Source organism: Xanthomonas citri pv. citri (assembly GCF_000961215.1).
GTDB classification, from domain to species: Bacteria; Pseudomonadota; Gammaproteobacteria; order Xanthomonadales; family Xanthomonadaceae; genus Xanthomonas; species Xanthomonas cissicola.
Map to the genome: position 1 here is coordinate 4318724 of NZ_CP008998.1, position 55525 is coordinate 4374248.

At 65.7% G+C, this 55525-nt stretch carries 56 protein-coding genes and 1 pseudogene (1 of these 57 only partly in view); 25 read left to right on the top strand and 32 right to left on the bottom strand.

Annotated features, from left to right (window positions below; all coding sequences use genetic code 11):
• Nucleotides 1-111, bottom strand: partial view of a DNA-deoxyinosine glycosylase gene (locus AMD14_RS18925; RefSeq protein WP_015463631.1) — the 5' end (the start) only. 450 nt of this gene lie to the left of the window's left edge; 111 of the gene's 561 nt are visible here — the first part of the coding sequence; it begins with the start codon at nucleotides 109-111; its stop codon lies off the left edge, out of view.
• 140 nt (nucleotides 112-251) lie between these two features.
• On the opposite strand from AMD14_RS18925, the gene AMD14_RS18930 reads away from it, so the two are divergent.
• A complete protein-coding gene (locus AMD14_RS18930; RefSeq protein WP_005911238.1) occupies nucleotides 252-938 on the top strand; it encodes an OmpW/AlkL family protein in 687 nt (228 codons plus the stop codon).
• A 274-nt stretch (nucleotides 939-1212) separates the two neighbouring features.
• Here the strand turns inward: AMD14_RS18930 and AMD14_RS18935 are convergent, their stop codons facing one another.
• The gene (locus AMD14_RS18935; protein ID WP_005922042.1) at nucleotides 1213-1770 is read right to left on the bottom strand and encodes a CcdC protein domain-containing protein; all 558 of its coding nucleotides are present in this window, start codon (nucleotides 1768-1770) and stop codon (nucleotides 1213-1215) included.
• Between the two features lie 229 nt (nucleotides 1771-1999).
• Nucleotides 2000-2254: a hypothetical protein gene (locus AMD14_RS25110; protein WP_190409982.1), complete on the bottom strand. Its 255-nt coding sequence runs from the start codon at nucleotides 2252-2254 to the stop codon at nucleotides 2000-2002.
• Nucleotides 2255-2363: 109 nt separating this feature from the next.
• On the opposite strand from AMD14_RS25110, the gene xopAK reads away from it, so the two are divergent.
• Nucleotides 2364-3026, top strand: a complete 663-nt coding sequence (xopAK, locus tag AMD14_RS25385; RefSeq protein WP_011052431.1) for a XopAK family type III secretion system effector — start codon at nucleotides 2364-2366, stop codon at nucleotides 3024-3026.
• A gap of 31 nt (nucleotides 3027-3057) precedes the next feature.
• Here the strand turns inward: xopAK and AMD14_RS18955 are convergent, their stop codons facing one another.
• The 4 genes from AMD14_RS18955 to AMD14_RS18970 all read right to left on the bottom strand — a co-directional run bounded on the left by AMD14_RS18955 (nucleotide 3058) and on the right by AMD14_RS18970 (nucleotide 6849).
• Complete coding sequence (locus AMD14_RS18955; RefSeq protein WP_011052432.1) at nucleotides 3058-3867, bottom strand: MetQ/NlpA family ABC transporter substrate-binding protein; 810 nt, start codon at nucleotides 3865-3867, stop codon at nucleotides 3058-3060.
• Between the two features lie 145 nt (nucleotides 3868-4012).
• On the bottom strand, nucleotides 4013-4708 hold the full coding sequence (locus AMD14_RS18960) for a methionine ABC transporter permease (RefSeq protein WP_003489185.1): 696 nt from the start codon (nucleotides 4706-4708) through the stop codon (nucleotides 4013-4015).
• Entirely contained in the window at nucleotides 4705-5712 is a 1008-nt protein-coding gene (locus AMD14_RS18965) for a methionine ABC transporter ATP-binding protein (RefSeq protein ID WP_005911242.1), read from the bottom strand. Before AMD14_RS18965 ends, AMD14_RS18960 begins: the two co-directional genes overlap by 4 nt.
• Before the next feature lie 240 nt (nucleotides 5713-5952).
• Complete coding sequence (locus tag AMD14_RS18970; RefSeq protein WP_011052433.1) at nucleotides 5953-6849, bottom strand: DMT family transporter; 897 nt, start codon at nucleotides 6847-6849, stop codon at nucleotides 5953-5955.
• A 107-nt stretch (nucleotides 6850-6956) separates the two neighbouring features.
• On the opposite strand from AMD14_RS18970, the gene AMD14_RS18975 reads away from it, so the two are divergent.
• The 6 genes from AMD14_RS18975 to AMD14_RS19005 all read left to right on the top strand — a co-directional run bounded on the left by AMD14_RS18975 (nucleotide 6957) and on the right by AMD14_RS19005 (nucleotide 12524).
• A complete protein-coding gene (locus AMD14_RS18975; protein WP_003489178.1) occupies nucleotides 6957-7442 on the top strand; it encodes a YajQ family cyclic di-GMP-binding protein in 486 nt (161 codons plus the stop codon).
• Nucleotides 7443-7587: 145 nt separating this feature from the next.
• A complete protein-coding gene (locus AMD14_RS18980) occupies nucleotides 7588-8049 on the top strand; it encodes a hypothetical protein (RefSeq protein WP_003489176.1) in 462 nt (153 codons plus the stop codon).
• Nucleotides 8042-9778 carry an ATP-binding response regulator gene (locus AMD14_RS18985; protein ID WP_015463633.1) on the top strand — a complete coding sequence of 579 codons (1737 nt, stop codon included), beginning with the start codon at nucleotides 8042-8044 and terminating at the stop codon, nucleotides 9776-9778. Before AMD14_RS18980 ends, AMD14_RS18985 begins: the two co-directional genes overlap by 8 nt.
• A complete protein-coding gene (locus AMD14_RS18990; protein WP_015463634.1) occupies nucleotides 9765-10592 on the top strand; it encodes an alpha/beta hydrolase in 828 nt (275 codons plus the stop codon). The genes AMD14_RS18985 and AMD14_RS18990 overlap by 14 nt, the downstream gene beginning before the upstream one ends.
• A 156-nt stretch (nucleotides 10593-10748) precedes the next feature.
• Nucleotides 10749-11309 carry a DUF1415 domain-containing protein gene (locus tag AMD14_RS18995; RefSeq protein WP_003489167.1) on the top strand — a complete coding sequence of 187 codons (561 nt, stop codon included), beginning with the start codon at nucleotides 10749-10751 and terminating at the stop codon, nucleotides 11307-11309.
• Between the two features lie 408 nt (nucleotides 11310-11717).
• A complete protein-coding gene (locus AMD14_RS19005; RefSeq protein WP_015463635.1) occupies nucleotides 11718-12524 on the top strand; it encodes an SDR family oxidoreductase in 807 nt (268 codons plus the stop codon).
• Nucleotides 12525-12813: 289 nt separating this feature from the next.
• On the opposite strand, the gene AMD14_RS19010 is transcribed toward AMD14_RS19005, so the two are convergent.
• The 3 genes from AMD14_RS19010 to AMD14_RS19020 are packed head-to-tail and all read right to left on the bottom strand — an operon-like array spanning nucleotide 12814 to nucleotide 15268.
• Entirely contained in the window at nucleotides 12814-13494 is a 681-nt protein-coding gene (locus AMD14_RS19010; RefSeq protein ID WP_011052438.1) for an HAD family hydrolase, read from the bottom strand.
• On the bottom strand, nucleotides 13491-14204 hold the full coding sequence (locus AMD14_RS19015; RefSeq protein ID WP_011052439.1) for a pseudouridine synthase: 714 nt from the start codon (nucleotides 14202-14204) through the stop codon (nucleotides 13491-13493). The genes AMD14_RS19010 and AMD14_RS19015 overlap by 4 nt, the downstream gene beginning before the upstream one ends.
• Nucleotides 14201-15268 carry a class I SAM-dependent methyltransferase gene (locus AMD14_RS19020; RefSeq protein ID WP_011052440.1) on the bottom strand — a complete coding sequence of 356 codons (1068 nt, stop codon included), beginning with the start codon at nucleotides 15266-15268 and terminating at the stop codon, nucleotides 14201-14203. The genes AMD14_RS19015 and AMD14_RS19020 overlap by 4 nt, the downstream gene beginning before the upstream one ends.
• 147 nt (nucleotides 15269-15415) lie before the next feature.
• Between AMD14_RS19020 and AMD14_RS19025 the strand changes: the two genes are divergently transcribed.
• Nucleotides 15416-15676: a hypothetical protein gene (locus AMD14_RS19025; RefSeq protein ID WP_003489154.1), complete on the top strand. Its 261-nt coding sequence runs from the start codon at nucleotides 15416-15418 to the stop codon at nucleotides 15674-15676.
• Nucleotides 15677-15871: 195 nt separating this feature from the next.
• Here the strand turns inward: AMD14_RS19025 and AMD14_RS19030 are convergent, their stop codons facing one another.
• From AMD14_RS19030 to AMD14_RS19050, 5 genes are all read right to left on the bottom strand, one after another.
• Nucleotides 15872-17209 (bottom strand): PQQ-dependent sugar dehydrogenase, encoded by a 1338-nt coding sequence (locus tag AMD14_RS19030; protein ID WP_011052441.1) that lies wholly within the window; start codon nucleotides 17207-17209, stop codon nucleotides 15872-15874.
• Nucleotides 17210-17296: 87 nt separating this feature from the next.
• Nucleotides 17297-17605 carry a DUF3247 family protein gene (locus tag AMD14_RS19035; RefSeq protein WP_015463636.1) on the bottom strand — a complete coding sequence of 103 codons (309 nt, stop codon included), beginning with the start codon at nucleotides 17603-17605 and terminating at the stop codon, nucleotides 17297-17299.
• A 335-nt stretch (nucleotides 17606-17940) separates the two neighbouring features.
• Nucleotides 17941-19977: a PAS domain-containing hybrid sensor histidine kinase/response regulator gene (locus AMD14_RS19040; RefSeq protein WP_015472760.1), complete on the bottom strand. Its 2037-nt coding sequence runs from the start codon at nucleotides 19975-19977 to the stop codon at nucleotides 17941-17943.
• Between the two features lie 105 nt (nucleotides 19978-20082).
• Nucleotides 20083-20373: a hypothetical protein gene (locus tag AMD14_RS19045; protein WP_011052444.1), complete on the bottom strand. Its 291-nt coding sequence runs from the start codon at nucleotides 20371-20373 to the stop codon at nucleotides 20083-20085.
• Nucleotides 20360-20806, bottom strand: a complete 447-nt coding sequence (locus tag AMD14_RS19050) for a hypothetical protein (protein ID WP_003489144.1) — start codon at nucleotides 20804-20806, stop codon at nucleotides 20360-20362. The genes AMD14_RS19045 and AMD14_RS19050 overlap by 14 nt, the downstream gene beginning before the upstream one ends.
• Before the next feature lie 248 nt (nucleotides 20807-21054).
• Here AMD14_RS19050 and AMD14_RS19055 point away from each other — a divergent pair, with 248 nt between their 5' ends.
• The gene (locus AMD14_RS19055) at nucleotides 21055-21630 is read left to right on the top strand and encodes a DUF3016 domain-containing protein (protein ID WP_003489142.1); all 576 of its coding nucleotides are present in this window, start codon (nucleotides 21055-21057) and stop codon (nucleotides 21628-21630) included.
• 310 nt (nucleotides 21631-21940) lie between these two features.
• On the opposite strand, the gene alr is transcribed toward AMD14_RS19055, so the two are convergent.
• Together alr and AMD14_RS19065 are read right to left on the bottom strand one after the other, a co-directional pair.
• Nucleotides 21941-23041, bottom strand: a complete 1101-nt coding sequence (gene alr, locus AMD14_RS19060; protein ID WP_011052446.1) for an alanine racemase — start codon at nucleotides 23039-23041, stop codon at nucleotides 21941-21943.
• Entirely contained in the window at nucleotides 23041-24330 is a 1290-nt protein-coding gene (locus AMD14_RS19065; RefSeq protein WP_011052447.1) for a D-amino acid dehydrogenase, read from the bottom strand. The genes alr and AMD14_RS19065 overlap by 1 nt, the downstream gene beginning before the upstream one ends.
• A gap of 148 nt (nucleotides 24331-24478) precedes the next feature.
• Here AMD14_RS19065 and AMD14_RS19070 point away from each other — a divergent pair, with 148 nt between their 5' ends.
• Complete coding sequence (locus AMD14_RS19070) at nucleotides 24479-24958, top strand: Lrp/AsnC ligand binding domain-containing protein (RefSeq protein ID WP_003489137.1); 480 nt, start codon at nucleotides 24479-24481, stop codon at nucleotides 24956-24958.
• A gap of 99 nt (nucleotides 24959-25057) precedes the next feature.
• Here AMD14_RS19070 and AMD14_RS19075 read toward each other — a convergent pair whose 3' ends face one another.
• On the bottom strand, nucleotides 25058-25486 hold the full coding sequence (locus AMD14_RS19075; protein ID WP_040107804.1) for a hypothetical protein: 429 nt from the start codon (nucleotides 25484-25486) through the stop codon (nucleotides 25058-25060).
• A 240-nt stretch (nucleotides 25487-25726) separates the two neighbouring features.
• On the opposite strand from AMD14_RS19075, the gene msrB reads away from it, so the two are divergent.
• The 6 genes from msrB to AMD14_RS19105 all read left to right on the top strand — a co-directional run bounded on the left by msrB (nucleotide 25727) and on the right by AMD14_RS19105 (nucleotide 30146).
• Complete coding sequence (gene msrB / locus AMD14_RS19080; RefSeq protein ID WP_005911259.1) at nucleotides 25727-26191, top strand: peptide-methionine (R)-S-oxide reductase MsrB; 465 nt, start codon at nucleotides 25727-25729, stop codon at nucleotides 26189-26191.
• A 246-nt stretch (nucleotides 26192-26437) separates the two neighbouring features.
• Nucleotides 26438-26926: an MliC family protein gene (locus AMD14_RS19085; protein WP_011052449.1), complete on the top strand. Its 489-nt coding sequence runs from the start codon at nucleotides 26438-26440 to the stop codon at nucleotides 26924-26926.
• A 97-nt stretch (nucleotides 26927-27023) separates the two neighbouring features.
• Nucleotides 27024-27878 (top strand): flagellar motor stator protein MotA, encoded by an 855-nt coding sequence (gene motA, locus AMD14_RS19090; protein ID WP_003489127.1) that lies wholly within the window; start codon nucleotides 27024-27026, stop codon nucleotides 27876-27878.
• Nucleotides 27879-27888: 10 nt separating this feature from the next.
• Nucleotides 27889-29031, top strand: coding sequence for a flagellar motor protein MotB (gene motB / locus AMD14_RS19095; protein WP_011052450.1), 1143 nt, complete (start codon nucleotides 27889-27891; stop codon nucleotides 29029-29031).
• 237 nt (nucleotides 29032-29268) lie between these two features.
• Nucleotides 29269-29853: a hypothetical protein gene (locus AMD14_RS19100; RefSeq protein WP_003489123.1), complete on the top strand. Its 585-nt coding sequence runs from the start codon at nucleotides 29269-29271 to the stop codon at nucleotides 29851-29853.
• 8 nt (nucleotides 29854-29861) lie between these two features.
• A complete protein-coding gene (locus AMD14_RS19105; RefSeq protein ID WP_003489121.1) occupies nucleotides 29862-30146 on the top strand; it encodes a DUF4031 domain-containing protein in 285 nt (94 codons plus the stop codon).
• A gap of 449 nt (nucleotides 30147-30595) precedes the next feature.
• Here AMD14_RS19105 and AMD14_RS19110 read toward each other — a convergent pair whose 3' ends face one another.
• Nucleotides 30596-31147, bottom strand: a complete 552-nt coding sequence (locus AMD14_RS19110) for a DUF6630 family protein (protein ID WP_015463639.1) — start codon at nucleotides 31145-31147, stop codon at nucleotides 30596-30598.
• Between the two features lie 165 nt (nucleotides 31148-31312).
• On the opposite strand from AMD14_RS19110, the gene AMD14_RS19115 reads away from it, so the two are divergent.
• On the top strand, nucleotides 31313-31576 hold the full coding sequence (locus AMD14_RS19115; RefSeq protein WP_003489117.1) for a DUF3297 family protein: 264 nt from the start codon (nucleotides 31313-31315) through the stop codon (nucleotides 31574-31576).
• Between the two features lie 387 nt (nucleotides 31577-31963).
• On the opposite strand, the gene AMD14_RS19120 is transcribed toward AMD14_RS19115, so the two are convergent.
• From AMD14_RS19120 to AMD14_RS19130, 3 genes are all read right to left on the bottom strand, one after another.
• Complete coding sequence (locus AMD14_RS19120) at nucleotides 31964-32725, bottom strand: ABC transporter permease (RefSeq protein ID WP_015463640.1); 762 nt, start codon at nucleotides 32723-32725, stop codon at nucleotides 31964-31966.
• Nucleotides 32722-33666, bottom strand: a complete 945-nt coding sequence (locus tag AMD14_RS19125; RefSeq protein ID WP_011052454.1) for an ABC transporter ATP-binding protein — start codon at nucleotides 33664-33666, stop codon at nucleotides 32722-32724. The genes AMD14_RS19120 and AMD14_RS19125 overlap by 4 nt, the downstream gene beginning before the upstream one ends.
• 296 nt (nucleotides 33667-33962) lie before the next feature.
• Nucleotides 33963-35600: a Na+/H+ antiporter gene (locus tag AMD14_RS19130; RefSeq protein ID WP_011052455.1), complete on the bottom strand. Its 1638-nt coding sequence runs from the start codon at nucleotides 35598-35600 to the stop codon at nucleotides 33963-33965.
• Nucleotides 35601-36294: 694 nt separating this feature from the next.
• On the opposite strand from AMD14_RS19130, the gene AMD14_RS19135 reads away from it, so the two are divergent.
• On the top strand, nucleotides 36295-36852 hold the full coding sequence (locus AMD14_RS19135) for a fasciclin domain-containing protein (RefSeq protein ID WP_011052457.1): 558 nt from the start codon (nucleotides 36295-36297) through the stop codon (nucleotides 36850-36852).
• A 500-nt stretch (nucleotides 36853-37352) separates the two neighbouring features.
• Here the strand turns inward: AMD14_RS19135 and AMD14_RS19140 are convergent, their stop codons facing one another.
• The 4 genes from AMD14_RS19140 to AMD14_RS19155 form a co-directional block, all read right to left on the bottom strand.
• Nucleotides 37353-38789 carry a UdgX family uracil-DNA binding protein gene (locus AMD14_RS19140; protein ID WP_011052458.1) on the bottom strand — a complete coding sequence of 479 codons (1437 nt, stop codon included), beginning with the start codon at nucleotides 38787-38789 and terminating at the stop codon, nucleotides 37353-37355.
• A gap of 186 nt (nucleotides 38790-38975) precedes the next feature.
• A complete protein-coding gene (locus AMD14_RS19145) occupies nucleotides 38976-40220 on the bottom strand; it encodes a putative DNA modification/repair radical SAM protein (protein WP_003489593.1) in 1245 nt (414 codons plus the stop codon).
• A gap of 207 nt (nucleotides 40221-40427) precedes the next feature.
• Nucleotides 40428-41246, bottom strand: coding sequence for a dioxygenase family protein (locus AMD14_RS19150; RefSeq protein ID WP_011052459.1), 819 nt, complete (start codon nucleotides 41244-41246; stop codon nucleotides 40428-40430).
• A gap of 29 nt (nucleotides 41247-41275) precedes the next feature.
• Entirely contained in the window at nucleotides 41276-41686 is a 411-nt protein-coding gene (locus AMD14_RS19155) for a DoxX family protein (protein WP_011052460.1), read from the bottom strand.
• A gap of 106 nt (nucleotides 41687-41792) precedes the next feature.
• Here AMD14_RS19155 and AMD14_RS19160 point away from each other — a divergent pair, with 106 nt between their 5' ends.
• The 5 genes and pseudogenes from AMD14_RS19160 (at nucleotide 41793) to AMD14_RS19180 (ending at nucleotide 47988) form a co-directional block, all read left to right on the top strand.
• Nucleotides 41793-42689 (top strand): LysR family transcriptional regulator, encoded by an 897-nt coding sequence (locus tag AMD14_RS19160; protein WP_011052461.1) that lies wholly within the window; start codon nucleotides 41793-41795, stop codon nucleotides 42687-42689.
• 290 nt (nucleotides 42690-42979) lie between these two features.
• Nucleotides 42980-43549: a flavodoxin family protein gene (locus AMD14_RS19165; protein WP_003489601.1), complete on the top strand. Its 570-nt coding sequence runs from the start codon at nucleotides 42980-42982 to the stop codon at nucleotides 43547-43549.
• A 139-nt stretch (nucleotides 43550-43688) separates the two neighbouring features.
• Nucleotides 43689-44684: an aldo/keto reductase gene (locus AMD14_RS19170; protein ID WP_011052462.1), complete on the top strand. Its 996-nt coding sequence runs from the start codon at nucleotides 43689-43691 to the stop codon at nucleotides 44682-44684.
• A 382-nt stretch (nucleotides 44685-45066) separates the two neighbouring features.
• Nucleotides 45067-45771, top strand: a complete 705-nt coding sequence (locus AMD14_RS19175; RefSeq protein ID WP_011052463.1) for a glycosyltransferase — start codon at nucleotides 45067-45069, stop codon at nucleotides 45769-45771.
• Nucleotides 45772-45919: 148 nt separating this feature from the next.
• Nucleotides 45920-47988, top strand: a pseudogene (locus tag AMD14_RS19180) (M13 family metallopeptidase).
• 206 nt (nucleotides 47989-48194) lie between these two features.
• Here the strand turns inward: AMD14_RS19180 and AMD14_RS19185 are convergent.
• Nucleotides 48195-49121 carry an oxygenase MpaB family protein gene (locus AMD14_RS19185; RefSeq protein ID WP_005911277.1) on the bottom strand — a complete coding sequence of 309 codons (927 nt, stop codon included), beginning with the start codon at nucleotides 49119-49121 and terminating at the stop codon, nucleotides 48195-48197.
• A 462-nt stretch (nucleotides 49122-49583) separates the two neighbouring features.
• On the opposite strand from AMD14_RS19185, the gene AMD14_RS19190 reads away from it, so the two are divergent.
• Nucleotides 49584-50273, top strand: a complete 690-nt coding sequence (locus tag AMD14_RS19190; protein ID WP_075150199.1) for a hypothetical protein — start codon at nucleotides 49584-49586, stop codon at nucleotides 50271-50273.
• A 205-nt stretch (nucleotides 50274-50478) separates the two neighbouring features.
• Here AMD14_RS19190 and AMD14_RS19195 read toward each other — a convergent pair whose 3' ends face one another.
• From AMD14_RS19195 to AMD14_RS24775, 5 genes are all read right to left on the bottom strand, one after another.
• Entirely contained in the window at nucleotides 50479-50769 is a 291-nt protein-coding gene (locus tag AMD14_RS19195; protein WP_005911278.1) for a Rossmann-fold NAD(P)-binding domain-containing protein, read from the bottom strand.
• Nucleotides 50770-50798: 29 nt separating this feature from the next.
• The gene (locus AMD14_RS19200; protein ID WP_005911279.1) at nucleotides 50799-52394 is read right to left on the bottom strand and encodes an APC family permease; all 1596 of its coding nucleotides are present in this window, start codon (nucleotides 52392-52394) and stop codon (nucleotides 50799-50801) included.
• Between the two features lie 308 nt (nucleotides 52395-52702).
• Nucleotides 52703-53074, bottom strand: coding sequence for a hypothetical protein (locus AMD14_RS19205; protein ID WP_005911280.1), 372 nt, complete (start codon nucleotides 53072-53074; stop codon nucleotides 52703-52705).
• Between the two features lie 180 nt (nucleotides 53075-53254).
• Nucleotides 53255-54031: a LytR/AlgR family response regulator transcription factor gene (locus AMD14_RS19210; RefSeq protein ID WP_005911281.1), complete on the bottom strand. Its 777-nt coding sequence runs from the start codon at nucleotides 54029-54031 to the stop codon at nucleotides 53255-53257.
• Nucleotides 54028-55332, bottom strand: a complete 1305-nt coding sequence (locus tag AMD14_RS24775) for a sensor histidine kinase (protein ID WP_005926723.1) — start codon at nucleotides 55330-55332, stop codon at nucleotides 54028-54030. The genes AMD14_RS19210 and AMD14_RS24775 overlap by 4 nt, the downstream gene beginning before the upstream one ends.
• Nucleotides 55333-55525 lie beyond the last annotated feature (193 nt).

A 55525-nucleotide genomic window follows, 5' to 3' on the forward strand; every position in this document is an offset into this window, starting at 1 on the left:
ACCAAGCAGCAACACCCTGCAATCGCTGCGAATGTGCGCTGGCAAGCCTCGGCTGAGGTGTTTTTCCGTCACGGCAATCGCATCTGCGTGAATGTCTTTTTCAGACTGCATGACGTAACGGCGGCCTTCTTGGGGTAATTCCTGAACAAACGAAATTTTAGCGGGCCACAGGTGGGCGTGGATTCAGATTTTTAGGAATAGTTTTGGCGCGGCCCACTCCACGGGCCTAACAACAAGACGAGGAGACCCTCATGCGTTCCATTTCCATCCTGAGCCTGGCTGCTGTATCTGCACTTGCGATTGCACCGTCCGCGTTCGCGCAGGACACCACCTATACCGGCGACACCTCCTCGACTTCTTCCAGCACGCTGTCCACCAGCGGCGATACCGCCTCCGGCAAGCATTGGGCCGTGGTCGGTGGCGTGGCACTGCTGAACCCCAAGAACAACCCGGCTCCGGGCCTTGACGTCGATGGCGGCCCGGCACCGACGCTGAGCGCCAGCTACTACATCAACGACAACTGGGCCGTCGAACTGTGGGGCGCAGCGGACAAGTTCAACCACCGTGTCAACGCCGATGGCGTGGGCAAGGTCGGTACCGTCGAGCAGCAGCCGATCGCCATCAGCGGTCAGTACCACTTCGGCGAAGCCGACAACGTGTTCCGTCCGTTCGTGGGCGTGGGCTACTACGAGTCGAACTTCAGCAACGAGAAGATCGACGCAGCGTCGACCACCGGCGATCACGTGGGCCTGAGCACCGCCAAGGGCGTCATCGGCACCGTTGGTGTGGACATGAACATCAACTCCACCTGGTTCGCGCGTGCCGACGCCCGCTACATGCGTTCGCGTCCGGAACTGCGCGTGGGTGGCCAGGGCACCGGCAGCGAGCTGGAACTGGATCCGTGGACCGTTGGCTTCGGCATCGGTGCGCGCTTCTAAGCACGCCGCTGCCCGCCAGGGCTTTGGTTGAACAAAAACGGGCCGAAAGGCCCGTTTTTTGTGCGTGGCGCAAGCTGCGTAAATTGCGGCCATCACGACCGAGCTCTGAGGTGCTGTGCCAGCCCTCCACGTGCGCCTGCGCATAGTGACGTGCCTAGGTGTACCGGCTCTGCTTCAGCGCGTCCCATGCATCTGTGACTCGATGCACCTGCATGCGTCGACGCGGCTGTTTGCATGCGTCGAACACCATCACCTGATGCACCCTCAAACGCACTCACCGCCAATAAACGCTGCCGCGCAGACGTGCGCTGCGCCAGCGCCACCACAGCAAGGTGGCATAGGCGAGCGCGTAACCGAGCAAGACGCCGGCAGCGCCGAGCAGGCTGGCATGACTGAGCCACCCCTCGGTTGGCCAGGCGACGCCCTGCCAGGCGCTACGCCAGCCCTGCACCATCCCGGCGATCACCCGCACCACGACCAACGCGGTCAAGGCCAACACCAGCCACAGGTTGGGCCGGTAAAACAGCCCTTGCGTGGTGCGTTCGAAGCGGGTCAGGCGCAGCGCCAACGCCCCGAGCGCCAACCCGCAGACCCAGCCGAACGCGGCGTGGCTGATCGCGCCGGGCCAGAACGCCGCCGCGATCACGCTGAAGATCGCAAACAGCACGCTGGAGATACCCGCCGACACCAGGTTGATCATCAGCAGCCAGCCACGCGCCTGACGACGTGCAGTCCCCATGCGAAACCGCTGCAGCAGCGACAACGGGAACACCACCACGAACACCGCCAGGGCAATGATGACGGCCAGCGGGATGGCGAGCAGCAAAGGCATTGAGTGAGTGCCGGAGAAAGATGGCCGATGACGCTACTACGCGGACGTGCAGCGGCGCGTGTTCGGCCAATCGATTCCCATCTGCGGCGCAGCGAACGCGCTCGGCTGGGGCGGGGGAAGCGGTGGCTTGAAAACCGCTGGCAAGGATCGGGCGCATCCTGCCGAAAATCTTCGACGACCACACAGACCTCATTGGCAGGTTGACGCAGAGCTGCGATCTGCGCGCCGTTTAGCAAGGACGGAACCCCGCCTGGCGAGCTGAAACTGGATCGGTGGGACTGTTGACCTCGGTACCGGCGCGCGCCTCCAAACGATCAAAATCCGATGTTCGAAAAAAAGGTCCTGCGGATCCGTTTTCTTCGATGCAGAACACTTCGTTTTCCAGACCCATCGGTTCGGCAGCGGGCGCGTCTTCATGCAGGGACGATGCGAGGATCGACACGTGTATCGCCGACGGTCCTGATTCCATGAAGCCGGCTTCCATCAGACCCGACACATCCACCAGCACCACCTACACTGCGGAGCCGCCGCCGTCGGCCGATCCAGCCGACGGGAGTGCGGCATGGCCAGCGCCCCATCCCGATTGCCAGGGGTTGTCACGCCAAAGACCCAGAAAGCGTGTTGCCGACACCGCGGGCGATTGCGATGGCGCACGGGCCGCCAGCCATGCGCGCCCATGTCGCAGCGACGCGTTCGCGATCCCGGACGGCTTTACCAGGGAGCAGATCCAGCCATTTCACGATCTGGAACGACAATACGCCACGCTGTTCCAAACATCCCATGTCTGCGCAGTCCAATCTGCACGCGACATCCAAGCCAGCCGGACAATGGATGTGGAGATGGACGAATGTGCCGTCATCAATCTCGCGCACGATGGATTTGATTCGATCGGCACGCACGGCTTGTCTTCATGCGTCTGCATTTGTGCGAAAGGAAAGAATCCTCGCGGCCACGACATCCTGGGCCTGCTGCATTATTCCGGAATACAGGATGCACAGGATGCGCTTTCCGAAATCCGGGACGATATGCGGGAAGAAGGCGTGCAAGAACCCGAAATATTCCTGGTAGGCGGCATGATCTCCAACCAAGACGAGCTGGGCAGCTTCGAAATCGAGAGAGATCTGCTGGCGCTGCAGCGCCCCTTCAATATCGTAGGCGCCAAACTTCATCCCAGCATGAGCGATCGCAATGGTGAGGAAAATGCCATCAACCTGGTCATGACGGCCAGTGGCATCTACTACTACAAGTCGTGGTAAAGACGCCTCGATGCGAAGGCGCCGCCTGCGCTCAAAACGCCGGCAGCACCGCGCCCTTGTACTTCTGCTCGATAAAGGCTTTCACTTCTGGGCTGGTCAGCGCTTTGGCCAGTTTCTGCACGCGCGCATCGTCCTTGTTGTCGGCGCGCGCCACCAGGAAGTTGACGTACGGCGAATCTTTGCTTTCGATCGCCAGCGCATCGCGGGTGGGGTTGAGCCCGGCGTCGAGCGCGTAGTTGGTGTTGATCAGCGCCAGATCGACCTGGTCCAGTACGCGCGGCAGCATGGCCGAATCGAGTTCGCGGAATTTGAGGTGCTTGGGGTTCTCGACGATGTCGCGCTGGCTGGACAGCGCGTTGCTCGGGTCCTTGAGTTTGATCACCCCGGCCTTGTCGAGCAGGATCAACGCGCGGCTGTTGTTGCTCGGGTCGTTGGGGATCACCACGTCGGCACCGGTGGGCAGTTCGGCCAGCGCCTTGAAGCGGCGCGAATAGGCACCGAACGGCTCGATATGCACGCCGACGACGGTGACCAGCTGGCTCTTGCGGTCGCGGTTGTACGCATCCAGATAGGGCTCGGTCTGGAAGTAGTTGACGTCGATCTGCTTCTGCACGACCTGGTCGTTGGGCTGCACGTAGTCGTTGAACACCCGCACATCGAGCTTGACGCCCTGCTTGGCCAGCAGCGGTTCGACCACTTCCAGGATTTCGGCATGCGGCACCGCCGTGGCGGCCACGGTCAGGGTGTCGCCGCCGCCGCCACTGCCGCCACTGCCGCCGCCACAGGAGGCCAACGCCAGTGTGGCGGCTGCCAGGAAGGAACGAAACGCGAATGTGCTCATGGAGGAATCCGTGGGAGGAGGAATGCGGACCTGCCGCAGGCGATCAACCTACCAGACGCGGCGTGTGGCAGCGATGCACCGCGCGGTGCGGACGGGGCGATGCAGCGGTTGGGTCATACGTGCGCCCCAACAGCCGCGCACCGGCTCAGCGCCGGCTGTAATGCGCCACCAGGCGGTCGCCCAGCATCTGCAGCACCTGCACCAGCACCAGCAAGGCGATGACCGTGATCAGTGCCACGTCCGAGTGCGAGCGCAGGTAGCCCTCACGGTAGGCCACATCGCCCAGGCCGCCGGAACCGATCGCACCGCCCATCGCGGTGAAGCCGATCAGCGCGATCGTGGTCACGGTCGCGCCGGCGATCAGGCCGGGGCGCGCTTCGGGCAACAGCACCCGCAGCACCAGCTGTCGGGTGGTGGCGCCCATTGCCTGGCTGGCCTCGATGATGCCGCGGTCGACCTCGCGCAGCGCGGTTTCCACCAGGCGTGCGTAGAACGGCGCGGCGCCAACCACCAGCGGCAGGATGGCGCCGCGCACGCCGAGCGAGGTGCCCATCAGCATCAGCGTGAGCGGGATCATTGCGATCATCAAAATGATGAAGGGCACCGAGCGCAACAGGTTGATCAGCGCCGCGAGCGCGCCGTACAGCACCGGGCGGCGGCGCAACTGCGGCGCCCCGCACAGGAACAGCGCAACGCCCAGCGGCAGGCCGATCAGCAATGTCAATGGCAACGCGCCGGCCAGCATCAGCAAGGTGTCGAGGGTGGCCTGGCCGATATCGCCCCACTTGGCGGCATCGAGATTGCGGAAGAAACCGCCGGCGGCGGCAACGATCGGGGTCATACGCGCAGTTCCTCCACCTGCACGCCGGCGGCGACGAAACCGGCGCGTGCTGCGTTGTGGTCGCCGCCGGTCAGGGCGACGATGAGCTGGCCGTAGGGCGTGTCCTTGATGCGATCCACCCGCCCGGACAGGATGTTGTAGTCGACCCCGGTTTCGCGGGCGATGCGGCCCAAGACAGGTTCGTAGGTGCCGTTACCCAGAAAGGTCAGCCGCACGATGCGCCCGCCGACTGCGGCGAAATCGCGATGCAGCTCGGCTTCGTCCACATGCTCGGCTTCGGACACGAAGCGCCGGGTGGTGGCGTGTTTGGGATGCAGGAACACCTCGGTGACCGGACCGGTTTCCACCAGTTTGCCGGCGTCCAGCACCGCGACGCGGTCGCAGACACGGCGGATCACATCCATCTCATGGGTGATCAGCACGATGGTCAGGCCCAGCTCGCGGTTGATCTGCGCCAGCAGCTGCAGCACCGAGGCGGTGGTCTGCGGGTCCAGCGCGCTGGTGGCCTCGTCGCACAGCAGGATCTGCGGCCGGGTGGCCAGCGCGCGCGCGATGCCGACGCGCTGCTTCTGCCCGCCCGAGAGTTGCGCCGGATACTTGTTGGCGTGCTCCTGCAGCCCGACCCGGGCCAGCAGTTCGGCCACGCGCGCATCGATCTCGGCGCGCGGTGTGCCGGCCAGTTCCAGCGGGAAGGCGACATTGCCGGCCACGGTGCGCGAGGACAGCAGGTTGAAGTGCTGGAAAATCATGCCGATGCGGCGACGCAAGGCGCGCAGGCCCTGGCGGTCCAGCGCGGTCACGTCCTCCTCGCCGATCAGCAGACGGCCGCCGCTAGGCTCTTCCAGCCGGTTGATCAGCCGGATCAGCGTGGATTTGCCGGCGCCGGAATGGCCGATGATGCCGAATACTTCGCCGGGGCCGATCCGCAGATCGAGCGGATGCAGCGCCACGATCTGGCGACCGTCGACGGAATAGGACTTGTGCAGGCGCTGAAACTGGATCACCGCGCGTGGCCGATTGGGGGGTCGTGAAGCCTACCAGTCAATGTTTGGGGCCGTCATTCCATTCGGTTCTAACGGCTGGGATTCGGGAGTCGGGATTGGGGATTCGCAAGAGCGGACGCCCTGGCCTTTGCGAATCCCGAGCCTCCAATCCCTAACGCTGGCAAGGCCTAGATCCGGGACTCGTCAGAGCAGGCGCGCCCTGCTTTGACGAATCCCCAATCCCCAATCCCGAATTCCCAATCACGGCCTATCCAGCGGCGGCGGACGGTCAGCCTGCCGTATCCGCTCCCGGCGCAACAAATACAGGCCGCTGGCGACGATGATGCCCGCGCCGGTCCAGGTCCAGCTGTCGGGCAGGGTCTGCCACAGCAGCCAGTCCCAGCCGATCACCCAGACCAGACCGGTGTATTCCAGCGGGGCGATCATCGAGGCCTCGCCGCGCATGAAGGCCTGGGTCAGCGCAACCTGGCCCAGCGCACCGGCCAGGCCCATGCCGGCGATCAGCCCGGCGTGCCCGGCCTGTAGCGGCACCCAGCCGGGGATGGCCAGCAACCCGGCGCCGATGGCCATGAACAGCAAGAACCACACCACCATTGCCTGCGGGGTGTCGGTGCGGGTCAACAGGCTCACGGTGACCGCCGCGACGGCATAGGCAGTGGCGGCCAGCAACACCATCAGCCCGGGCAGCGAGATCAGCCCGTCCACGCCCGGGCGCAGCACCACGATCACCCCGACCAGGCCAATGCCAATGGCGGTCCAGCGGCGCGGGCCGACATGCTCGCCCAGCAGCGGCACCGACAGCGCGGCCACCAGCAGCGGCGCCACGAAATACAGCGTGTAGGTGGTGGACAAGGGCATACGTTTGATGCCAAAGACGAAGCAGCCGATCATCACCATGCCCAGCACCCCACGCAGCAGATGCAGTCCCCAGCGCACCGGCACGATCGCCCGCGGCCCGGCGGTGGCGAACACCCACACCAGCACGAACGGCAACGAGGCGCCGCCGCGCAACAAGGTGACCTGCAGCGGCGGGTAATGCGCCGAGAGCAGCTTCATTCCCGCATCCATCAGCGAGAAACAGGCAACGGCGGCCACCATCCAGGCGATGGCGGGAAGCGGGGAGCGGGTGGTGGGCATGCGCGCATTATCGCCGCGGCACTGGCACGCCCGCCAATGCCGGCATGACGGCCGGCGCGGCACGATGGCCTAGAATGGCGGCTGTTTTTCAATTGCAGGAGCTTTGCATGCCTTCCTTCGACGTTGTGTCCGAAGTAGACAAGCACGAACTGACCAATGCGGTGGATCAGGCCAACCGCGAGCTGGACACACGTTTCGACTTCAAAGGCGTCGAGGCCAGGTTCGAGCTGGAAGACGGCAAGGTGATCAACCAGTCCGCGCCCAGCGATTTCCAGATCAAGCAGATGACCGACATCCTGCGCGCTCGGCTGCTGGCGCGCGGCATCGACATCCGATGCCTGGAATTTGGCGATGTGGAAACCAATCTGGCCGGCGCGCGGCAGAAAGTGACCGTCAAGCAAGGCATCGAGCAGAAGCAGGCCAAGCAGCTGGTGGCCAAGTTGAAGGAAGCCAAGCTCAAGGTCGAGGCACAGATCAATGGCGACAAGCTGCGCGTTACCGGAAAGAAGCGCGACGATCTGCAGGACGCGATCGCGCTGCTGAAAAAGGCCGACTTCGAACTGCCGTTGCAGTTCGACAACTTCCGCGATTGAGTGCGTCTGGGTGATCGTAACGATCGGGACGGCACTGCCGGTGCGTGCAGTGCAGCCGGGTGAGCCGGATTGGCGTCTGCGGCCCGCGCGCCGCACACCGGGCGGTTGCGCCCGTCACCTGGCCGCACTGGCCTAGCCTGCGAGCATGCGCGACCTGTTCGCCAGCCTGTTGCAACGCCTGCGCATGCACGGGCCGGCGAACGCAGCGGGCGAACACGCCAGGCACGCCGCCGCCCATGCGCAACCACGCATCGAGGCCGGCTCGACGCTGCACACCATGGCCGGCCTGGATCCGGTAGCGGCAGCGGCGTTTGCCGATGCCTTCCTGGTGGAGATCGAACATGCCATCGCCACCTGTACGCTCGACGATGCCGGCATGCCACAGGCGCAGGCGCTGCAGCAGATCCACTCGTTGAAAAACACCATTTCGCTGACCGGCTCGCAGCAGTTGCTCAAGGCCTGCGACCAGTTGCGCGACGCCGCAAGCCACGGCGCACTGGGCGAAACGCTGGCGCAGCGCTTCACTGCGGTGGCGAACGCGGCTGGCCTGCTGGTCAAGCAGTACCGGCGTACCCTCCCCTCAGACGACGCGGACCCTCATGCGTAGCACTCCCAATCGCGCAGCGCCCGGCCTGATCCTGGCCGCCAGGCAATTGCATAACGACAGACTGGTGCGGCTGTTCGAGTCGTTCCTGGAATATCGCGCCTGCGTCGGCCGTGTGATCGTGCAGACCATCGTCACTGCGTGGTGCCTGGGCTGGCTGTACGGGCCGCAACCGGTGCTGGTGGCCGACGCGCACCATGTCTTTCCCACTGCGCTGAGCCTGTGGGCGCTGTCGGTGGTGTGGATGCTGCTGGTGCGCCGCCGTGTCATTGCGCCCAGCGAATGGCTCGATGCGATGGGGTTTGCGATGAACCTGCTGTTCATCGGCATCCAGACCTACCTGGCCTTCATCCTGCTGATGTCGTTGAACGCATTTTTGCCGTTCATCACCATCGCTGCGGTGGCGCGTTACGGGCAACGCGCGATATTTCCGGTGTTGCTCAGCACCTTCGTGCTGATGCTGTTGACCGCACCGTCAGGCTACTGGCTGTCGCGTCCGGCATATTTCGTCTATGCCGTGGCGCTGATCATCGTGCTGCCGTTGCTGGTGGCGCGGATCGTGCTTGCGATGCAGGAAGTGGCACTGCAGGCGCTGGCCTCGCGCGATGCGCAAAGCCGTTTCATCAGCACCATGAGCCACGAATTGCGCACCCCGCTGAATGCGGTGATCAACTGCGCCCAGTTGATCGAGACCGAACAAATGCCGGCGCAGCAACGCGAGTTGCTGCAATCGGTGACCGCCAATGCGACCGCACTGCGCCATCGTGTCAACGAGGTGCTGGACGTGGCCAGCATCGATGGCGGGCGCCTGCAGCTGCATCGCAAGCCCTTGAACCTGCTGGACGTGGTCACCACGGTGAAAGCGGTCTGCGCCACCGCGGCGTCCAGCAAGGGCGTCACGCTCGATGTGCGTGTCGATAGCCCGCAAGCACCGCATGTGATGGGCGACGAAGGCCGCATCGAACAGGTGATCAGCAACCTGGTGATCAACGCGATCAAGTTCACCCCGGCCGGCGGCACGGTGGATCTGCTGATCGACGCGACCCAGGTGCAGGAGCGCTGGAGCATCGCAGTGACCGTCACCGACACCGGTATCGGCGTACCGGACGATCAGAAGGCCTACATCTTCACCCCGTTCACTCAGCTCAGTACCGGCTTCAGTCGCGTCGAGGGCGGCGTGGGCCTGGGCCTGTACATCGCGCTGTCCGTCTCCGATGCGATGGGCGGCAGCCTCACCGTGAGCGACAACCCCGCCGGTGGCAGCATCTTTCGCTGGATCTTCGAACTGCCCGGCACCGCGGCCGGTAGCAATACGCTCGCACTGCGCGATGCGCTGGCCCAGCACGCACAAAACGTACCCTCCCTGCATTGCCTGGTCTTTGAAGACATGGATACCAATCGTCTGGTGATCGGCAATCTGCTGACCCGCGCCGGGCATCGGGTGAGCTTCCAGGTCGATGGCACCGATGCGGTGCAGCGCATCCGCGAGGCAGCGCCGGACCTGGTGTTCCTGGACCTGCACATGCCCGGTACGTCCGGCTGGGATGCGCTGCGCGAAGCGCGCGATGCGATGTCGGCGCTGCCGCCGATCATCGTGCTGACCGCCGACACCCGGACCGATTCGATGCGCGACGCCAGCGCGGCGGGCGTGGCCGGCTACCTGCCCAAGCCGATCAATGCGCACGAGTTGCTGGCATTGCTCGCCCAGCACGCCAGCCATGCACGCCCCTGAGCTCAAGCCGGGCAACGCCGCACGCGTCTACTGGCACCATGCCGCACACGCCAGCACGCCGCTGGTGGTGCTGTACCTGCACGGCTTCAGCGCCAGCCCGGGCGAAGCAGGCACGCTACCCGAACAGATGGCCGATACGCTGACCGCCAACGGCTACGTGCATCGCTGGCCCGGGCACGGGCTCGCCGCCGCCGATGCGATGCAGGGGCTCACCCCGGCGGTGTTGCAGGCCTCGGCGCTGGAAGCACTGGCCCAGGCGCAACGCATGGGCGAGCGGGTTGCGATCGTCGGCTCGTCGATGGGCGCCACGCTGGGTTTGTGGCTGGCCACGCAGTGCCCGGACGCGGTGGCCGGTGTGGTCGCTTGGTCGCCCGGCATCCGGCCCGCCGACCCGGCATTGCTCGAACAGCTCTGCGCCGCACAGGCCCCGCTGATCGACCCGCGCACGCGCACGCCTGCCGCGCGTGCGTTCTGGTCGGAGACGATCCATCCGGACGGATTTCGCGCCTTGCGTGACCTGTTTGAGCGCGTGGCCGCCGATCCGCCGTGGCCACGCGTGCGCTGCCCGGTATTTCTAGGCTATTACCGCGCTGCCGATGGCCGCGAAGACGGCGTTGCCTCGGTGCAGGCGATGCTGCAGATGTTCGCAGCGCTGGGCACTGCGCCGGCGCACAGGCAGGCGCTGGCCTTCGACACCGGCGCGCATGCGATCGGGTCGCCGCACAAGACGCCGCTGGCCGGCGCCGTAGCGCAGGCGTCCATCGCGTTCTTGCAGGCGCAGCTGTGTGCTGGGCCGCACGGCCGGGGTGCATGAGCGCAAGCTGGTCTGCGTGCGTGGCGGAAAGAAACCTGCCGCCTTGCTGGCAGCGTCGCGACGGTGCCCACTAGCGCCCGGTGCTGCCAGCAACCACGCGCGCGGCCCGCCGCATAGCGATCGCATACACTGGCGCGCCATCCCGCTGCCGCCACGATGACCACCACGCCCGCGACCTCCGATCCGATCGCCGACACCCGCAGATGGATCGAACGCGCGGTGATCGGATTGAACCTGTGTCCGTTCGCCAAGGCGGTGTACGTCAAGGAGCAGGTGCGGCTGGTGCTCAGCGATGCCAGCACGCCCGAAGCCCTGCTGGAACAACTGGCCGAGGAACTAGTGCTGCTGCGCGATACACCGGCCGAACAGATCGACACCACGCTGATCGTGCACCCGGACGTGCTCACCGACTTCCTGGACTACAACGACTTTCTCGACAATGCCGATGCGGCGGTGGAAGCGCTGGACCTGCAAGGCGTGTTGCAGGTGGCCAGCTTCCATCCGGACTACCAGTTCGCAGGCGCGGCGCTGGACGATGTGGCCAACTTCACCAACCGCTCGCCCTTCCCCACCTTGCATCTGTTGCGCGAAGACAGCGTCGAGCGTGCAGTGGCGGCGTTCCCGGATCCGGATGTGATTGTCGAACGCAATATCCAGACGCTCGAACGCCTGGGCAGCGACGGCTGGGAGCGCGTGTTGAACGGCGCCGAGCACTGAGTGCTGCAGCTACCGCGCGGGACTGCAGGCGAGCGCGACTCTCGCCCATCTGCGCCCGCAGGGAGTCGACACAAAACATGGCGGAAGTTCTTCAACCGCATGCGGATCACGTGCTCGCCGTCGACATTAGTCGAGCGACCCGTGCCGCCAGGCGCGCTGCGCACGCGTGGCACCGGGCAATCGGGTGATCGCGTGGAAGCGCAGCAGCACAGTGTGGCGCAGGGAGAGGGTGAAACGCACACCGCCCGGCACCTGCTCAGATCAGCCCGCATCTGTCAGATCCAATGTGGATGACATCGAGCGCACGCGTCGGCACGTGCGCCGAATTCTCATACGCGCCCCACGTTGCTGCGACGACGACAACCCCCGCGCTACAGTGCCGCCACCCTCACCCACGTGCCGCATGCCATGGCCTTGATCCCCGCAATTTCCGCATGGAACCCGTCGCCGCTGCAGGACCGCGTGGTGGTGATCACCGGTGGGGCGCAAGGCATTGGCCGCGGCATTGCACAGGCGGTGCTGGGCGCGGGCGGCAGCGTGGTGATTGGCGATCTGGATGCCGATGCGGGCAAGGCCTGCCTACAGGAATGGGCACTGCCGCGCCGCAGCGCTTTCGTACGCTGCGATGCCGCGCGCCAGGCGCAGGCCACGCGCCTGGTCGCCACGGCGCTCAAGCGCTTCGGGCGCATCGACGGCCTGGTCAACAATGCCGGTGTGCCCGATCCGCGTATCGCAGCGCTGCCGCAACTGGACTGGGACACATGGAACAGCCGGCTTTCCAGCCTGCACGGCGCCTTCCTGTGCAGCAAGCAGGCACTGCCCGCGCTCAGGCAGGCGCCAGCCGGTGGCGCGATCGTCAACATCGCCTCCACCCGCGCCTGGCAATCGGAGCCGCACAGCGAAGCCTACGCCGCAGCCAAGGGCGGCCTGGTGGCCTTTACCCACGCGCTGGCGCTGAGCGAGGGGCCGCATGTGCGCGTCAACAGCATCAGCCCGGGGTGGATCAGCACCGATGCGTGGCGCGCGCCGCAACGCCGGCGGGCGCCGAAATTGTCGCGTCGCGACCATGCGCAGCATCCGGCCGGGCGCGTGGGCACGCCCGAAGACATTGCGCAGCTGGCGGTGTATCTGCTCGCGCCGCAGCTGTCCGGCTTCGTCACCGGGCAGGATTTCATCGTCGACGGCGGCATGTCGCGCAAGATGCACTACGCGTAGAGCGTGTTATGTGCTTTGAGGTGAGTGCGAAGCGTCCTGTGGCGCGTCCCGGAGGGTTGGCCGTCAGCGGCTCGGAGCGCGCGCTGCGCGGCTTGCCTTGGCGCCAGCCAAGCCGGCGCCACGCAGCACCCGCGCAGCACCTCTGGCGGCCGACGCATCTCATCTCAACGTGCATCACACGTTCTAAGGGCAGCGCAGCGAGCCGGTCTGCAGCACCTGCGTGATCACAGCTCGGCTGGCGCGTGAGCTGGCACCGGAGCTGGCACCGGGACGTATCCCCCCGAACCCATCACCCCGACAAGCGTGCTTCCAGCAAGCGTTGCGCATCGACTAGCGAGGGCAGGATGCGGTGGCCGAGCGCACGCACGGTGGCATCGGGTTCGAGCAGGTCCGGAATCTGGATCGGTGTCATGCCGGCCGCCAATGCCGCATGTACGCCGGTGGGCGAGTCTTCCAGCACCAGGCAGTGCGCGGGGTCTACCGCCAAGGTGCGCGCAGCCAACAGGTAGATATCCGGTGCAGGTTTGGGATGGACCACATCGCTGGCCGTGCACACGGCATCGAAGCGCCACAACAGATCGGCCGCTTCCAGCTTGCGCAGCGCCAGCGGGCGCTGGGTGGAGGTGGCCACCGCACGTGGCATGTGCTGCGCTGCCAGATAGTCCAATAGCGCCATGATGCCGGGCCGATGCGGGATGCCGCGCTCGACCGCGGCGGCATACAGCCGTTGCGCATGCGCCAGCATGGTGTCGGCCGGTTGCTCGCCGATCCGTTCGCCGAGCAACCGGCGGCAGGCCGCATCGCCGGTGCCCACCATGCGCAACCAGAAGGCCGGTTCGATCTGCAGACCCTGGTCGGCGGCGGCCTGCGCCAGGCAGGCCGTGATGGCGCGCTCGCTATCGAGCATCAAGCCATCCATGTCGAAGATCACCGCCTGCGTGCGAAACGGCAGCGCTGCACTGTGGCTCATGCCGCGGCGCCGCGGCCGAACAACACCTCAAGATCGCTCGCTTCCAGCGCACGCCATTGCCCCGAGGGCAATCCATCCAGCGACAGGCCGCCGATGCGGCTGCGGTGCAGCGCGACCACGTGGCTACCGGCGGCAGCGAACATGCGCCGCACCTGGTGATAGCGGCCTTCGTGCAGGGTCAGCCGCGCCTGGCGTGGGCCAAGCACCTCCAATTCGGCCGGCAGCAGCGGCTTGGTTTCGCCTTCCAGCAGCAAGCTGCCGCTGGCGAACAGCGCGGCCTCGTCGCCACGCAGGTCCTCGGCCAGAGTGATGTCGTACACCTTGTCCAGGGCGGATTTGGGCGAAATGATCCGATGCAGCAGCGCGCCGTCGTCGGTCATCAACAGCAGGCCGCTGGTCTCGCGGTCCAGCCGACCCACTGGCGCCAACACCGGCGCACGCAGGCGGAAGCGTGGCGGCAGCAATTCGTAGATCAGCCGGCCGGTGTCCTTGGTCGAGCAGGTGTAGCCGCTGGGTTTGTGCAGCAACAGGCTCAAGCCCGCCGGCGGATCGAGCGGTTCGCCATCGATGCGGATGGCGTCGTGCTCCACCTGGTCGTCGGCATACAGCACCTCGCCTTGCGCATCGGTGATCGCGCCCTGCCGGAACAGCTGGGTGACCTGCTTGCGGCTGCCATAGCCGAGATTGGCGATGTGTTTGACCAGCTTCATGGGCGCGCTCCGCGGCCGCGGATCGCCGCGATCAGCTTGAACCCATCGCGTTCGGCAGCCACGCGTACCTGCCCGAAACTGTCGTTGAGCACCTGTTCGTAAGGCAGATGCCGGTTGGCGACCAGCATCAATTGCCCGCCCGGGCGCAGCGCCTGTGCGGCCACCGCAATGAAGCGCTGCCCGATATCCGGGCGGTCGGCACGCGACGGCGTATGGAACGGCGGGTTGCTGACGATGAAATCGTATTGCGCCACTAACCCGGCCGTGACATCGCGCCAGTGGTAGTGCAGCTGCGCCGGATGCGCGTTGTCCTGCAGGTTGCGCCGCGCCAGCGTCAATGCGCGCGCCTCGGCTTCGTACAGATCCAGCGCGGTGACCTTGGGACAACGCGCCAGCACTTCGGCCGACAGATAACCGAAGCCCGCCCCCAGATCGGCGCCATGGCCGGCCAGCGTGGTGGGCAGATGCTCGACCAGCAGTGCAGACGCCGGGTCGATGCGATCCCAGGCGAAGACGCCGGGACGGCTGACAAAGCGGCCGTCCAGAATCTTGCGTGGCGCATCCAGCGCTGCCCAGCGCGCCTGCAGCGCGGCATCGGTGTCGGCCGGCAGCGGCGCGCTCCAGTAGGTGCGGCAGTGGTACTTGGTCAGGCTACCGGCCAGTCCGGTGAGCTGGCGCAGATCGGCCTCGCCCGAGCGTGCGCCTTCGTTGTTGGACTGGCAGGCAACCACACGGCCACCGGGAGCAGTCAGCGCCACCGCACGTGCAAACAGCGCACGCGCCTCTTCGCGCTGCCGCGGAGGCAGCACCAGCACCAGGGCATAACGCGTGCTGTCGGCCTCGATCTCGCTTTCTTCCCGCACGGTCCACCCATTGCGCTCCAGCGCTTCGGCGAACGGGCGAAAGCTCTGCTCGCAGGTCAGCGTCTGGGTGGTTGCCCGCTCGCGCAGCGGAAAACCGTCGCGCGCGCGCAGAAACAAGACCGGTCCTTCCGGCCACGGCAGCGCGCCTTGGGCAAAGGGCAGGAACAGGGCTTGAAGCGGGGCGTCGTGCGGGCCAGCCATCGGATCATCGGGTCAGGAACAGGCCGTCATTGTAAGGGACCGGTGCCAGATGCCCGCCACGCGCCTTCCAATGTGTATACGGAGTATTGATGCGCGCGCAACATTCGCCCGCCTAGGCTGGGATCACGCCCACACCGGAGAGACGCGATGCGAGCCTTGTTCGTAGGAGGAGTTGTCGACAACAGCGAAATGGATCTGGACGACACCCCGCCACCCATGCACTACCCCGAAAACACCGGCGCCGGCAGACCCCGCTACCGCCTGCACCAGATCGGCGAACGCGGCGATGGCACGGTGGCCTACGCGGTGTATGGCGCCCCGGAAATGGCAGACGACGACATCACCCGCATTACCGAAGAGCGTGGCTATGCGCGGCGCTTCAGCGCCTCGCCGGAAGCGCCACGCTGAGGGGGACGAGGCAGCTGACGCAGGCTCTGGAACGTCTGCCGCACGCGCGATGGAGCGTGCGTCAAGCGTCCTTGACTGCACAATCTGCATAGGCCGCTGCCGGCACGCCGCGCCATGGTAGGCCGGGCTCTTGCCCGGTTCTTGCGTCTACCGGACGCGATTTGCTCGACCCACGCAAACGATCGGCGCGCGGACTCAACGCGCCTTCGGCGTCACCCGCCAGATCACGTTGCCCACGTCGTCGGCCACCAGCAGTGCGCCGCGACTGTCCGACGCCACACCCACCGGGCGGCCCTGCGCATTGCCTTCGGCATCCAGGAATCCATCCAGCACCGTGATCGGCGGACCATTGGGCTTGCCGTCGGCGAACGGGACAAACAGCACCTTGTAGCCGCTGGGCGGGTCGCGATTCCACGAGCCGTGCTGGCCGATGAAGGCGCCCTGGCGGAAACGCTCGGGCAGCAAGGTGCCGCTGGCGAAACTCAGGCCGAGCGATGCGGTATGCGGGCCGAGCGCGTAGTCGGGCTTGATCGCTTTGGCCACCAGTTCGGCATTCTGCGGTTTGACCCGCTCGTCCACGTGCTGGCCGTAGTAGCTGTACGGCCAGCCGTAAAAACCGCCGCCGCGCACCGAGGTCAGGTAGTCCGGCACCAGGTCGCTGCCGATTTCGTCGCGCTCGTTAACCACCACCCACAGCGATTTGCTCTGCGGCTCCCACGCGGTGCCCACCGGGTTGCGCAAGCCGCCAGCGAAGACGCGGCTGCTGCCGGTGGCTGGGTCGATCTCCAGGATCGCCGCACGATTGAGCTCGGCTTCCATGCCATTTTCGGCCACGTTGCTGTTGGAGCCGACGCCGACATAGAGCTTGCTGCCGTCCGGGCTGGCCAGCAGCGACTTGGTCCAATGGTGGTTGATTCCGCCGGGCAGATTGGCGACGAAGGTCGGCTTGGCGGTGAGATGCGTGTCGCCGGCCTTGTACGGAAAACTCACCAGCGCATCGGCATTGGCGACATAAAAGCGGTCGCCGATCAGCGCCATGCCGAACGGCGAAAACAGGCCGCTGACGAACTGCGTACGCACCTCTGCCACGCCGTCGCCATCGGCATCGCGCAGCAAGGTGATGCGATTAGCGCTCGCCACCGCCGCGCCGGCCTTTTTCATCATCGCGCCCTGCACTTTCTTGCGCAGCCCGCCGCCGGCTTCGGCATCTTCGGGCTTGGGCGGCTCGGCCGTTTCGGCCACCAACACATCGCCGTTGGGCAGCACGTAGATCCAGCGCGGGTGATCCAGATCGCGCGCAAACGCGGCAACCTGCAGATCGTCGGCCGCGATGGGCTTGGCATTGGCTGCCCAGCGTTTGACCGGCGCCACCTTGACGGTGGGAATCAGACGCTTCACCGGCTCGGGCAATTGCGGGTCCGGCCCGGTCCCCTGTTCGATCGCCAACGTCGCCGTATCGCCGCACGCGGCGAGGACGACAAGCGCCATCAACGCCAGCGGCCAGCGAGCGAACTTCAATCGGGATGCATTCATTGCGGGCAAACCTGGACGGTTGCGTCGGCCAGTGATCATGCCGCCAACGCGACGGTGAGAAGTAAACACACCGTCAACACACCGCCGTCACGGCATGACTTGCGGATCGGCACCCAGCAACAACGGGTGCACCGCCACGATCCGGTCCATCCAGATCCATTGCGGCTCCTGCGACGTATCCAACAGGTCCAACCGCAGCTGACCGTTCAATCCTTCGTTGTCGTGTTCGTCGAGATAGGTCTGCAGGCTGGGGCGCACGGCGACTGTGCCGCTGATCATGCTGCCGTCGTCGAGCTCGATCCGCACGCGCTCCTGACCATCGAGCAGGGACACCCAATGTTCGAGCGTGGCGATCTGGACCTGTTCGGAATACACGTGCGGGGCGTACTTGGGCATTGCGCGATCTCCATGAGCTGAGCGCATCACGCTAGGCCAGCATGCGTGAAAGAGGCAGAAAACGCACCGGGTGCTAGTGGTCGGCGTTGGCACGGCATTCGCACCCAGCAGCATGCGCACGCATCCGTCTTCTATCGCGACCATGCCACGACTGTGGGGAAAGGCTCATCCACGACAGCACCTGTTCGTCGCAATGATCGGTTGTTCTGGGGCAGATCAGCACCTCACGGAAAGGCGCCCAGTAGTACCCAACCCATACGCGCTACTGCGTATCCAACGCGTCGCCTCACCCACGTTGCCATCACCCGATGCGCGGCCGTACCGCCGCGCGCCGGTTACTCCACCGCCTGGCGGGCGGCACGCACGGCCGTGACCAGCTGCGCCACGCTGTAGGGCTTGGCCAGATGTTCCTGAAACCCGGACTCCAGCGCGCGCTTGCGATCGTCTTCGCGGGCCAGGGCGGTGACTGCCACGGCCGGCAACGCGGTAGCAGTCAACCCGAGGTTTTCGCGCACCGTGCGGATCAAGCCGTAACCGTCCATGCCCGGCATGCCGATATCGGTCAGCATCAGATCGAAGCGCGCGTGGCCACGATGATCGATCAATGCCAGCGCATCGGTGGCGCTGCCGGCGGTGACCACTTCGGCGCCCTGCTCTTCGAGCAGACGCCGCAGATAATCGAGCATGTCCGGTTGGTCTTCGACCGCCAGCAGGCGCAGACCGTTGAGCGCGCGCGCTTCGACGATCTGTTCGGACATCAGACGCCGCCGCAATTCGCGGCGTGGGCGCTTGGCCTGATCGGGAACGTGTTCCGGCAGCCGCACGGTGAAGGTCGCGCCCTTGCCACGGCCGCCACTGGTGGCACCGACCTGGCCGCCGTGCATTTCCACCAGCTGTTGCACGATGGCCAGGCCCAGACCAAGGCCGCCATGCTGGCGCGTGGTGGTGCCGTCGGCCTGGCGGAAACGGCCGAACAGATGCGGCAGGAATTCCGCTGCAATGCCATCGCCGGAGTCGCAGACCGATACCACCAGATGCCCGTCGTCGCGCTCGATCTTGACGTCGATACGACCATGTGCCGGGGTGAACTTGATCGCGTTGGACAGCAAGTTCCACAACACCTGCTGCAGGCGCGTGGCATCGCCAAGCACCAGGCACGGCGTGGGCGGCACATGCAGCTCCAGGACCTGGTCCTTGCCTTCGGCAGCCAGTTCCTGGGTATTCAAGGCTTCGCGCACCTGCTCGACCAGATCCAGCGATTCGACTTCCAGCTGCACCTTGCCCAGCAACATGCTGCTGAGATCGAGCATGTCGGAAATCAGCCGCTTCTGCGCACGTGCGCTGCTGGCGATCACCGACAGCCCCTTGTAGTAGGGCTGGCCTTCTTCGACCCGCTGCAGCAGCAACTCGCTCCAGCCCAGGATGGTGGTCAGCGGGGTGCGCAGTTCGTGCGACAGCGTGGCCAGGAACTCGTCCTTCAGCCGCGCCATGCTTTCGGCCTCGTTGCGCGCGCTGCGCTCGGACTCCAGCAATTGCTCGCGCGCCAGTTCGATCTCGCGCTGCTCGGTCACGTCCGGGCTGCTGCCGGCCAGGCCGATGAAACGGCCGTCGGCCGAATAGCGCGGGGTGGCGGTCATTTCGATCCAGCGCCACTGCCCATCATGGCGGCGCGCGCGCACCAGCGCGCGCAGGCCGCGCTGTTCCTGCAGCGATGCCGCCAGCTCGAACTGGAAGGTCGGCAAGTCGTCCGGATGCAGCAGTTCGCTCCACGCCGACACCGTACCGCTGGAGATATCCAGGCCAAAGAATTCGCCATACGCGCTGTTGACGAAGCGCACCACGCCCTGCGCGTCCAGCACCCACACCGGCATCGGCAAGCCGTCGGCCAGCGCACTGAAACGCGCCTCGCTTTCGGCCAGCTCGCGCTCGACGCGTTTGCGCTCGGTGATGTCCATGAACAGGATCGCCACCCGCGCCTGCTCCGGCTGCCCGACCCGGAACGCATCCACCGAATACCAGCGCTTGAGCGCCTTGGCCTGCATTTCGAAGTGGATGCGGTTGCCGGTGCGCGCAACGTGACCATAGCGGTCGAACCATTCCTGCTCGTGTTCGGGGAGCAGGTTGCGGATGGAGACGTTCAGTGCGTTGGGCGACAGACCGGTATAGCGCTCGAAGGCGCCATTGGTGGTGCGGATCACATAGTCCACCGCCTGCTCGCCGTCGAACACCATGTCGATGACGCAAAACCCGGCGTCGATGTTGTGGAAAATCTCGTGATACATCGCCGGGTCCAGAAACGGCTCGGCGATGGCGGCCGGCAGTGCGGCAGCCAGCGTAGGGCTGGAAGGAGGAGTGCTCAAATCGGAAACCACGGATGCTGCCGGAGCGGATGACGGGCAGATGAAACCATGCCCGATGTCGTCAGCGGGTGCACGCCAGGCTGCCAAAGTTCACGTTTTCGTTGCCAAGTCCCGGGCTCACCACAAGGTGGTGGCAGCGAAGCCGATGCAGGTTGCCAGCACCACGATGCCGGCGATCACGCCGCGGAAGACCCATTCCCCCTCGCGGCGCAGCTGCTCGTCCATCCAGCGCTGCGCTTCCTCGCGCCAGGCGGTGGACCGTGTGTAATCGGAATCCAGCAGCAACAGGCGCACCCGCGCCACCCCCAACTGTGCGCATTCGACGCGGCAGCGCTGGCTGAAGCCGTCTTCCCCAGTGGCAATCTGCGCGCCCACCGGCAGTTGCAATTCGAGTTCATGCCTGGACATAACGGGGACGCTCCTGATCAAGCTCGTGTTCCAGCGCCATGCGCGCCAGCTGGGTGTAGTTAGCGCGCGGACCCTGTCCACGGCCGGTGAGCATCCCCTGGTAGTCTAGGTCGTGCCAGACCCGGCCGGTCCACTCCACGCAATCTTCGGCAATGACCAACATCAGCGAATAGCGGTAGTCCAGGCCATTGGCCGCGGTATAGGTGTAGACCGGCGGGAACTGCACGGCCACATCCACCTGGCGCGCCAACGCCGCCAGATGCTCGCGGAGCGCATCACGCGGATCGGCACCCGGCTCCAGTTGCAACGCGCGCGTGGCCAGGTCCAGGTCGACCTCGCTCTGCAGTGCCACGAAGGCGGCCGCACCGGACGCGGGGTTGTGACCGTGCTGTTTGGCCCAGTCGATGAATTGCAAACGCACGTCCGACGGCATGTGTGCCGGCGCCGAAGACGCTGATTTTGTGCGGAAAGAGTGGGTGTCCATGCTGGTGATCTTCCGGGCTGTGCCGTGAAGCGCGGGCGCAGGCGCAGTGAACCTGCCGTCATGGCTTTGCGGTGCGGATTAACCGCGCGGCAACGTGGTCGCGAACCCAGGCGTGCAGCGCGTTGCGGGCTCTCGGAAGCACCCCCACACTGCGAGAACAGCCGATACACAACGTACCTTCCGCTTGGAGGCTTTCGATGAAACGTTCCACTCTTTCCGGCGCCAGCCTGCTGCTGGCTGGCTTGCTTGCGGCGACCGGCGTGCAGGCCGGGGTGCGCACCGTCACCGACCCCGATGCGCCGCGCGCGCTCAGCGGCGATGGCAAGGTGGATGTGCGCTGGACCGACCCTGCGCAGTTCTCCGAGGTGCGCTTCAGCGGCAACCGTTGGGAGGCGCAACGTGGCGATTGGGTGACCCAGCTGGCCACCCACTTTCAGCAGAGCGCAGCGCGCCAGTTGCCCGATGGCCAGCACCTGAGCGTGACCATCACCGACATCCGCCGCGCCGGCCAGTACGAGCCCTGGCACGGGCCGCGCATGCAGGACGTGCGCGTGGTCAAGGACATCTACCCGCCGCGCCTGAGCTTCACCTACACGCTCACCGGTGCCGATGGCCGCGTGATCGACCAGGGCGAACGCAAGCTGGTGGATTCGGCCTTTCTGATGAGCGGACCGCGCCTGACCGACAGCGACCCGCTGCGCTTCGAGAAGGCGATGATCGACGACTGGGTGCGCAAGCAGTTCCGCGCTGATCGCAGTACGGCTGGGTTGTGATTGATTGGTGCTGACGGCGCCGTAACAGCAACTCGGCCTCGAATGACAACGGCGCGTGGCGACGCGCCGTTTTTGTCTGTCGGCGCCCTAAAGCCCCTCTCCCCTCGGGGCGGAAAGGCACTGCTTGCGCGCCACTGGCGCGTGCCTTGGAGCGCTCGCGCTGCTAGCGCGGGCCGGGGGTTGGTGTGAGGATACGAGCAAGCCCACGTGTTGTTCGAAGTGCATGTGGCTTCGCACGTCCCCTCATCCGCCTCTTCGGGCACCTTCTCTCCATGAAGGAGCACGATGTCCCGGTGGGAGAAGGGATACCTCAACGCGTGACTCCCTCCTTCGCTGCTGCCTCGCCCATATACACCCGCGGCACCCGCTTGAGCCCGCACAGCAGTTGGTACGCGCTGACGTTGCATTGCGCGGCCAGTGCGCCGACCTGCGGTGCATCACCCCACAGCTGCACCGGCGTGCCGATGTCGGCCTGCGGGTGGTCGGTGAGGTCCACGGTGAGCATGTCCATCGAGACGCGACCGGCCAACGGACAGACCTGGCCGTCCACCAGCACCGGGGTGCCGTTGGGTGCGAACTGCGGGTAGCCGTCGGCATAGCCCATCGCCACGACGCCGACACGCGTCGGCCGCTCGGCAACAAAGCGTGCGCCGTAGCCCACCGGTTCGCCGGCCGGCAGCTCGCGAACCGAAATGATGCGCGAGCGCAGCGTCATCACCGGGCGCAGCTGCGCGGTGTTTTCGGTGTCCTGCGGGAACGGGTTGGCGCCGTACAACATCAGCCCCGGGCGCGACCAGTCGTTGCGCAGCGCCGGCCAGCCGAGCAGGCCGGGCGAATTGCGCAGGCTGGTTTCCGCGCGCATGCCGCCTGCGGTGAGCGCAAAGGCCACCGCCTGCTCGTCGGTGCGGCTGCAGTCCAATTCGTCGGCACGCGCCAGATGGGTCATCAGCACCAGCGAGGCGATCTGCGGCAGCCCCCGCAGGCGCAACCAGGCGGCGCGGAAATCTTCCGGCGACAGACCCAGCCGATGCATGCCGCTGTCCAGCTTCAACCATACCCGCAACGGCCGCGGGCTCTGGAACTCGGCCAGCGCGCGCACCTGCTGCGGCGTGGCAGCCACCGTCCACAGGTCGTGCTCGGCGATCAGGCGCAGCTCGTCGTGTTCGAAGAATCCTTCCAGCAACAGGATCGGCGCACGGATGCCGGCCTGGCGCAGTTCCAGCGCCTCTTCGATGCAGGCCACTGCAAAGCCATCGGCTTCCGGCTCCAGCGCCTGCGCGCAGCGCACTGCACCGTGTCCGTACGCGTCGGCCTTGACCACCGCCAGCGCCTTGCTGCCGCCCAGGCGCTTGGCCAGGCGGTAGTTGTGGCGCAATGCCTCCAGATCGATCGACGCTTGCGCAGGACGCACTACGCGGCCTCCCGATGCGGGCGCACGCTGCGCGGCGACAGGTAGCGGAACACGTCCAGGCCTTCGGTATCGATCTCGGGCGTGCGGCCCTGCATGAGGTCGGCCAGATAGCGCCCGGAACCGCAGGCCATGGTCCAGCCCAGCGTGCCGTGACCGGTGTTGAGGAACAGGTTGGCATACGGCGTGGCGCCGACCACCGGGGTGCCATCCGGGGTGGCCGGCCGCAAGCCGGTCCAGAACTCGGCCTGGGCCAGATCGCCGCCGCCGGGGAACAGGTCGTTGACCACCATTTCCAGGGTGGCGCGACGACGCGGATTCAAGGACATGTCGAAGCCGGCCACCTCGGCCATGCCGCCGACGCGGATACGGTCGTCGAAACGGGTGAGCGCGATCTTGTAGCTCTCGTCCAGCACCGTAGAGGTCGGCGCGCGCTGCGCATCGACGATCGGGATGGTCAGCGAATAGCCCTTGAGCGGGTACACCGGCAAATGCAGGCCGAGCGAGAGCAGCACGTCGGCCGAATAGCTGCCCAGCGCCAGCACGTAGCGGTCGGCGGTCTCGATGCGGCCATCGATCTGCACGCCAGTGATTTGGCCGCCGGCATGCTCCAGCCGCTCGATCTGCTGCCCATAGCGGAACGTGACACCTGCCTGCGTGGCCAGTTCGGCCAGGCGTTGGGTAAACAGGCGGCAGTCACCGGTCTGGTCTTCGGGCAGGCGCAACGCGCCGGCCATCTGCGCGCCGCCGCCGGCCAGGCCAGGTTCGAACTGCGCAATCTGCGCCGGGCTCAGCAGCTCGTACGGCACCCCGTACTGGGCCAGCACTTCGATGTCCTGCGCGGCCGCGTCCAGCTGCTGCTGGGTGCGGAACAACTGCGTGGTGCCCAGCTGGCGGCCTTCGAATTCGATGCCGGTCTCGGCGCGCAAGGCGTTGAGGCAATCGCGGCTGTAGTCGGACATGCGCACCATGCGCGCCTTGTTCACCGCATAGCGCTCGGCGGTGCAGTTGCGCAGCATCTGGCTCAGCCAGGCCAGCTGGCGCAGGTCGCGGGTGGGGCGGATCGACAGCGGTGCGTGCTGCTCGAACAGCCACTTCACCGCCTTGCCAGGCACGCCGGGTGCGGCCCAGGGGGAGGTGTAGCCGAACGACAGCTGGCCGGCGTTGGCGTAGCTGGTCTCCAGCGCCGCCGCCGGCTGGCGGTCGACCACGGTCACTTCGCAACCGGCCTGCGCCAGGTACCACGCACTGGTCACGCCGATGACGCCGCTACCGAGAATGAGCACACGCATGTCGTTCTCCTGAAAAGGGCATTCCCCCAGAACTACGCACAGAGGGGGACAGTTAGACGCAGTATATTGCGAGCCAGGCAGTGCCATTTCTGGAATCAGCACGGCTTTGCAGTGAAACTTCCTGCCAAACCTTGCCGAGACAAACCCCATGAGCATCCGCGCCCGCGAGCTGGACAAGATCGACCGCAAGATCCTGCGCATCCTGCAGCAGGAGGGGCGGATTTCGTTTACCGAACTGGGCGAGCGGGTCGGCCTATCGACCACGCCGTGCACCGAGCGCGTGCGACGGCTGGAGCGCGACGGCGCCATCACCGGCTATTACGCGCGGCTGGACCCGCACTACCTCAAGGCCAGCCTGCTGGTATTCGTGGAGATCAGCCTGGCCTACAAATCCGGCGATATCTTCGAAGAATTCCGCCGCGCCGCGCTAAAGCTGCCCAACGTGCTGGAGTGCCACCTGGTCTCCGGCGACTTCGACTATCTGCTCAAGGCGCGCATCAGCGAGATGGCGTCCTACCGCAAGTTGCTCGGCAGCACCTTGCTGACCATGCCGCATGTGCGTGAATCCAAGAGCTACATCGTGATGGAAGAGGTCAAGGAGACGCTAGCGTTGCCGATCGCCGATTGAGCCGGGATTCGGGATTCGGGATTCGGGATTCGGGATTCGGCGGTTGGCGGTTGGCGGTTGGCGGTTGGCGGTTGGCACCAGCAGATTGCGCCGCTGCTGTCAGCGCACCACGCGCATGCCATCGCCCGCCGGTACCGCGTCGTAGTAGCGGCCGGTCTTGGTATCCAGCACCCGGTTGGCGCCGGCCGGCTGCATGCCCTGCAGCAAGCGGCCATTGCGGTCGTAGACCATCGGCTTGGTCGGCGCCACCTGGCTGCCCGCAGGCGCGATCGGCGTTTGTGCCGGCCCGTGCGTGGGGATGCTCGGCGCGACCGGACGTTGCCCCAGCTGCGAGGGCACCGGTGCGGTGGAAGGCGCCGGCTGCAGCGCGCGCGGCGGCGTCACCGTGGGCTGGACGGGCGTCGGCGTGGTGATGGGCTGCAAGGTCGTGGACGAGCGCGTGGTGGTGGCCGACTGCGCCGCCACCGCGCCGGCCATCGTCAGTAGAACGCACAGCAGAACGCGGCGGCTTGATGCGTGGATCGCCATGACAGGCACCTTGCGTGTTTCGACGGTCATGCAGTGATTGGGGCGCAAGGACGCTGCGACAATGCATGCGACCGGCCGGGGGATGAACGCTTTCGCAAGGTGGTTGCGGTGCGAAGAAGGGCTGACCTCCGCCGCAGTGGCGGGCTGTTGGCTGCGTCTCAACGGTTGAACCACCCCGACAATGCCCACATCACGGAAGCAGGCGCCGGCACCCCGCTGGCGAGCGCATGCGAGAACCCCATGAGCCAGTTCGATCTGACCCCTCCCTCCCCCGCCCAACGCGATGCCCTGATCGCCGGGCTCAGCGACGAGGAACAGCGCGTGCTGCTGCACCATGGCACCGAGGCGCCGTTCTGCGGGGTGTTCCTGGACAACAAGCTGGACGGTGTCTACACCTGCCGGCTGTGCGGCCTGCCGTTGTTCCGTTCCAGCGCCAAATTCGAGTCCGGCACCGGCTGGCCGAGCTTCTTTGCGCCTTACGACCCTGCCCATGTGCGCGAGATCCGCGACACCAGCTACGGCATGATCCGCACCGAAATCGTGTGCGCGCGCTGCGACAGCCATCTGGGCCATGTGTTCCCGGACGGCCCGCCCCCCACTGGCGAGCGCCACTGCCTGAACTCGGTCTCGCTGGGCTTCACCGAAAACGGCCAGGCCCTGCCGAACCCCCTGCATCGCCGAGGCGCCGAGGCGCAGGCGGCCTGATGGCCCGCGTACCTGCGAGGACACGGCCATTGCAGTGCCTGGAGGTGCTCGACAACGCCTCCCTGCGCTTTTGTGCGCTGAGGCCAGCACCGCTCACGGGTGCTTCGAGCCGGCGATAGCGCTGTGAAAATCGGTTGCGGCGCGAGAACTCCAGACACGGCTTGATTTCCGTACGGGCGGCCACACGCAGGCTACGTCCCAGCCGCCACAACCCGGCGGCGATCCCGACCAGGCAGGAGTCCGCAGATGCATACGTCCTCATCCCTGCTGCTTACCGGCCTGCTGTCCGCCGCTCTCGCCGGCTGCAGCGCAGGTAGCCCGCCCCCGGCAGCGCGGGACGCCAAGCCCGCACAAGCGCAGCCAGCCGGCATCCAAGCCGATGCCCGCCCGCTTGCCACAGGCACCGACGCCAGCGTGACCGGCCCGCTGCCGCGTCCGGCCAAGACGCCCGCCCCAGCCGCGGCGGCTGCCGACCCCACGCTTCCTGCGCAGACGGTGGCCTGGCGCTGCGGTCCGCGCACGATCGCGACACGCTTCGACGCGGCCACCGATACCCTGCAGCTGACCCTCGAAGGCCGCACGCTGATCCTGCTCAGTGCCCAGGCGGCATCCGGGGCGCGCTTTGCCGATGCGCAGGGCAACCAATTCTGGGAACACGCCGGCGAATCGACGCTGTCGCTGGCAGGCGGCGAGGCGCTTAAATGCGTGCATGAGACCGCCACCACAATCGGCTAGACATTCAGCGACAACGCACGTCTTCACGCCGTGCGCTTCAAGAATCGGCTGCGCAAGCCGAAACCACTAGCAACCCCAGTTTGCTTCCGGCTGCGCCATGCTCATCATCGTTGGCTTCATCGTCGTCATCGTCAGCGTCCTCGGCGGCTACGTGCTGTCGCACGGAAAGCTGGGCGCGCTGTGGCAGCCGTACGAGCTGATGATCATCGGTGGCGCGGCATTGGGCGCCTTCCTGGTCAGCACGCCGGGCAAGATCGTCAAGGAAACCCTCAGCGGCATCATGGGCGTGTTCAAGGGCCCGCAGTACAAGTCCGACGACTACAAGGACACCCTGAGCCTGATCTACGAGCTGCTGAACAAGGCGCGCCGCGATGGCTTCATGGCGTTGGAAGACCATGTCGAAAAGCCGCAGGACAGCACCATCTTCGGCAATTACCCCAAGGTGGTGGCCGACCATCACCTGCTGGACTTCATCACCGACTGCCTGCGCCTGATGATCGGCAGCAACATCGAGCCGCACGAGCTGGAACCGCTGCTCGAACTGGAACTGGAAAAACACCATCACGAAGCTCTGGCACCTTCGCATGCGCTGAGCAAGGTGTCCGACGGCCTGCCCGGCTTCGGCATCGTGGCGGCGGTGCTCGGCATCGTGATCACCATGGGCTCGATCGGCGGGCCAATCGAAGAGATCGGCCACCACGTCGGCGCCGCGCTGGTCGGCACCTTCCTCGGCATCCTGCTGGCCTACGGCTTCGTCTCGCCATTGTCGGCGGCGATGGAAGCGCGTGCCGAGCAGGACGGGCGCATCTACGAAGCGGTCAAGACCGCGCTGCTGGCGTGCCTGCGTGGCTACAACCCGAAGATTGCGCTGGAATTCGCGCGCAAGACCCTGCCCTCCAATGTGCGTCCGAGCTTCGGCGATTTCGAAACGCACCTGAAGACGATCAAGTAGGGCCACGGTCATGGCCGAGGCCAAATCCACCGTCATCATCAGACGGGTCAAGAAGGTACAGGGCGGCGGCCATCATGGCGGCGCCTGGAAGGTGGCTTTTGCCGACTTCGTGACCGCGATGATGGCCTTCTTCCTGGTGCTGTGGCTGATGGCGGCCACCACCAAGGAACAGCGCGCGGCGATCTCCGAATACTTCCGCAACCCCAGCCCGCTGTCCGGCAAATCGCCAGCGCCTTCGCCCGGCATGAACGGACCCGGCGGCGCCAGCACCTCGATGATCAAGCTCGGCGGTACCGCCGACATGGCCAAGGGGCAGAAGGACGAAATGGGCCGCAAGCGCGACAACGCGGCCGATACCGACGTGGACAGCCGCGCCAAGGACAAGAAGCGCCTGGAAGCGCTGATGCAGGACCTGAAAGAGGCCATCGACAAGAGCCAGGCGCTGGAGCCGTTCAAGGACCAGTTGCTGCTGGACCTCACGCCCGATGGCCTGCGCATCCAGATCGTGGACAAGCAGAACCGCCCCATGTTCGACATCGGCCGCGACCAACTCAAGCCGTATACGGTGGCGATCCTGCGCGAGCTGTCCAGCTTCATCAATCAAGTGCCCAACCACATCAGCATCACCGGCCATACCGACACCACCGCCTACAGCAGCGATGCCGGCTACACCAATTGGGAACTCAGCGCCGACCGCGCCAATGCCGCGCGCCGCGCCCTGGTGGCCGGGGGCATGTCCGATGCCAAGGTGACGCGCGTGGTGGGGCTGTCCTCGTCGGTGCTGTTCGACAAGACCGATCCGCAGAACCCGATCAACCGCCGCATCAGTATCGTGGTGATGACCCAGGACGCCGAAAACGCGGCCCTGGCCGGCGCCGGACAAGGCGTGGCCCTGGGCAAATCGCTGCACGATGCCGACACCCAGGTGCCGGATCTGAGCGGCGCCGCGGCCACCGGCACCGCCACCGTGGGGACGCCTGCCGAAGGCGCAAAACCAGCCACGGCCCCGCCAGTCGCTGCGGCGGCCCCGGCCCTGGCATCGGCAGGAACTGCTGCTGCGCGTCCGGCAGGACCACGCATGTCTTCCAGCGCGCAGGTGGCCTCTGCCACGGCGCTCGCCAAAGCGGCTGAAGCGGCGGTGGAGAAGCAGTAACGCGGGGCGGGAGGCCTGGAGGCGCAGGCGGCGATTGGGATTTGCCAGGAAATCGCCCCCACGGAACATGGCCTGCGGTTGTTCGGGCTTGGCGTACTGGTGGCGGCTCCTCGGTCGGTGCCTGCAAAGACGGTGCGTCCCGCCGGCCCGGCCGCCGCCACGGGCCAACTCCGCTACGCATCGCATCGTGCGGCGCACGCTCTAGAATGGCCGGCCATTCCCAGCGTCGAGAACACCGTGTCCCGCAATTCCAAGGCCAAGCGCGACAAGCGCAAGAAGCAGCAGCCCAAGCGCCCCTTCGTCCGTCTGGGCCAGGCGCCCCAGGTCACCAACCATGCCGTGCTGCAGGACGCCGATGGCCGCGTGGTCGCCGCGATCGGCCTGCAGGGTGGCAGCGAGTGGATGTTGTCGATCGGCGGCCAGACCATGGGCAGTGCCGACAACCCGGTCCCGATGCTGGCCATGCTCAAGCACCTGGCCAACCTGCAGGAAGCCGAAGGCAAGACCATTTCGCTGGAATATTCGACCCAGCTGCAGCAGATGATCGACGACCTGGCCGCCGACGAAGGCCAGACCGCCGAGGAATACCTGACCAAGCTGGTGTCCGAGTTCCAGAACGCCGATGCGGATGAAGACGGCGACGCGGAAGACGCAGCAGAGGACGCCGGCACCGAGGCCGGTGCTGACGACGTGGCTGAAGACGACACTGCCAGCGCCACCGACAGTGCTGCAGACGCCAGCGACGAGGCGTCCGACACTGCAACGGACGAGCCCGACGGCGACAGCGCGGGCAAGAAGCCGAAGACGTCCAAGAAGGCCTGACCCGGCCGATGGCCGTCTATGTCGACGATGCGGTGCACCTGTGGCGCGACCAGCGCTGGGCGCACCTGCTCGGCGATACGCTGGACGAGCTGCATGCCATGGCGGCGCGGCTGGGCATTCCCCGCCGCGCTTTCCAGAACAAACTCAGCGGTGCGCACTACGACGTGCCCGCACCGCTCCGCCTTGAGGCCATTGCCTTCGGCGCCATTCCCATCTCCCGCCACACCGACCGCGCACTGCTCAAGGCCTTGATCGCCAATGCGCGGGCGCAGGCGCGGGCCGAAGCGCCCTGAGGCAGGGGATTGGAGAATCGGGATTAGGGAGTCGCAACGGCGGTGGCCGCAACCTGATTGGCGGCTCGCCGTTGTAGGAGCGCGCCCGAGCGCGAGGGGCTGTCCCGGTGCCCCCCGTCGCGCGCAGGCACGCTCCTACGTGGCAATCGCTGGGCCGTGCATGCGTCCTGGTAAAGAGGCCTGCAACTTCACGACGTCGGCTTCCCCTCCGCACCACGACGGCTCGCTGTTGTAGGAGCGCGCCCGAGCGCGAGGGGCTGTCCCGGTGACGCCCGTCGCGCGCAGGCACGCTCCTACGTGGCAATCGCCGGGCCGTGGACCATGCCTGCGCGGCTGACCCTACCGGCACCACGCGCTAGGCGTGCTGCCGCGGAGTGCGCACTACCACGGCTCGACACGCCCTACACACCCACAGACCGCTCCCGCGATTCCCGATTCCCGATTAACATTCAAAACGCCTCATTCCCCAGCCGCACTTCCACCCCCAGCAACGAGGTCAGCGCCAGCATGGCGTCGTCGTCGCGGCTGAGCGCAATCCAGCCGGCGTAGGCATCGCAACCGGTGTTCCAGTTCCACAGCGAGTAGCCGTGCTCGCGCAGGCGGTCGAATGCCACCGCCATCAAATCGGGGACCTCCAAGTTGCCGGCGAAGTCTTCGTCGTCCAGGTCGCCGCCCCAGTCGATGCGCAGGTTCCAGCGCGCACTGAGTTCGTCGATGGCGGCGATGAACGCATCGGCGTCCTTCCAGTCCACATAGAAGCCCGAGCGCCAGTCGATCACGTCCTTCAGCGCCCACAACCAGGCGTCGTCGCCTGCGTCGTGATCGACCTCGGCCTGCGTTTCGCGCCAGGCGTCGAACTGGGCCAACGCGGTGTCCTCGTCGCCGGGGTTGATCAGCAACAGCAGGTTCCACACCCGCGCCGGATGGTCATCCACATCGTCTTCGTCGCCCTCGGGCTGCAGGCCTTCGTCGTCTTCGTAGTCGGCACTGTTGTCAGGCATTGCGGTCTCGTTTGCTGGAGTGCAGGGGCAGAAGTGTGAGGCCTGACGGCGCGCAAGCAAACCGATTGGCGCACGTCACCGCGTCGCCAGGACTGGTCTTCCCGGCGCAGGCCCGTATCCTGTGCGGCCGAAGACGGCTATCCCGGCCGCCATGACGCCTTTCCCATGAGCGATACCCCTCCCGATCACCTGGCCATCGACGCACGCAGCCCGTTCCATAATGCCGATGCCCTCAACCGCGGCGTCGGCGTGCGCTTCAACGGTGTCGAACGCGACAACGTGGAGGAATACTCGGTCAGCGAAGGCTGGATCAAGGTGCAGGTCGGCAAGGCGCGCGACCGTCGCGGCAACCCGATGACGATGAAGATCAAGGGCGAAGTGGTGGCCTATTACCTGGACAGCAAGGACGGCGCCAAGGCTGCCGAGTAAAAGCAACGGACAACACGACTTCACACAACGCTGCTGCAGGTCGGCTGATCTGTGCCCTGGCCGCAGGGCCCTCGCCGCCCACCGAAGCCGGACACGTAGCGGCATCCATGCCGCCAAGGGTCCCGCGACGGTGGGCCGGCAAGGACCAGTCAAGTTGGTCGGTGCGCAGAGCTTTCAACAAAGCCGCCGGGAAACTGTCTGGTGCGGTGTCCTCACCGCTTGCGGGCTCGATGGCGGCATGGATGCCGCCATCGAGCCCGCACGGATGGGTTTACGGCGTGTCCCGCGAGCGGTGAGGGCACCGCGCATTCGACCCACTCAGCGCCTTACCAGGACACCTGCCGGCATCCACCAGAATGCGGCCAACCAAACCATTGCATCCACCACTCACGCCTTGAGCCGATATTCGCTGCGGAAGATCGCCGCCACGATGCCCAGGCACACCAGCAGGAACAGGAACGTCATGCCGGTGCTCACTGCGATATGCACATCGGCCCTGCCGTAAAAACTCCAGCGGAAGCCGCTGATCAGATACACCACCGGATTGAACAGCGTGACCTTCTGCCACAACGGCGGCAGCATGTTAATCGAATAGAAACTGCCGCCCAGGAAGGTCAGCGGCGTCACCACCATCAGCGGAATCACCTGCAATTTTTCGAAGCCATCGGCCCAGATGCCGATGATGAAACCGAACAGGCTGAAGGTCAGCGCGGTGAGCACCAGAAAGCCCAGCATCCACACCGGGTGCGCGATCTCATACGGCACGAACAGCCGTGCGGTCAGCAGGATCAACAACCCCAGCATCACCGACTTGGTCGCCGCCGCGCCCACGTAGCCGATCACGATCTCCCACCACGCCACCGGCGCGGACAGCACCTCGTAGATGGTGCCGGCCCAGCGCGGCATGTAGATGCCGAACGAGGCGTTGGAAATGCTCTCGTTGAGCAGCGACAGCATCACCAGGCCGGGAATGATGAAGGCGCCGTAGCTGATGCCGTCGATATCGCCCATGCGCGAACCGATCGCGGCCCCGAACACCACGAAGTACAGCGAGGTCGACAATACCGGCGAGGCGATCGACTGGGTGAGCGTGCGGAAGGCGCGCGCCATTTCGAAACGGTAGATCGCTGCAATCGCATGCACATTCATGCGCGCACCTCCTGCTGACGTGCGCCATGCACCAGGTTGACGAAGATCTCTTCCAGCGAACTTTCGCTGGAATGCAGATCCTTGAAGTCGATGCCCTGCTCGTTGAGCCGGCGCAGCAAGGCACCGATGCCGGTCTGCTCGGCCTGGGTGTCGAAGGTATAGATCAGGTTACTGCCGTCGGCCGCCAGCTCCAGCGGCAGATCGGCCAGCGCGGCGGGCAGCGCCTGCAACGGCGCCTGCAGGCTCAGCGTGAGCTGCTTCTTGCCCAGCTTGCGCATCAGCGTGCGCTTGTCTTCCACCAATACCAGCTCGCCGCGATTGATGACACCGACGCGGTCGGCCATGTCTTCGGCCTCTTCGATGTAATGGGTGGTCAGGATGATGGTGGTGCCATGCTCGCGCAGCCGCCGCACCATCTGCCACATGTCGTGACGCAGCTCCACGTCCACACCGGCCGTGGGCTCGTCCAGGAACAGGATGCGCGGCTCGTGGGCGAGCGCCTTGGCGATCAGCACACGCCGCTTCATGCCGCCGGAGAGCGTGGAAATCTTGTTGTTGCGTTTCTCCCACAGCGACAGCTCGCGCAGGATGGTTTCCAGATATTGCGGATTGGCCGGCTTGCCGAACAGCCCGCGACTGAAACGTACCGTGGCCCACACCGTTTCGAACGCATCGGTGGCCAGTTCCTGCGGCACCAGGCCGATGCTGGCACGCGCGGCGCGGTAGTCGCGCACGATGTCGTGCCCGTCGGCCAGCACACTGCCGGTGCTGGGGTTGATCAAGCCGCAGATGATGCTGATCAAGGTGGTCTTGCCGGCGCCGTTGGGGCCGAGCAGCGCGAAGATCTCGCCACGCCGGATCTCAAGATCCACCTGTTTGAGCGCCTGGAAACCGCCGGCATAGGTCTTGCTCAAGCCCTGGATGGAAACGATCGAAGTCATGGGTTTGGCACGGGAACGATAAGCGCCACAGGGTAGGCCGTGCGCCATGAAAATGGCAGCAGTGCGGGTGGGATAGTGTCTCCCGACACGCGCGCAGGAGCGTGAGCGAACTGGGCTGCGCACGCACGCTGCATCTGGCTGTTGGCGTATCTCCATGTAGGAGCGCGCCTGAGCGCGATGGGCTTTTCCACCAACGCCCCATCGCGCTCAGGTGCGCTCCTACCCAAACACGGCAACCGCCGTGGCTCTTGCGATTCCCCAATCCCGATTCCCGATTACCGCGCGCATCAGCGCGCTCAAGCGCGCTTGCGCGACTCGATCAGATCCAGGTTGCGCACCAGCCGTCGCGACAGGTCGTCGGAAATCTCGCGTCGTCGCGCAAGCTTGAACAACTCATTGCGCTCGGCCACCAATGCCGCATGGCGGAACTGACGCAGCGCCTTTTCGTAGGCAACCGCCTCTTCCGGATCGGTCTCGGCCATGTCCACCGCGCCGAGCTTGCGCTGATAGCGCTGGCTCACCTGGTTGGCCGCTGCGTTGTAGCGCTCGGCATGCTTGCTGCCGTCCACCAGCCGCTGGCGCAGTTTTTCCACTGCCTCCAGCGCCGCCTGCGAAGCGGCCTTCACGGCTAGGTCTTCCTTGAGTTGCTCGTCTTCTTCCTCGGGCAGTTCCAGACCGCGCAACAGGCGCGGCAACGCGACGCTGGCCACCAGCAGCGACACCAGGATCACCGAGGCGGCCAGAAAGATCGCCAACTGGCGGGCCGGAAATGGCGAGCCGTCCTCCAGCATCAATGGCAGCGTGAGCACGCCGGCCAGGGTGATCGCACCGCGCACGCCGGCCAACGATACCGCCACCACGATTCGCCACGGCGGGCTGACATGCGCCTCGCCGCGCCGTTGCGCCTTGAAGATGTTCCAGCGCAGCGACAGGAACACCCACACGAAGCGCAACGCCATCAAGCTAGCGCTGATGGTGGCCACGTACACCGCCAGCCACCACGGATTGAGGTGCCCGGCCTCCTGGACGCTGCGCACCGCACCGTCCAGGATGCCCGGCAACTGCTCGCCCAGCAGCACGAAGATGATGCCGTTGAAGGTGAACTGCACCGTGTCCCACACCGCCGACCGCTGCAGGCGCATGTTGCCCGGCGCGTTGCCGGCCATTTCCACATAGCTCATGGTGACGCCAGCGGCCACTGCGGCCAGGATGCCGGACGCGTGGAAGGCTTCGGCCAGCAGATACGCTGCAAATGGGGTGAGCAGGTTGACCAGGATCGCCGAACCGGGCTCCTCGCCGAAATGCCGCCAGATCCAGGCCTGGATGCGGCTCAACCCAAAGGTCGTCGCCACGCCCAGGGCCAGGCCGGCCAGCGCCACCCACAGAAAGGTCAGCGAAGCGGCCGCCACCGAGAAGGTCCCGGTCAGCACCGCCGCCACCGCGAACTGGAAACACACCAGGCCCGAGGCGTCGTTGAGCAACGACTCGCCTTCCAGGATGTGCATCAGGCGCTTGGGAATCGGCACCTTGGAGGCGATCGAGGACACCGCCACCGGATCGGTCGGCGAAATGATCGCCGCCAGCGCGAATGCCACGGCCAGCGGCATCGCCGGTATCAGCCAATGAATGAAGAAGCCGGCGCCAATCACGGTGAAGATGACCAGCCCCAACGCCAATTCCAGAATGGCCGCCTTGTCGCGGAACAAGCCTTGCTTGGGAATGCGCCAGCCATCCAGGAACAGCAGTGGCGGCAGGAACAACAGGAAGAACAGCTCCGGTTCCAACTCGTGCCCTGCATCGAAAACGCCGGAGACCACCGCGCCCAGGGCGATCTGGACCAACGGCAACGGCAGCGAAAACGGCAGGATGCGGATGAGGTAACCGCTGGCCGCGACCGCCAGCAACATGGCGAGGACGACATCGATCGAATGCATGAAAAACCCGGAATGAAAAAAAGCGGCCGCACGTGCGGCATCGCATATTGCGACGCACAACAACAACGCACCTACCGGACCATACCGTGTTGCACCCGGGGATGAAAACCACCGCATTGCCTCGCACCTTGGCATGTGGGGCGATGCGGCAGGGTTGTTGCGGTTCGGTTCAATTGGCCGGTGCCCGATACGCTGGCGGATGGAGACAGGCGCAATGACGCGCTTCGAGCACGCGTGTCCTGCGGCAAACCGATAGCGCAGCGACGCGATGGAGAGCCGCTGCGGCTCGATCGGTGGCGAACGATGCGATGACGCGCAGGCGTTTCCGCAACCGCGGCCGGCATTTTCGACACGGGCCCGTCTACGCCGGCCGGAGAGTGCGCGAACAGTCGATCCGATCGAGCCGGGGGCATGGATGGGACGTTGCGGTGTGCTGCTGTTTCCTTGGAACGGTCCTCGCCATCGCGCTATGGCCACAGGTGACGCGCGAGCGGGATGCAGCGATCGGCGTCGTATCGCTGCCGGTCCTGGCCCCACTCCTGCACCGGCGCTTGCACTCCGCTGACGCCGCCGTCATCACGCCGAACGCGGTGATGAATGTCAAAACAGCGTGATGCATCCGGCCGTTTCGCAGGCGCGTATTGACGCTACGGTTGCCATCCAGGCGATCGCCAACCCAAAGGATCGATGCCTCATGAAGACTTCATTCCAGTCGCTTGCCGTTGCCACCGCCATTGCCCTGACCAGCGCCCTGGCCCCCGCCTATGCTGCGTCCAATCCGACCGTTGGCGGCGCGCCGATGCTGGTGACCAAGGACATCGTCGACAACGCGGTCAACTCCAAGGACCACACCACGCTGGTGGCTGCCGTCAAAGCGGCCGGCCTGGTCGAGACGCTGAAGGGTCCGGGCCCGTTCACCGTATTCGCGCCGACCAATGCGGCGTTTTCGGCACTGCCGGCCGGCACCGTCGACACCTTGCTGAAGCCCGAATCCAAGCCGACCCTGACCAAGGTGCTCACCTATCACGTGATACCGGGCAAGGTGGATGCGGCCTCGCTGATCGCCAAGATCAAGGCCGGTGGCGGTAGCGCCACGCTGACCACCGTGCAGGGCGAGCCGCTGACCGCCAGGCTCAATGGCAAGAAGGTCACCATCACCGACGTCAAGGGCAACACCGCCAACGTCACCATCGCCGACGTGATCCAGAGCAATGGCGTGATCCACGTGGTGGACAAGGTGCTGATGCCGTAATGGCCTGCAGCCGCACCGCGACGCGTCGTTGCTGACGCACGCACACTGCCATCGGCGGAATGCGATTTTTCCGCCGATGGCGCAGCGCTTTCATGCAGCGCCTCATGGCAAGGGAGGCGCTGCTTTAAAGAGATTGGCCGTCGATGCGGCGAGCGCTTGGCAAGCGCAGACATTGGTCGACATCGACACACACGATGCCTACCAGGAGGCAACACCTGACGACTACCCGGTCGGTTCTGTTTGTCGCTAGTTGATCGGCAACGCCATGCCACGGATCTGCAGTGGATGGCAGTTGATCTGCGAGCGCACCAGCACAGGCGAGGCGTGGTTCAACCATGCTGTGCGTCACGCGGGCCAGCCTCCAGCGACCGCAATCAAACCGCCAAACGGCGGTGAGGGAGTGACCGGCCTGCCGGTGGCTCCGCTTGGTGTCCCGATTCTCCGACACCGTGCGCGTGCCCTTGCACGCGTCTTTTTTTGCCCGTGTGGCGCGCTATTTCCTATCTCGACTGATCGCTGGACGGCGGCGGTGGATCCAGCAACTGACGGAGATCCTCGACAAATCCGCGATACCCTTCTTCGCGCGCATCCGTCGATGGCTGGCGCAATACCCAGGACGGGTGCACCGTGGTCAATACAGGCGTGCCGTCGTCCAGGCGCTGCCATTGCCCGCGTTGCTGCATCAATCGGAAGCGGCTTCCCAACACGGCTTGCGCCGCAGTCGCGCCCAGGCAGACGATCTGCGCCGGACGCAAGTGCGCCCGTTCGGCCTGCAACCACCCGCTGCAGGCCTGCACATGGGTGCGCTCCGGATTGCGATGCAGCCGCCGTTTGCCGCGTTGCTCGAAACGAAAATGCTTGACCGCATTGGTGACGTAGAACGTCTCGCGGTCCACACCCAGCTCGCCTAACGCCATGTTGAACAGGCGCCCGGCGGGCCCGACAAACGGACGACCGCTCAAGTCCTCTTCATCGCCCGGCTGCTCGCCGATCACCATGACCGACGCATCGTCGGATCCTTCGCCGAACACCGTTTGCGTTGCCGGCTGCCACAGTTCGCAACGCCGGCAATCGCGTGCGGCAGTGCGCAACTGCGCCAGGCTTTGGGTTGCCGCTTCCGGCAATGGCGCAGGCGCTGCCGGCACCCGTCGCCGTACCGGCTCGGGCGCGCGCTCGGCCATCTCGCGAACACGCATGCCGGCATCGCGGATCAGCTCCGGCAACAGCGTGGCTTCGGGCAAGTTCTTCCAGTATTTCTGCGGCATTTCCTGCCGCATCATGGTCGGGTTGAGCCGCGCCGGGTTGAAGATATGCGCGTAGTACGTGCGCCAGAGCGTCTCCTGCGCATCGTCGGCGGGTACCTGGGTGCGCACCGCACCTTCGCCGAAGGTCAACGCCTGCCCATCCCAACGCACACTGCGGTACGGGGTCAGGATCGCCCAACGCATGCCGGCAAACCGGCGCGCAAAAAACGGCGCCACGCGATCCACGATCCAGTGCTCGGGCTCGAACCAGGACATGAAGTCTTCTTCTTCCCCGGGCAGGCGACGAAAGCGCACGAAGGCCTTCATTTTGTGGGTATCGCGCTGCACCGCTTTTTGCCATTGCCGTAGCCGGTGCACATCCACATCGGTGGCGCGTTCCAGCAGGGCTTTTTCCCCAGAGGCAACCCGCCACAGCAAGCGATACAACACGGCGTGCCGTTGCGGGTCGCGGTGACACAGCACCGAGGCCGCCAGTTGCATGAAATCCGCAGAGACCCGCGGTGGTGGCACCACGGCCGGCATCGCCAACAGTCCCTGCCCCATCAACAAGCCGCCCTGCGCCCCGCCATTCCAGGCCACATCGTCCGGCTCCACCTGCGCGCACCAGCCTGCCCGCGCCAACGCACGCCATGCTTCAAAACTCCACGCGGGTTCCACCTCGGCGCTGAACATCGTTTGCCTTGCTCTTGTAGGGGTACCGACATGCGCTTTGGAACCGTATGCCCGCGCAATGCCGTTTACCAGGATGCACGCTACCTGCGTTGGCGAGGTCAGATGCGATTGAGCGGAGATTAGGGATTGGGACTTGCGAACGCTGGCACTGGCCAAGGAAGCAGCATCGTTGCGGGCGGAAAATGCTCAGTCGAACAGACTCGCCTGCCGTGGCGCAGGCGCCAACTGCGCACGCAGCCTGACCGGGTCGTCCAGGCGCTGACGCGGATGGTGATCGAGCACGCTCACGAACGGCAGCAGCTTTTTCATCGGTACGCGCAGCCGCGCCAGGTCGCCAACGCGCAAGCGCGCATGCCGCCGCGACAACAACAAGCGCTCCACGTTGCGCGTGCCCAGGCCCGGTACGCGCAGCAGCATTTCGCGCGGTGCCGCATTCAAGTCCACCGGAAACCGCTCGGGGTTGCGCAATGCCCAGGCCAGCTTGGGGTCCACGTCCAGGTCGAGCATGCCGCTGGACTGCGCCGGCGCAATTTCTTCCACGCTGAACTCGTAGAAACGCAGCAACCAGTCGGCCTGATACAGCCGGTGCTCGCGCTGCAGGGGCGGTGCCTGCAACGGCAGCTTGGACGAGGCATCCGGGATGGGGCTGAAGGCCGAGTAGTACACCCGGCGCATGCGGTAATTGCCGTAGAGGTTGTGGCTGGTGTCCAGGATGCTGCGGTCGTTGGCATTGTCGGCGCCGACGATCATCTGCGTGCTCTGCCCGGCCGGCGCGAAGCGTGGCGGCTTGGCGCGGCGCACCGTTTCAGCCTTGCGTTCGAGCTGGTTTTCTTCGATGCGCCAGCGCAGCTCGCCCATCGCCGAGCGAATGCCGCCCACGCTTTTCTCCGGCGCCAGCAACGTCAGGCCCTGTTCGGTGGGCAACTCCACATTGATGCTCAAGCGATCGGCATAGCGTCCGGCCGCCGCTAGCAACTCCGGAGCCGCATCCGGGATGGTCTTGAGATGGATGTAGCCGGCGAAATGGTGCACCTCGCGCAACTGCCGCGCCACTTCCACCAGTTGCTCCATGGTGTAGTCGGAGTTGCGGATGATGCCGCTGGACAGGAACAGGCCTTCGATGTAGTTGCGCTTGTAGAAGTCCAGCGTGAGCGTGACCACTTCTTCCGGCGTGAAGCGCGCACGGCGTACATTGCTGGACACGCGATTGACGCAGTACGCGCAGTCGAAGATGCAAAAATTGGTCAGCAGGATCTTCAACAGCGACACGCATCTGCCGTCGGGCGTGTACGAGTGGCAGATGCCCATGCCCTCGGTGCTGCCGATGCCGCCGGTGCCCAGCGAATTGCGCTTATTGGCGCCACTGGAAGCACAGGAGGCATCGTATTTGGCGGCGTCGGCGAGGACGGCGAGCTTGTCGAGGATTTTCACGCGGGCAGCATGCAGCGGTGGCGTCTCAGCCTATGAGACTCGCCTGCACCTGATCGTGAATGCTTCAGAGCGCTGCGGGTTGGCGTGATCCGGCAGCGCGCGACTGCAATGCGAACCCGCTGCCAGCGAACGTGCGACTACGCTCTCCCCATCGGCACTGCAGCTCTTGGCCCAAACATGCCGATGCGCCCACGTCCGCACCCGGCGCTATGCCGCGACCGGGTCCGCCACCTCTGCAGGGCCGTCGAAGCGATACAGATCCATGGCCAGGAAACCCGCATCGATGCCGGCGTCGATGCGCTGCGCACCGAGCCGGTCATCGCCAGCCGCGCCCATCGCCACGTACAGCGGCAGCCAGTGCTCGTCGCTGGGATGCGCGCGTTCGGCATGCGGTGCCTGGCGGCGGTAGTCCAGCAGCGCGGGGATGTCGTCGTCCAGCAGCTTGCGTTCGGTCCATTCGATGAAGGGCCGCACGTACGGCGCTTGCCGCTCGGCGCTGTAGCCGTGGCGGACGTCGTGCAGGTTATGGGTGATGCTGCCCGAGCCGATCACCAGTACGCCGTCATCGCGCAACGGCGCCAGCGCACGGCCCACCGCAAATTGGTGCGCCGGTCCCAGCTCGGGCTGGATCGATAGCGATACCACCGGGATGTCGGCGTCCGGATACAGCAGGCGCAGCGGCACCCAGACGCCGTGATCGAAGCCGCGCTGCGGGTCCAGCTGCGGATGCAGGCCGGCCTGCTCCAGCCGGCGCACGATCTGCTGCGCCAATGCCGGCTCGCCAGGCGCGGGATAGTCCAGCGCATACAACGGCGCCGGGAAGCCGCCGAAGTCGTGAATGGTCGGCGGCCGTAGCGCACCGCTGACCAGCGGGCGACGGCCCAGCCAGTGCGCGCTCGCCACCACGATGGCACGCGGCCGCGGCAACGCGTGCCGCAGGTCGGCCAGGCGCTCGCCGACCTGCCCCGGCTGCAGCGCAGTCATCGGCGAGCCGTGCGAGATATACAGGGAGGGCAAGCGGGTCATGGACAGCTCCTTGATGGATGGAAACAGGCTCAGCGCGATGGCTGCAACGCGAATGCGCCGTCGCCGAGCAACGCCTGCACGATCAGCAGCACCGCCCATAACGCCGGGTATTCCCAGCCGCCACCCGGATTGGAAAAACCGAACCCGTTCGCACCATGCACGCTGACAATCGTGCCCAGCAATAGCGGCACGCCCAGCAGGGCGACCCAGCGCGCATAGAGGCCCAACAGCAGCGAAACGCCAAGGCCGAGCTCCAGCGCCATACTGACGTAGGCCAATGCGCCGGGCAGGCCGAGCGACTGGAAGTACGCCACGGTGCCGGCCGGAGTGAACACCAGCAATTTGGTCAGGCCATGCACCAGGAACAGCACGCCCAGGCTAATACGCAGCAAGGCGGTGCCATAGGCGGAGGTGTGTGGAGATGCGGGGACAGTTGCCATGGGACGGGCTCCGTTGAGGACCGCCACAGCCTATTCCTTACAAAAATCTGATAAATACGCGTGCTTCAGATAATTTATTTCGGCAAAAGGAACAATCGGAGCCGCCATGGATACCCTCGATGCGATGCGCGTGTTCACCGCCGTGGCCGAGCGCAGCGGCTTCAGCGCCGCCGCCGATGCATTGGACCGCTCCACTGCCAGCGTTACCCGCCAGGTTGCCGCGCTCGAACAGCGGCTGGGTACCCGCCTGCTCAACCGCACCACCCGCCGGGTCAGCCTGACCAGTGCCGGTAGCGCCTACTACCAGCGCTGCCTGCAGCTGCTGGCCGATCTGGACGACCTGGAAGCCACCATTGGCGCGCAAGCGCTGGAGCCGGCCGGCGTGCTGCGGGTGAACGCGCCGGTGAGCTACGGCATCGAGCGCCTGGGCGCATTGCTGCCGGGATTTCGCGCGCGCTACCCGCAGGTGGAGCTGGACCTGTCGCTGTCCGACCGCCTGGTCGACATGGTCGAAGAAGGCTTCGACGTCGCCATCCGCATCACCCGCCAGCCGGCGCCGATGTTGATCGCCCGGCAGTTGGGCAAGGTCCGCATCCTGGCATGTGCATCGCCGGCCTATCTGGCGCGTGCCGGGACACCCCAGCACCCATCCGATCTGGCTGGCCACGAATGCCTGCTCTATCACTACTCGCCCAACGGCGATGACGCGCGCTTTCAGGGGCCGCAAAGCGATATCGACGTGCGCCTGCACGGCGGCCTGCGCGCCAACAACGGGCATGTGCTGAACGCTGCCGCGCTGGCCGGGCAAGGCATCGTGATCCAGCCGGATTTTCTGGCCGAACCGCACATCGCAGCAGGGCGTCTGGTACGCATTCTTCCCGAATACGCAATGGGCGAGATCGGCATCTTTGCGGTCTATACCAGCCGCAGCCATCTGGCGCCGAAGGTGCGCAGCTTTATCGATTACCTGGTCGAATGCATGCCCGCGCCGGGGCCTGGTTGAAGGTTGAGGGCCAGGCGAGGAAATACCTCGCGCCAGCCGGCGCGTGCACGCATTCGGGATTCGGGATTCAGTCTGCGCAGGCCAACACCTGTCTCCAGACACCGACATCACAACTGGATCTGGGCTACATGAGGCAGCCACGCACGCGGACCCCACTCAACACCTCGACAGGCGCATAAGCTCCAGCAGGCCTCAGCAACGACCGCGGCAACAGTTCGTCCCGTGCGTGGTCATTCTGCTGTCGCGACCGGTGTGCGCACAATCCGGCTCCCCGTTCAACAGGAGTGCCCATGAGCAAGATCGCCATTGTGTATTTCAGCGGCTACGGCCACACCGTCAAGCAGGCCGAAGCCGTGCACGCAGGCGCAGCCAGCGTTGGCCAAGCCACGCTGTACCGCATCGACCAGGACGGCAACCTGCCCGACGATGCCTGGGACGCCATCAGTGCCGCCGACGCCATCATCTACGGCAGCCCCACCTACATGGGCGGCCCGGCGTGGCAGTTCAAGAAATTTGCCGATGCCAGCTCCAAGCCGTGGTTTGCGCAGGCCTGGAAGGACAAGGTCGCTGCCGGTTTCACCAATTCGGCATCGGCGAACGGCGACAAGGCCGCCACCATCCAGTATCTGTGGACCCTGTCGCAACAGCATGGCCAGATCTGGGTGGGCACCGGGCTGCCGCCAGCCAACACCAAGGCGCATGGTCCGCAGGACGTGAACTGGACTGGCGGTTGGGGCGGTGCGCTGGCCATCTCGCCATCGGACGCCTCGCCGGACGAAGCGCCGCGTAGCGGCGACCTGGAAACGGCCAAACTGTTCGGCAAGCGCGTGGCCGAGGTTGCCGCCAAGCTCAAGGGCTGATTGCACCGCACACCAGCCCGCGCAGATCGCAGCATGGCTTGCCGATCTGCGCGGGCTGTGCGTTAGCGCGTGGGCCACATCGCGCTAACGCCTTTCACGCCATTGTTCCCCGACCTTTTGCTGCACGGAGTCCCCCACCATGCAAACCCGCACGCTTGGCCGTTCCGGCCCCACCGTTTCGGCCCTGGGCCTTGGCTGCATGGGGATGAGCGCATTCTATGGCGACCGCAGCGACGAGGCCGCCTCGATCGCGGTGATCCATCGCGCGCTCGATCGTGGCATCAGCTCGCTCGACACCGCCGACATGTACGGCCCGCACACCAATGAAGTGCTGGTCGGCAAGGCGATTGCCGCGCGCCGACATGAAGTGTTTCTGGCCACCAAATTCGGCATCAAGCTCGACCCCAACGACCCGTCGGTGCGCGGTATCGACGGCAGCCCGGCATATGTGCAGTCCGCATGCGAAGCCAGCCTGCGTCGGCTGGGCGTGGAGCATATCGATCTGTACTACCAACACCGCGTCGACCCCAATGTGCCCATCGAAGACACCGTGGGCGCAATGGCGCGCCTGGTCGAGCAAGGCAAGGTGCGCTTCCTCGGGTTGTCGGAAGCGGCCGCAGCCACCATTCGCCGCGCGCACGCCGTGCATCCCATCACCGCGGTGCAGACAGAATATTCGCTGTGGTCGCGCGAGCCGGAAGACAATGGCGAGTTCGCCGCGGTGCGCGAACTCGGCATCGGGTTCGTGCCGTACTCGCCGCTGGGGCGCGGTTTTCTGACCGGTGCGTTTTCGTCGCCGGACGATTTCGACGCCGACGATTACCGCCGCCATTCGCCGCGTTTTCAGGGCGAAAACTTCACCCGCAACCTGCAGCTGGTGGAACAGGTCAAGGCCATTGCTGCCGACAAGGGCATCACGCCCGGGCAACTGGCGCTGGCCTGGGTGCTGGCGCAGGGCCAGGACCTGGTTCCGATCCCCGGCACCAAGCGGTTGGCCTATCTGGAAGAAAACATCGCTGCGCTGGATGTGGCCCTGATGCCGGACGAACTGGCCCGCATCGATGCCATTTTCCCGCCGCAAGCTGCGGCGGGCACGCGCTACCCGGAAGCGATGATGGGCGCGGTCAACCGCTGAGCCGTGCTGCCCGGTCTTAAGGCGGCCAACCTGCAGCGGGCGCTGCCAGTGAGCGCGGACGGCGCGCTCGGAACCGGAATGTACGAAGGTGACACATGCCGATTCCGGGCACGGCCGCGCCCGCATGGCGGCGAGCGCAATCGCCTTGCCGTCTGCCGTTGGCCTTCCCAGTGCCGCAGCCAGCGTTGCAGCATTGCGTTGGCACCAGTGGAGCTTGCCGCGCGCCACTGCGGCCATCCAGGTGTCATACCTGCGGTCGATCAATGCGTGTCTGTCCCGCAGTGCGCGTTCGACCGCCCGGACTGGATGCTGAGCGCCCCTGCTCACACTCCCGCTTCGCTGCCCCTTGCACATTGGCTGCCGCTCACACGCATCGTGCCCCATGCTGTCCTTCGTGATTCCCGCCCATGACGAGGCTGCCCTGATCGGCGACACGCTGCAGTGCCTGCATGCCTGCGCGCAGGCCATGCAGCTGGACCATGAAGTGATCGTGGTGGCCGATGCCTGCGAAGACGCCACGGCGGCCATCGCACGCAGCCATGGCGCGCAGGTGCTGGAGGTGCTGGAGGTGCAGTTGCGCCACATCGCCGCAACGCGTAATGCCGGCGCGCAGGCCGCGCAAGGTGAGCACCTGCTGTTTCTGGATGCCGATACCTCGATCAACCCGCAAGTCGTTGGCGCAGCATTGGCTGCGCTCGATGCCGGCGCGGTAGGCGGCGGTGCGCGGGTGCATCTGCAAGGCAAGCGGGTGTGGTCCGAGCGCGTGGCGCAGGCGGTTTTTGGCTGGTTTTTCCGTGTTTCCGGCATTGCTCCCGGGTGTTTCCTGTTCTGCACGCGGGCGGCGTTCGTCAGTGCAGGGGGCTTCGACACGCGTTACTACGCTGGCGAAGATGTGGCACTGAGTCGCGCACTGGCGCGCTGCGGACGCTTTGTGATCTTGCGCCAGACCGTGCACACCTCCGACCGCAAGCTGCGCAGCTTTTCCAAGCGCGAGCACCTCGGCCTGCTGTTGCGATTTCTGTGGCGCGGGCGGCGCATGCTGCAGACCCGCGACGCGCTCGGCTTCTGGTATCAGCGCCGGCGCTGAACCGAGCGTGTCCGCACCGCCGCGATCGGCGGTGGAGCCCGCCCTCGAGGCGGCACCGGACACCGCAGGCCACTACACTGTGCTGTCTGTTTAGGTATACGAGTTGCGCCGCATGGCTTCTTTGCATCGCCCCGTCCTGATCGCCGCCATGTCTGCCGCGCTGCTGACCACCGCCGCATGCCACCGCGATGGCGCGACACCGGCCGCGAGCACGCACCCAGCGCTGCCTCCCAGCAAGCCCAAGCTCGGCGATTTCGGCTTCGATGTGACCGGCATGGATCGCAGCGTGGCGCCGGGCGACGACTTCTTCGATTACGCCAGCGGCAACTGGGTCAAGCGCACAAAGATTCCGGAAGATCGCTCCAGCTTCAACAGTTTCGTTTCCATCGCCATCGAGACCGAGCGGCATAGCCGCGACATCATCGAAGGCGCTGCCGCCAACGACCGCGTCACCGGCGAAGACAAGCAGATCGGCGACTACTACGCCGCCTACATGGACGAAGCCAGCATCGAGGCCAAGGGCGTGCGCCCGGTGCAACCGGAGCTGGAGGCGATCGCCCAGCTCGACGACAAGCAGGCCCTGGCGCGCACCTTGGGCGGCCAGCTGCGTGCCGATGTCGATCTGCTCAACGCCACCAATTTTCAGACCGACCGGCTGTTCGGCCTGTGGGTTTCGCAGGACCTGCATCATCCAGGCCGCTACGTGCCCTATCTGGTGCAAGGCGGCCTGGGCATGCCCGAGCGCAGTTTCTATCTGGACGGCGGGCGCATGGCGCAGCTGCGCGAGGCCTACCGCGCGCACATCGTCGCATTGCTGGAGCTGGCCGGCATCGATGATGCGCCCGCCAGGGCCGAGCGCATCCTGGCACTGGAAATCGCCATGGCGCGCGTGCACGCGACCCCTGAGCAGACCAACGATGTGCAGGCTGGCGCCAATGCCTGGAAGCGGTCCGATTTCGCGCGCGATGCGCCCGGCCTGGACTGGGCGGTGTTCTTCGAGGCAGCCGGGCTCAACGCACAGCAGGATTTCATCGTATGGCAGCCGCGCGCGGTGAGCGGGTTGTCGGCGTTGGTGCAGTCCGAGCCGCTGCAGACCTGGAAGGATTATCTGAGCTTCCGCGCGCTGGACCGCGCCTCGCCGTATCTGTCCAAGGCCTTCGCCGACGAGCGCTTCGCGTTTTACGGCACCACGCTGGAAGGCACCCCGCAGCAGCGCCAGCGCTGGAAACGCGGCATCGACGCGACCAACGCCGCATTGGGCGAAGCGGTCGGCAAGCGCTACGTGCAGAAGTACGTCAGCGCGCAGACCAGGACGCGCACCGAAGAGATGGTCAAGAACATCATCACCGCGTTCGGCAAACGCATCGACGCACTGGAGTGGATGAGCGCCGAAACCAAGCAGCATGCCAAGGCGAAGATCGCCGGCTTGACGGTGGCGGTCGGCTACCCGGACACCTGGCGCGACTACAGCGGGCTGGACGTGCGCCGCGATGATGCGCTTGGCAATGTGCAGCGCGCCGAGGTATTCGAATACCGCCGCAACCTGGCCAAGCTGGGCAAGGCGGTCGATCATCGCGAGTGGTACATGCTGCCGCAGGAGGTCAACGCACTGAATGTGCCACTGGAAAACCGCCTGATCTTCCCGGCGGCGATCCTGCAACCGCCCTTCTTCGACCCCGCCGCCGACGATGCGGTGAACTATGGCGCGATCGGCGCGGTGATCGGGCACGAGATCAGCCACAGCTTCGACAACATGGGCGCGCTGTTCGACGAACACGGCGAGCTGCATGACTGGTGGACGCCGCAAGACCTGAAAAAATTCGAGAACGCCGGCAATGCCTTGGCTGCGCAGTTCAGCGCCTACCAACCGTTGGACGACTTGTCGGTCAACGGCAAGCTGACGCTGGGCGAAAACATCGCCGACGTTGCGGGCCTGGCCACTGCCTACGATGCCTACCAGTTGTCGCTGCAGGGCAAGCAGCCCCAGACCCTGGATGGTTTTAGCCCGGATCAGCGCTTTGCCTGGGCTTTGCGCAGGCCTGGCGCGGCAAGTACCGCGACGCGGCACTGCGCAATGCTCTGCTCACCGACGTGCATGCACCTGGCCGCTTCCGCGCGCAAACCGTGCGTAACCTGGATGCGTGGTACCCGGCCTTCGATGTGACACAGGATCAGCAGCTGTATCTGGCGCCGGAGCAGCGGGTCAAGATCTGGTAGGTGCTGGTCGTGGTCGATGCGGCGCCAGTGGTGCTGGTGCGTGCGGCATTCTTTGTCGCAGCACGCGGCAGTGGCCCGCCGGGTTGTGGCGAAGTGCGTAAGCACCCACGTCGTGGTCGCCGTTGAAGAACGGCACGACGAGCGATTGCCTATCGCGCGCCACCAGCGCGCACGTCGGAACACGCCGCCAACCCAGCCCACACCCGTTACACGCTGTCAGGCCACTCCAACAACGTCGCTGGCGGTAAGTGCATGCGCCTGCATGCGCGCGCAGACAGTCCGTCGCGCAAGGCCGTGCGGAACAGCGGCGACAGGCTGCGCAGCAACCGTGCCGATGCGTGCGCCTGCGCGCGTTGCCTGGCAGTGCGGCCGAGCATGTCGCTGGCCCAGCCGGGCAACAAGGCCGTGCCGGCGCCAAGAAACACCCCGCGCGACAGGCCCGCGGCGGGCACCGGCAGCTGGATGCTGGTGAGGATGTCGAGCACCTCGCGCGAGCGCGCGTCCATGCGTAACTCTCCAAGCACCGATGCGAAGTACGCATCCACCTGCGCTTCGCTGGCCGGCACATCGGCCGCGCCCAGCGCTTCGGCCACGCGTCGCGCTTCGTCGTAATAGCGGTCGGCGATGGCAGCAGGCACCTGGCGGCAATAACGCCGGCATCCCTGCAAAAACCCATAGGCTTCGGTGACATGCACCCAGGTGAGCAACTGCGGGTCGTTGGCCTCATAAGGCACGCCGTCAACAGTGTGGCCGCGGATATGCGCGTGGATCCTGCGCACGCGCGCAATCAATTGCTCGGCTTCCGCACGTGGCGCGTAGGTGGTGCCGGCAACGAAGTTGGTGGTGCGCCGCAGCCGCCCGATCAAATCGGTGCGGAAGTTCGAATGGTCGTAGACCCCGGCCAGCGCGCGCGGATGCAACAGCTGCAACATCAATGCGCACAAGCCGCCGGACAGCATGCCCGGAAATTCGGAGTGGATGCGCCAGGTAATGCTGTCGGGCCCGAAGATGCCGGGATCGCCCAGCGGCTGATCGTATTCGATGGTGCTCTGACCACGCGGAAACGCATTGAGAACCCAGCGTTGGATCTGTTTGGCGGCGGGGGCGGTAAGAGTGCGCAGGACGGCTGACATGCGGCAATGATACGCAGCTCATCTGCAACGCCAGGTCAGCGAGGCGCAGGCACGCATCCACTCATTAGTCGGCGGAGCGGGAGCGTGGCGACCGGAGGTCGACGGTCATAGCGACCGCGGACCGGGAGGATGCGAGCTGGCATCTGGACGGAGTGCTGACCAGCCGGGCAGTCACGGCCCCTGATCTTTCCGGGCAGGCTCGGCGCCGCGCGAATGGCCCACCGTCCAGCAGGTCCGGCAAGCCAGCCTGCCATCCCCGCGAACCCGGCAATTGCCGCAGCGCCGAGTGTGCAGTGCAGCAAGATCGAAGGCGCAGCGTAGGCACGCGGCGGCGGCATTGCAGCAAATCCGCCTGAATTCAGCAATTTGTGCGCGTCTGCGCAGAATTGCGCGGCCAGCGCTTGGCTTGGGGCATTGCCATGCACAGCGAAAGTGCTAGAACTAAGGCCGTCCGTCGACGCACTGCTTCGCCAGCACGTTCGGACGCTCCAGGGCACCGGCCGCGGCCAGTGCAGCAAGTCGTTCGTACCAGCCATCCGTCAGGAGCTTGTCATGATCGCTTTGTTCCAGGGTTTAGGCCTGCTATTGCAGGACAACGCACTCCATCGGCTCCCCTTCGATGAGCAGGTGGCTCACTGGCGCGACAAGACCGACGCGCAGCTCGACGAAGAGCTCTCGCTGCTCAAGGTGGCCAAAAAACAGTGGGTGATCGCCTCGATCATCGGCTGGCAGGCGATCTCGCTGATCTTGCTGGGCGTGATCACGCACCAGCTGTGGCAGAACGACTACCACCTGACCTTCAGCCGGGTGGTGATCATCTTCACCTCGTGGGCATCGATCCTGTTCGTGATGTGGTACATCGCCGACCTGTTCGACCATAGCGCCGGTTTCGAACGCTGGCTACGCGCCTTCAACAGCCGCGCGCGGGTGACGCCGGACGCCGACTCGGTCGAGTGCGTTGCCGACGCGCTGGACATGACGCGCCGCTATCCGGAGGTGCTGCGCTACAAGCAGGAGGTCACGTCCAAGCGCGAGTTGCGCCACGAAGACATCGTCAACATGCGCGAAATGGGCCGGCTACGCCGCTATACCGAACTGCTGCGCGACCTCGACCGTTTTGACGGCGCGCCACGATTGGTGGCTAACGCCTGAGGTCTTGAGCACACACCATAGACGGGAACGCGCGATTCGAATGCAAAAAACGGCCGATGGAACTCCATCGGCCGTTTTGCGTTTCAACACCGGGAATTCACCCTGATCCAGACGCACGTTAAATCCGTCAAGCATTGTGCTGTGGCCTTCGCGAGCCTTTGAAGCACAGGTCAAATCATGCGGTGGCGCCAGCATGTTCGAACGATTAGAACTCAATCACGCGAACAGGGCCTGCGAACTCATCGGACAGGCACTCGGCCAAGAACACAGCTTCCTCCAGAGACTCGTCCGGGCCATGCGCCGCTGTGAGCATGAAATACGATGCCGAGCCATCTCCCACGCACAAGTCGTCAATGAGATTCTCGATGCGGTCGGCATCGATGCCGACCACACCGACATAGTGGACGCCGTCAGCGATCCAGTCGGCAACCAGAGCTGCCAGCCCTGGCCGCTCGCCGTGCAGTGAATGCAGGACGATCTTGCGCGGATTCGACATTGCGCTTCAGAGCAACTGCGCAGCCCGACTCACGCCTGCGCAACCGCCTTTTCCACCGACGGGGTACGCCAGCCGCTACGCACGCCCCAGATATAGAACACCGCGCCCACTGCAGCGACCACGGCCAGGTCGGTGCCGTAGCTGAGGTAGCCATGGCCACCGAAATCGGTGCTGCCGGCCCACGAGACCAGCGCGATGGTGGGCAGGTAGCAGATCATCCAGGCCGCGCCCTTGAGGTTGCGGCGCAGGTCCGGCCAGCCTTGCTTGGCCTGGTAATAGCAGTACACCGGCAGCGCCACGACCATCAGCAGGATGATCTCGCCGGTCAGCGGCCAGCGTGCCCAGTACAACAGTTCGGTGGCCATCACGAAGGCCACGCCGGCCAGCACCGGCAGGGCGGCGATACGCAGCGGGCGGTGCAGTTCCGGCGCGTGTCGGCGCAGCGCCATCGCGCTGATCGGGCCGGTGAGGTAGGAAATGATGGTGGCCACCGAGATCACTGCCGCCAGCGTGCCCCAGCCGCGGAAGAAGAACAGGAACACGAACGACACGGCCAGGTTGAAGAACATCGCCATGCGCGGCACGCCCCAGACCGGATGCAGCTTGCCCAGCGCGGCCGGCATGGTGCCGTTCTTTTCCATGCCATAGACCATGCGTGCAGTGGTCGCGGTATAGGTGATGCCGGTGCCGCTGGGGCTGACAAACGCATCGATGTAGAGCAGCATCGCCAGCCAGTGCAGGTTGACGATGATGGCCAGCTCGGCGAACGGCGAGCGGAAATCGATGCCGTGCCAGCCGGCCTTGGCCAATAGATCCGGCGGCACGGCGCCGATGTAGGCCACCTGCAGGATCACGTAGACCACCGTGGCCAGCGCGATCGAGCCCAAGACTGCGAACGGAATGCTGCGGCCGGGGTTGCGCGCTTCGCCGGCCAGATTCACCGGGCTCTGGAAGCCATTGAAGCTGAAGACGATGCCGGCGGTGGCCACCGCAGTGAGCACCGCGGCCAGGTCGAGCACGTGCGCATCGCCGTGGATGCCGACGCTGAAGTTTTCGCTGTGGAAGCCGCTGGCGATCAGCGCCACGCCGGTGGCAGCAGGCACCACCAGCTTGAACACGGTGATCAGCGTATTGGAGCGTGCGAACAGCTTGACGCTCCAGAAATTCAAAAAGAAATACACCAGCACCAGCACCGCCGAAATCAGCAGGCCGGGCACCGAGAGCTCGCCTGCCCCGCCAGGCGCCTGCACATACAAGCCCTGCGCCCAGGCCCATGGCCAGGACGCCATGTATTGCACCGAGGCCTCGGCCTCGACCGGGATCACCGAGACGATGGCGATCCAGTTGGCCCAGCCGGCGATGAAGCCCACCAGCGAGCCGTGCGAATAGTGGCTGTAGCGCACCATTCCGCCGGACTCGGGGAACATGGCGCCGAGCTCGGCATACGACAGCGCGATGGTGGTGATGATCGCCGCGCCCAGCACCCAGGCCCAGATCGCACCAGGGCCGGCCAGGCCGGCCGCGCGCCAGGCGCCGAACAACCAACCAGAGCCAATGATCGAGCCCAGGCCGGTAAGCATGAGGGCGAAGGGGCCAACGTCGCGGCGTAGCGAGTGTTCGGACATGAGAAGCCTGGCAGTGAGGACGCCGTGAACCGGCAACAAGCCGGTAATGATCGCAGAAGCGACCGCTTGCCGTCAGTGCGTATTCAGGCTTGCCGGAGTTTGTCGTCCGGCGTCAGTCGCCGACGCGACTGCGCAGGGCCGGTACGCGCATCCCAGCCGCGCCGCCCAAGGGAACGGACAAAAGACTGCACTCACCGCCACGCGGCCACGGCCGGTGCTTGGCATCGGCACCTACCGCTCATGCGCTCCGGCCCTATCGTGCCATCTGCGCTCACCCGACGCCTGCCGCCATGGCTTGTCGGCGGCGCTTAACCGTGGCAATCGGCACGTGGTGCGGCGGTATCCACGCAGGTATGCGTCTGCCCCGAGACGCCGTGGAGTTCGCGCACCTGCCCCGGCGTCAGCGCAAACCTATCCAGGGTCTTGCGGGCGCAGACCGGTGCGCTGGCGGTGGCGTCGGCGCCGCCGGTCGCGCACTGTTCTTCGTAGATCAGGTAGTAGCAGTGGCCGGAGTTGCTGGCCAGGCAATGCACATTGGTGGCGGTCGCGGTGGTCAGCGTCTTGCTGAAGATCACATCGCGGCCATCGTCGGTGGCGCGGGTGATGGAGGTGGTGCCATTGCGTTCGTGGCAGCCGGCCAGGGCGAGCAGGCAGTACACCAGGGAGGCGATCAGGCGCATGGAGGAAGTCCTTTCAGTCGATGCAATCGGGGGAGTCGGCGCGTCCAGCAAAAACCGTGCAGGGTTCGGGCGGTGCGGACGGTGTTCGGAATCGGGTGTCGCACTCGCGCGCGCACGCCAGTTCAGCGTGCGCCGTTCTTATCGGCACGACGGCTGCACGCAACGTGTTGCTCACCGCACTTACATGCCGCGGAACAGGCTCATGAACGGCTGGCTGACGGTGAGCGTTTCGCTGCGACCGCGCAGCGCCAGCCGGCCCTTGCCGGTGTCCTCGCGCACCACCGAGGCAACCGCCTTCATGTTGACGATGGTGGAGCGGTGGATCTGTTTGAACACCTGCGGATCCAGCACATCCAGCAGTTCGCGCAATGGCGTGCGCAACACCGCTTCGCCGGCCGCAGTCATCACCGTCGTGTACTTCTGATCGGCCTGGAAATACGCCACCTCGTCAAGCGCGATCAAGCGCGTCTCGCGCCCGCTGCTGGCGGTCAGCCAGGCGAGCGGCGGCGTGTGACTGGCAGCGGCCGGGCGTGCCGACAGACGCTGCAGCAAGGCTTCCAACAGCGCGCCATCCGGCTGGCCGGCAGTCGCGCGTTGTTGCACGCGCTGCCAGGTGGCCTGCAGGCGCTCGCGGCCGATGGGCTTGAGCAGGTAATCCACTGCGCCGTGTTCGAACGCATCGATGGCATACTGGTCGTACGCGGTGACGAACACCACCTGGCTGCGCGGGCTGACCTCGCGCATCGCACGCGCCACCTCGATGCCGGTGAGGCCGGGCATGCGGATATCCAGGAACACCACGTCCGGCTGCTGCGCGGCGATGGTCTCCAGCGCGCTGGCGCCGTCCTCGCAGTCGCCCACGATCTGCAGCTGCGGGCACACCTCGGCCAGCAGCGTCAGCAACGACTGCCGCAGCAAGGCCTCGTCTTCGGCAACCACGGCGCGCAGCGCGCTCATGCCCGCACCTGGGCGGCGTGTGCGGCCTGTGCGCCCGCAGTGGGCAACGGTGGCGGCGATGGCGCGGCACCAAACTGCGTCGGCAGCGGCAGGCTCAGGGTAGCCGCCACACCGCTGGGGAAGTTGGACACGATGGCAAAGCTCGCCTTGCCGGCATAGATCAGCTGCAAGCGCTCGCGCAGGTTCTTCAAGCCGATGCCGGTGCCGTGGCTGTGCGTGTTGAAGCCCTGGCCGTCGTCGGCCACGGTGAGCGTGACATGGTCATCGTGGCGACGCGCAAGGATCCAGACGGTGCCACCACCGGGCTTGGCTTCCAGCCCGTGCTTGATCGCGTTTTCCACCAATGTCTGCAACATCATCGACGGCAGCGGCAGCGCACGTAGTTCGTAGGGAACTTCCACCTGCAAGGCCAGCCGCGTGCCCATGCGGATGCGCAGGATCTCCAGGTAGGCCTGGGTGCGTTCGAGTTCTTCGCCCAGGGTTGCGATGGCGCCGTCGGCGCTGGGCAGCGAGCTGCGCAGGTACTGGATCAGATGGCCGATCATGATCTCGGCGCGCGGCGGGTCGGTGCGCGCCAGCACCTGTGCGCTGGCCAGGGTGTTGTAGAGAAAGTGCGGCTCGACCTGCGCATGCAGCAGATTCAGGCGCGCCACGGCCAGTTCCTTTTCCATGACCGATTGCTCGGCGGCGGCCTGTTCGTCGCGACGCTGCTCGCCGACCCGGCGCACCACCGCGCGATTGATCGCCTCGGCGTTTTCGTAATTGCTGCCTTCGTCCACCGCGAACAGATCCACCCAGGCGCCAGCGTCAGGCTCGCACAACACGGTGACGCTGCTGGTGCCCTGCCCCGGCGCGATCGTCGCCAGGATCTGGTTGTGGGTGATGGCAAAGCGCGCGAACAGGTTCCAGCGCGACGGCTGGCGACCTGCGTACGGGTCGATGCGGCGCACCTTGGCGCGAATCAGCAGGCTGCCCGGCGCGCATTCGATGTCCTGCACGCGCGGTAGCGCACGCACCGCCTCTTCCATCACCGCGAAGCTGGCCTGTACATCCAGCGGCACTTCGATCTGGCGGCGCTGGCGGGTGGACAAGGTGGTGTGGTCCAGCCGATCGGCGATCAGGCGCACGCGCCGCACATGGGTGACCGAACTCATCAACGCCAGCGTCAGCAAGACCATGCAGGCCAACGCGAAGATCGGGCCGATGGAGCCGAACACCTGCGTCCACATGATCCCTGCCACCACCAACGCGGCGGCCCAGGCGAACACGATACGCACGATCAGGAAGACGCTGGCAGACACAGGCAGGCAGCTCGTTGGGATGGGACGGGAGCGAGCATAGCCGGCGCACGCCACTGCGAAAGCCCCGGGCGACGAATGGCCGCCAGCGCGGCATCAAGCGCCAGGATTGCGGTGCGAAACCATGGTGCCGGGCCACGGCCGCGGCAGATGCGCGCGCTATGCTGGACGCATGCCGGCCCTGCGCAGGCCGCGC

Bases quoted from the DNA above. Each gene is read 5' to 3' on its own strand.
- AMD14_RS19170 (WP_011052462.1), top strand. From the start codon at position 43,689: ATGCAAACCCGCACGCTTGGCCGTTCCGGCCCCACCGTTTCGGCCCTG.
- AMD14_RS19175 (WP_011052463.1), top strand. From the start codon at position 45,067: ATGCTGTCCTTCGTGATTCCCGCCCATGACGAGGCTGCCCTGATCGGC.
- AMD14_RS19010 (WP_011052438.1), bottom strand. From the start codon at position 13,494: ATGAGCCACAGTGCAGCGCTGCCGTTTCGCACGCAGGCGGTGATCTTC.
- AMD14_RS19135 (WP_011052457.1), top strand. From the start codon at position 36,295: ATGAAGACTTCATTCCAGTCGCTTGCCGTTGCCACCGCCATTGCCCTG.
- AMD14_RS19115 (WP_003489117.1), top strand. From the start codon at position 31,313: ATGAGCGATACCCCTCCCGATCACCTGGCCATCGACGCACGCAGCCCG.
- AMD14_RS18970 (WP_011052433.1), bottom strand. From the start codon at position 6,849: ATGCCCACCACCCGCTCCCCGCTTCCCGCCATCGCCTGGATGGTGGCC.
- AMD14_RS19155 (WP_011052460.1), bottom strand. From the start codon at position 41,686: ATGGCAACTGTCCCCGCATCTCCACACACCTCCGCCTATGGCACCGCC.
- AMD14_RS19065 (WP_011052447.1), bottom strand. From the start codon at position 24,330: ATGCGTGTGCTCATTCTCGGTAGCGGCGTCATCGGCGTGACCAGTGCG.
- AMD14_RS19085 (WP_011052449.1), top strand. From the start codon at position 26,438: ATGCATACGTCCTCATCCCTGCTGCTTACCGGCCTGCTGTCCGCCGCT.
- AMD14_RS19005 (WP_015463635.1), top strand. From the start codon at position 11,718: ATGGCCTTGATCCCCGCAATTTCCGCATGGAACCCGTCGCCGCTGCAG.
- AMD14_RS18985 (WP_015463633.1), top strand. From the start codon at position 8,042: ATGCGTAGCACTCCCAATCGCGCAGCGCCCGGCCTGATCCTGGCCGCC.
- AMD14_RS18975 (WP_003489178.1), top strand. From the start codon at position 6,957: ATGCCTTCCTTCGACGTTGTGTCCGAAGTAGACAAGCACGAACTGACC.
- AMD14_RS19120 (WP_015463640.1), bottom strand. From the start codon at position 32,725: ATGAATGTGCATGCGATTGCAGCGATCTACCGTTTCGAAATGGCGCGC.
- AMD14_RS19160 (WP_011052461.1), top strand. From the start codon at position 41,793: ATGGATACCCTCGATGCGATGCGCGTGTTCACCGCCGTGGCCGAGCGC.
- AMD14_RS19020 (WP_011052440.1), bottom strand. From the start codon at position 15,268: ATGGCTGGCCCGCACGACGCCCCGCTTCAAGCCCTGTTCCTGCCCTTT.
- AMD14_RS19015 (WP_011052439.1), bottom strand. From the start codon at position 14,204: ATGAAGCTGGTCAAACACATCGCCAATCTCGGCTATGGCAGCCGCAAG.
- msrB (WP_005911259.1), top strand. From the start codon at position 25,727: ATGAGCCAGTTCGATCTGACCCCTCCCTCCCCCGCCCAACGCGATGCC.
- AMD14_RS18955 (WP_011052432.1), bottom strand. From the start codon at position 3,867: ATGAGCACATTCGCGTTTCGTTCCTTCCTGGCAGCCGCCACACTGGCG.
- motB (WP_011052450.1), top strand. From the start codon at position 27,889: ATGGCCGAGGCCAAATCCACCGTCATCATCAGACGGGTCAAGAAGGTA.
- AMD14_RS19210 (WP_005911281.1), bottom strand. From the start codon at position 54,031: ATGAGCGCGCTGCGCGCCGTGGTTGCCGAAGACGAGGCCTTGCTGCGG.
- AMD14_RS18990 (WP_015463634.1), top strand. From the start codon at position 9,765: ATGCACGCCCCTGAGCTCAAGCCGGGCAACGCCGCACGCGTCTACTGG.
- AMD14_RS19200 (WP_005911279.1), bottom strand. From the start codon at position 52,394: ATGTCCGAACACTCGCTACGCCGCGACGTTGGCCCCTTCGCCCTCATG.
- AMD14_RS18995 (WP_003489167.1), top strand. From the start codon at position 10,749: ATGACCACCACGCCCGCGACCTCCGATCCGATCGCCGACACCCGCAGA.
- AMD14_RS19195 (WP_005911278.1), bottom strand. From the start codon at position 50,769: ATGTCGAATCCGCGCAAGATCGTCCTGCATTCACTGCACGGCGAGCGG.
- AMD14_RS19130 (WP_011052455.1), bottom strand. From the start codon at position 35,600: ATGCATTCGATCGATGTCGTCCTCGCCATGTTGCTGGCGGTCGCGGCC.
- AMD14_RS19110 (WP_015463639.1), bottom strand. From the start codon at position 31,147: ATGCCTGACAACAGTGCCGACTACGAAGACGACGAAGGCCTGCAGCCC.
- AMD14_RS19070 (WP_003489137.1), top strand. From the start codon at position 24,479: ATGAGCATCCGCGCCCGCGAGCTGGACAAGATCGACCGCAAGATCCTG.
- motA (WP_003489127.1), top strand. From the start codon at position 27,024: ATGCTCATCATCGTTGGCTTCATCGTCGTCATCGTCAGCGTCCTCGGC.
- AMD14_RS19125 (WP_011052454.1), bottom strand. From the start codon at position 33,666: ATGACTTCGATCGTTTCCATCCAGGGCTTGAGCAAGACCTATGCCGGC.
- AMD14_RS19030 (WP_011052441.1), bottom strand. From the start codon at position 17,209: ATGAATGCATCCCGATTGAAGTTCGCTCGCTGGCCGCTGGCGTTGATG.
- AMD14_RS19150 (WP_011052459.1), bottom strand. From the start codon at position 41,246: ATGACCCGCTTGCCCTCCCTGTATATCTCGCACGGCTCGCCGATGACT.
- AMD14_RS19105 (WP_003489121.1), top strand. From the start codon at position 29,862: ATGGCCGTCTATGTCGACGATGCGGTGCACCTGTGGCGCGACCAGCGC.
- AMD14_RS19165 (WP_003489601.1), top strand. From the start codon at position 42,980: ATGAGCAAGATCGCCATTGTGTATTTCAGCGGCTACGGCCACACCGTC.
- AMD14_RS19055 (WP_003489142.1), top strand. From the start codon at position 21,055: ATGAAACGTTCCACTCTTTCCGGCGCCAGCCTGCTGCTGGCTGGCTTG.
- AMD14_RS19025 (WP_003489154.1), top strand. From the start codon at position 15,416: ATGCGAGCCTTGTTCGTAGGAGGAGTTGTCGACAACAGCGAAATGGAT.
- AMD14_RS19185 (WP_005911277.1), bottom strand. From the start codon at position 49,121: ATGTCAGCCGTCCTGCGCACTCTTACCGCCCCCGCCGCCAAACAGATC.
- AMD14_RS19140 (WP_011052458.1), bottom strand. From the start codon at position 38,789: ATGTTCAGCGCCGAGGTGGAACCCGCGTGGAGTTTTGAAGCATGGCGT.
- AMD14_RS19205 (WP_005911280.1), bottom strand. From the start codon at position 53,074: ATGCGCCTGATCGCCTCCCTGGTGTACTGCCTGCTCGCCCTGGCCGGC.
- AMD14_RS19045 (WP_011052444.1), bottom strand. From the start codon at position 20,373: ATGTCCAGGCATGAACTCGAATTGCAACTGCCGGTGGGCGCGCAGATT.
- AMD14_RS18960 (WP_003489185.1), bottom strand. From the start codon at position 4,708: ATGACCCCGATCGTTGCCGCCGCCGGCGGTTTCTTCCGCAATCTCGAT.
- AMD14_RS25110 (WP_190409982.1), bottom strand. From the start codon at position 2,254: ATGGAAGCCGGCTTCATGGAATCAGGACCGTCGGCGATACACGTGTCG.
- AMD14_RS18930 (WP_005911238.1), top strand. From the start codon at position 252: ATGCGTTCCATTTCCATCCTGAGCCTGGCTGCTGTATCTGCACTTGCG.
- AMD14_RS18935 (WP_005922042.1), bottom strand. From the start codon at position 1,770: ATGCCTTTGCTGCTCGCCATCCCGCTGGCCGTCATCATTGCCCTGGCG.
- AMD14_RS19075 (WP_040107804.1), bottom strand. From the start codon at position 25,486: ATGGCGATCCACGCATCAAGCCGCCGCGTTCTGCTGTGCGTTCTACTG.
- AMD14_RS19050 (WP_003489144.1), bottom strand. From the start codon at position 20,806: ATGCCGTCGGACGTGCGTTTGCAATTCATCGACTGGGCCAAACAGCAC.
- AMD14_RS19035 (WP_015463636.1), bottom strand. From the start codon at position 17,605: ATGCCCAAGTACGCCCCGCACGTGTATTCCGAACAGGTCCAGATCGCC.
- AMD14_RS18980 (WP_003489176.1), top strand. From the start codon at position 7,588: ATGCGCGACCTGTTCGCCAGCCTGTTGCAACGCCTGCGCATGCACGGG.